The organism is Pseudanabaena minima str. Chao 2107 (assembly GCF_051131155.1).
Lineage (GTDB): Bacteria > Cyanobacteriota > Cyanobacteriia > Pseudanabaenales > Pseudanabaenaceae > Pseudanabaena > Pseudanabaena minima.
The window spans coordinates 4,325,172-4,382,842 of the sequence record NZ_CP159508.1; the positions used below are offsets into that span (position 1 = coordinate 4,325,172).

General features: G+C 42.1%; 51 protein-coding genes, 1 tRNA gene and 1 pseudogene (1 of these 53 only partly in view). 28 read left to right on the plus strand and 25 right to left on the minus strand.

All coding sequences use genetic code 11. From position 1 onward, the window contains the following. The 4 genes from ABM313_RS19635 to adhE form a co-directional block, all read left to right on the plus strand. On the plus strand, positions 1–329 hold the 3' portion of the coding sequence (locus tag ABM313_RS19635; protein ID WP_434684849.1) for a hypothetical protein. It extends 202 nt beyond the left edge of the window; the window shows 329 of its 531 coding nt (coding positions 203–531); its start codon lies beyond the left edge, outside the window; it ends in the stop codon at positions 327–329. Between the two features lie 242 nt (positions 330–571). Beyond that, positions 572–2,800 (plus strand): formate C-acetyltransferase, encoded by a 2,229-nt coding sequence (gene pflB / locus ABM313_RS19640; RefSeq protein ID WP_434684850.1) that lies wholly within the window; start codon positions 572–574, stop codon positions 2,798–2,800. Between the two features lie 55 nt (positions 2,801–2,855). Continuing rightward, a complete protein-coding gene (gene pflA / locus ABM313_RS19645; protein WP_434684851.1) occupies positions 2,856–3,596 on the plus strand; it encodes a pyruvate formate-lyase-activating protein in 741 nt (246 codons plus the stop codon). Between the two features lie 151 nt (positions 3,597–3,747). Beyond that, entirely contained in the window at positions 3,748–6,339 is a 2,592-nt protein-coding gene (adhE, locus tag ABM313_RS19650) for a bifunctional acetaldehyde-CoA/alcohol dehydrogenase (RefSeq protein WP_434684852.1), read from the plus strand. A gap of 105 nt (positions 6,340–6,444) precedes the next feature. On the opposite strand, the gene lpxA is transcribed toward adhE, so the two are convergent. Both lpxA and ABM313_RS19660 read right to left on the minus strand, forming a co-directional pair. Beyond that, positions 6,445–7,287, minus strand: a complete 843-nt coding sequence (gene lpxA / locus ABM313_RS19655) for an acyl-ACP--UDP-N-acetylglucosamine O-acyltransferase (RefSeq protein ID WP_434684853.1) — start codon at positions 7,285–7,287, stop codon at positions 6,445–6,447. Between the two features lie 172 nt (positions 7,288–7,459). Continuing rightward, positions 7,460–10,402 carry a response regulator gene (locus ABM313_RS19660; protein ID WP_434684854.1) on the minus strand — a complete coding sequence of 981 codons (2,943 nt, stop codon included), beginning with the start codon at positions 10,400–10,402 and terminating at the stop codon, positions 7,460–7,462. A gap of 85 nt (positions 10,403–10,487) precedes the next feature. Between ABM313_RS19660 and thyD the strand changes: the two genes are divergently transcribed. Both thyD and ABM313_RS19670 read left to right on the plus strand, forming a co-directional pair. Then, positions 10,488–11,408 carry a thylakoid membrane protein ThyD gene (gene thyD, locus ABM313_RS19665; protein WP_434688531.1) on the plus strand — a complete coding sequence of 307 codons (921 nt, stop codon included), beginning with the start codon at positions 10,488–10,490 and terminating at the stop codon, positions 11,406–11,408. A gap of 47 nt (positions 11,409–11,455) precedes the next feature. Next, on the plus strand, positions 11,456–11,809 hold the full coding sequence (locus ABM313_RS19670) for a hypothetical protein (protein WP_434684855.1): 354 nt from the start codon (positions 11,456–11,458) through the stop codon (positions 11,807–11,809). A gap of 139 nt (positions 11,810–11,948) precedes the next feature. Here ABM313_RS19670 and ABM313_RS19675 read toward each other — a convergent pair. The 5 genes from ABM313_RS19675 to ABM313_RS19695 all read right to left on the minus strand — a co-directional run bounded on the left by ABM313_RS19675 (position 11,949) and on the right by ABM313_RS19695 (position 16,475). Further along, positions 11,949–12,030, minus strand: a tRNA-Tyr gene (locus ABM313_RS19675). A 99-nt stretch (positions 12,031–12,129) separates the two neighbouring features. Next, positions 12,130–12,981 (minus strand): CPBP family intramembrane glutamic endopeptidase, encoded by an 852-nt coding sequence (locus tag ABM313_RS19680; RefSeq protein WP_434684856.1) that lies wholly within the window; start codon positions 12,979–12,981, stop codon positions 12,130–12,132. A 310-nt stretch (positions 12,982–13,291) separates the two neighbouring features. After that, positions 13,292–13,573 (minus strand): ATP-dependent Clp protease adapter ClpS, encoded by a 282-nt coding sequence (clpS, locus tag ABM313_RS19685; protein WP_190577676.1) that lies wholly within the window; start codon positions 13,571–13,573, stop codon positions 13,292–13,294. 348 nt (positions 13,574–13,921) lie between these two features. Continuing rightward, positions 13,922–15,004, minus strand: coding sequence for a DUF3474 domain-containing protein (locus ABM313_RS19690; protein ID WP_434684857.1), 1,083 nt, complete (start codon positions 15,002–15,004; stop codon positions 13,922–13,924). Between the two features lie 31 nt (positions 15,005–15,035). Then, positions 15,036–16,475: a RecQ family ATP-dependent DNA helicase gene (locus ABM313_RS19695; protein ID WP_434684858.1), complete on the minus strand. Its 1,440-nt coding sequence runs from the start codon at positions 16,473–16,475 to the stop codon at positions 15,036–15,038. Between the two features lie 773 nt (positions 16,476–17,248). On the opposite strand from ABM313_RS19695, the gene ABM313_RS19700 reads away from it, so the two are divergent. After that, positions 17,249–19,375 carry an EAL domain-containing protein gene (locus ABM313_RS19700; RefSeq protein ID WP_434684859.1) on the plus strand — a complete coding sequence of 709 codons (2,127 nt, stop codon included), beginning with the start codon at positions 17,249–17,251 and terminating at the stop codon, positions 19,373–19,375. Between the two features lie 35 nt (positions 19,376–19,410). Here ABM313_RS19700 and ABM313_RS19705 read toward each other — a convergent pair whose 3' ends face one another. The 3 genes from ABM313_RS19705 to ABM313_RS19715 all read right to left on the minus strand — a co-directional run bounded on the left by ABM313_RS19705 (position 19,411) and on the right by ABM313_RS19715 (position 24,213). Beyond that, the gene (locus ABM313_RS19705; protein WP_434684861.1) at positions 19,411–21,180 is read right to left on the minus strand and encodes a M61 family metallopeptidase; all 1,770 of its coding nucleotides are present in this window, start codon (positions 21,178–21,180) and stop codon (positions 19,411–19,413) included. A gap of 43 nt (positions 21,181–21,223) precedes the next feature. Beyond that, positions 21,224–22,558 carry a cytosine deaminase gene (locus ABM313_RS19710; protein WP_434684863.1) on the minus strand — a complete coding sequence of 445 codons (1,335 nt, stop codon included), beginning with the start codon at positions 22,556–22,558 and terminating at the stop codon, positions 21,224–21,226. A 323-nt stretch (positions 22,559–22,881) separates the two neighbouring features. Beyond that, positions 22,882–24,213, minus strand: coding sequence for an ATP-binding protein (locus tag ABM313_RS19715; protein WP_434684864.1), 1,332 nt, complete (start codon positions 24,211–24,213; stop codon positions 22,882–22,884). 8 nt (positions 24,214–24,221) lie between these two features. Between ABM313_RS19715 and ABM313_RS19720 the strand changes: the two genes are divergently transcribed. Then, positions 24,222–25,073, plus strand: coding sequence for an IS5 family transposase (locus tag ABM313_RS19720; RefSeq protein ID WP_434684046.1), 852 nt, complete (start codon positions 24,222–24,224; stop codon positions 25,071–25,073). On the opposite strand, the gene ABM313_RS19725 is transcribed toward ABM313_RS19720, so the two are convergent. The 5 genes from ABM313_RS19725 to ABM313_RS19745 form a co-directional block, all read right to left on the minus strand. After that, a complete protein-coding gene (locus tag ABM313_RS19725) occupies positions 25,048–28,728 on the minus strand; it encodes a PAS domain S-box protein (RefSeq protein ID WP_434684865.1) in 3,681 nt (1,226 codons plus the stop codon). The two genes, ABM313_RS19720 and ABM313_RS19725, sit on opposite strands and share 26 nt — an antisense overlap. A 428-nt stretch (positions 28,729–29,156) precedes the next feature. Next, complete coding sequence (aroQ, locus tag ABM313_RS19730; protein ID WP_434684866.1) at positions 29,157–29,594, minus strand: type II 3-dehydroquinate dehydratase; 438 nt, start codon at positions 29,592–29,594, stop codon at positions 29,157–29,159. A 43-nt stretch (positions 29,595–29,637) separates the two neighbouring features. Further along, positions 29,638–29,964: a BMC domain-containing protein gene (locus tag ABM313_RS19735; RefSeq protein ID WP_434684867.1), complete on the minus strand. Its 327-nt coding sequence runs from the start codon at positions 29,962–29,964 to the stop codon at positions 29,638–29,640. Positions 29,965–30,261: 297 nt separating this feature from the next. After that, positions 30,262–30,783 carry a DUF1499 domain-containing protein gene (locus ABM313_RS19740; RefSeq protein WP_434684868.1) on the minus strand — a complete coding sequence of 174 codons (522 nt, stop codon included), beginning with the start codon at positions 30,781–30,783 and terminating at the stop codon, positions 30,262–30,264. Positions 30,784–31,043: 260 nt separating this feature from the next. Beyond that, a complete protein-coding gene (locus tag ABM313_RS19745) occupies positions 31,044–31,445 on the minus strand; it encodes an MAPEG family protein (protein ID WP_434684869.1) in 402 nt (133 codons plus the stop codon). Positions 31,446–31,480: 35 nt separating this feature from the next. On the opposite strand from ABM313_RS19745, the gene ABM313_RS19750 reads away from it, so the two are divergent. The 4 genes from ABM313_RS19750 to tyrS all read left to right on the plus strand — a co-directional run bounded on the left by ABM313_RS19750 (position 31,481) and on the right by tyrS (position 36,412). Next, positions 31,481–32,332 carry a hypothetical protein gene (locus ABM313_RS19750; protein WP_434684870.1) on the plus strand — a complete coding sequence of 284 codons (852 nt, stop codon included), beginning with the start codon at positions 31,481–31,483 and terminating at the stop codon, positions 32,330–32,332. Positions 32,333–32,624: 292 nt separating this feature from the next. Continuing rightward, complete coding sequence (locus ABM313_RS19755; protein ID WP_434688533.1) at positions 32,625–34,331, plus strand: ABC transporter ATP-binding protein; 1,707 nt, start codon at positions 32,625–32,627, stop codon at positions 34,329–34,331. A 33-nt stretch (positions 34,332–34,364) separates the two neighbouring features. Next, a complete protein-coding gene (locus ABM313_RS19760) occupies positions 34,365–35,069 on the plus strand; it encodes a Uma2 family endonuclease (RefSeq protein ID WP_434684871.1) in 705 nt (234 codons plus the stop codon). Positions 35,070–35,203: 134 nt separating this feature from the next. Continuing rightward, complete coding sequence (gene tyrS / locus ABM313_RS19765; RefSeq protein ID WP_434684872.1) at positions 35,204–36,412, plus strand: tyrosine--tRNA ligase; 1,209 nt, start codon at positions 35,204–35,206, stop codon at positions 36,410–36,412. 43 nt (positions 36,413–36,455) lie between these two features. On the opposite strand, the gene ABM313_RS19770 is transcribed toward tyrS, so the two are convergent. Beyond that, positions 36,456–37,061: a hypothetical protein gene (locus tag ABM313_RS19770; RefSeq protein WP_434684873.1), complete on the minus strand. Its 606-nt coding sequence runs from the start codon at positions 37,059–37,061 to the stop codon at positions 36,456–36,458. A gap of 182 nt (positions 37,062–37,243) precedes the next feature. Beyond that, on the minus strand, positions 37,244–38,410 hold the full coding sequence (locus ABM313_RS19775; RefSeq protein ID WP_434684874.1) for a hypothetical protein: 1,167 nt from the start codon (positions 38,408–38,410) through the stop codon (positions 37,244–37,246). Positions 38,411–38,908: 498 nt separating this feature from the next. On the opposite strand from ABM313_RS19775, the gene tilS reads away from it, so the two are divergent. Beyond that, complete coding sequence (gene tilS, locus ABM313_RS19780) at positions 38,909–39,910, plus strand: tRNA lysidine(34) synthetase TilS (RefSeq protein ID WP_434684875.1); 1,002 nt, start codon at positions 38,909–38,911, stop codon at positions 39,908–39,910. Between the two features lie 25 nt (positions 39,911–39,935). Here the strand turns inward: tilS and ABM313_RS19785 are convergent, their stop codons facing one another. The 3 genes from ABM313_RS19785 to ABM313_RS19795 all read right to left on the minus strand — a co-directional run bounded on the left by ABM313_RS19785 (position 39,936) and on the right by ABM313_RS19795 (position 44,329). Next, positions 39,936–41,537 (minus strand): lysostaphin resistance A-like protein, encoded by a 1,602-nt coding sequence (locus ABM313_RS19785; protein WP_434684876.1) that lies wholly within the window; start codon positions 41,535–41,537, stop codon positions 39,936–39,938. A 46-nt stretch (positions 41,538–41,583) separates the two neighbouring features. Further along, positions 41,584–41,904, minus strand: coding sequence for a DMT family transporter (locus ABM313_RS19790; protein ID WP_434684877.1), 321 nt, complete (start codon positions 41,902–41,904; stop codon positions 41,584–41,586). Positions 41,905–41,968: 64 nt separating this feature from the next. Beyond that, positions 41,969–44,329 (minus strand): heavy metal translocating P-type ATPase, encoded by a 2,361-nt coding sequence (locus ABM313_RS19795; protein WP_434684878.1) that lies wholly within the window; start codon positions 44,327–44,329, stop codon positions 41,969–41,971. Positions 44,330–44,850: 521 nt separating this feature from the next. Here ABM313_RS19795 and ABM313_RS19800 point away from each other — a divergent pair. The 3 genes from ABM313_RS19800 to ABM313_RS19810 all read left to right on the plus strand — a co-directional run bounded on the left by ABM313_RS19800 (position 44,851) and on the right by ABM313_RS19810 (position 46,872). Continuing rightward, complete coding sequence (locus tag ABM313_RS19800; RefSeq protein WP_434684879.1) at positions 44,851–45,735, plus strand: MBL fold metallo-hydrolase; 885 nt, start codon at positions 44,851–44,853, stop codon at positions 45,733–45,735. A gap of 181 nt (positions 45,736–45,916) precedes the next feature. Further along, a complete protein-coding gene (locus tag ABM313_RS19805) occupies positions 45,917–46,402 on the plus strand; it encodes a thiol-disulfide oxidoreductase DCC family protein (RefSeq protein ID WP_434684880.1) in 486 nt (161 codons plus the stop codon). Then, positions 46,399–46,872, plus strand: a complete 474-nt coding sequence (locus tag ABM313_RS19810) for a TspO/MBR family protein (protein ID WP_434684881.1) — start codon at positions 46,399–46,401, stop codon at positions 46,870–46,872. Before ABM313_RS19805 ends, ABM313_RS19810 begins: the two co-directional genes overlap by 4 nt. A gap of 24 nt (positions 46,873–46,896) precedes the next feature. Here ABM313_RS19810 and ABM313_RS19815 read toward each other — a convergent pair whose 3' ends face one another. Continuing rightward, positions 46,897–47,700 (minus strand): sterol desaturase family protein, encoded by an 804-nt coding sequence (locus ABM313_RS19815; protein WP_281006404.1) that lies wholly within the window; start codon positions 47,698–47,700, stop codon positions 46,897–46,899. 877 nt (positions 47,701–48,577) lie between these two features. On the opposite strand from ABM313_RS19815, the gene egtD reads away from it, so the two are divergent. From egtD to ABM313_RS19830, 3 genes are read left to right on the plus strand one after another with little or no spacing between them, the layout of a single operon-like run. Beyond that, entirely contained in the window at positions 48,578–49,597 is a 1,020-nt protein-coding gene (egtD, locus tag ABM313_RS19820) for an L-histidine N(alpha)-methyltransferase (RefSeq protein ID WP_434684882.1), read from the plus strand. Positions 49,598–49,612: 15 nt separating this feature from the next. Beyond that, entirely contained in the window at positions 49,613–50,941 is a 1,329-nt protein-coding gene (gene ovoA / locus ABM313_RS19825) for a 5-histidylcysteine sulfoxide synthase (RefSeq protein WP_434684883.1), read from the plus strand. Positions 50,942–51,001: 60 nt separating this feature from the next. After that, a complete protein-coding gene (locus ABM313_RS19830) occupies positions 51,002–51,496 on the plus strand; it encodes a DUF427 domain-containing protein (RefSeq protein ID WP_434684884.1) in 495 nt (164 codons plus the stop codon). Here ABM313_RS19830 and ABM313_RS19835 read toward each other — a convergent pair whose 3' ends face one another. Then, on the minus strand, positions 51,497–51,997 hold the full coding sequence (locus tag ABM313_RS19835; RefSeq protein ID WP_434684885.1) for a hypothetical protein: 501 nt from the start codon (positions 51,995–51,997) through the stop codon (positions 51,497–51,499). It lies immediately after the preceding gene. Between the two features lie 152 nt (positions 51,998–52,149). Between ABM313_RS19835 and ABM313_RS19840 the strand changes: the two genes are divergently transcribed. Continuing rightward, entirely contained in the window at positions 52,150–52,371 is a 222-nt protein-coding gene (locus tag ABM313_RS19840; RefSeq protein ID WP_434684886.1) for a type II toxin-antitoxin system RelE/ParE family toxin, read from the plus strand. 71 nt (positions 52,372–52,442) lie between these two features. Next, positions 52,443–52,745: a HigA family addiction module antitoxin gene (locus ABM313_RS19845; RefSeq protein ID WP_434684887.1), complete on the plus strand. Its 303-nt coding sequence runs from the start codon at positions 52,443–52,445 to the stop codon at positions 52,743–52,745. A 24-nt stretch (positions 52,746–52,769) separates the two neighbouring features. Here ABM313_RS19845 and ABM313_RS19850 read toward each other — a convergent pair whose 3' ends face one another. Next, positions 52,770–53,378: a hypothetical protein gene (locus tag ABM313_RS19850; protein WP_434684888.1), complete on the minus strand. Its 609-nt coding sequence runs from the start codon at positions 53,376–53,378 to the stop codon at positions 52,770–52,772. Positions 53,379–53,663: 285 nt separating this feature from the next. On the opposite strand from ABM313_RS19850, the gene ABM313_RS19855 reads away from it, so the two are divergent. From ABM313_RS19855 to ABM313_RS19865, 3 genes and pseudogenes are all read left to right on the plus strand, one after another. Beyond that, entirely contained in the window at positions 53,664–54,452 is a 789-nt protein-coding gene (locus ABM313_RS19855) for a hypothetical protein (RefSeq protein WP_434684889.1), read from the plus strand. A gap of 74 nt (positions 54,453–54,526) precedes the next feature. Further along, positions 54,527–55,036 carry a DUF2726 domain-containing protein gene (locus ABM313_RS19860; protein ID WP_434684890.1) on the plus strand — a complete coding sequence of 170 codons (510 nt, stop codon included), beginning with the start codon at positions 54,527–54,529 and terminating at the stop codon, positions 55,034–55,036. Further along, positions 55,033–55,406: pseudogene (locus ABM313_RS19865) on the plus strand (type II toxin-antitoxin system RelE/ParE family toxin). Before ABM313_RS19860 ends, ABM313_RS19865 begins: the two are co-directional and overlap by 4 nt. Before the next feature lie 5 nt (positions 55,407–55,411). Here the strand turns inward: ABM313_RS19865 and ABM313_RS19870 are convergent. Beyond that, complete coding sequence (locus ABM313_RS19870) at positions 55,412–55,717, minus strand: helix-turn-helix domain-containing protein (RefSeq protein ID WP_434684891.1); 306 nt, start codon at positions 55,715–55,717, stop codon at positions 55,412–55,414. A 15-nt stretch (positions 55,718–55,732) separates the two neighbouring features. Beyond that, positions 55,733–55,894 carry a hypothetical protein gene (locus tag ABM313_RS19875; protein WP_434684892.1) on the minus strand — a complete coding sequence of 54 codons (162 nt, stop codon included), beginning with the start codon at positions 55,892–55,894 and terminating at the stop codon, positions 55,733–55,735. 10 nt (positions 55,895–55,904) lie between these two features. Between ABM313_RS19875 and ABM313_RS19880 the strand changes: the two genes are divergently transcribed. The 4 genes from ABM313_RS19880 to ABM313_RS19895 all read left to right on the plus strand — a co-directional run bounded on the left by ABM313_RS19880 (position 55,905) and on the right by ABM313_RS19895 (position 57,476). Then, positions 55,905–56,252: a hypothetical protein gene (locus tag ABM313_RS19880; RefSeq protein ID WP_434684893.1), complete on the plus strand. Its 348-nt coding sequence runs from the start codon at positions 55,905–55,907 to the stop codon at positions 56,250–56,252. Between the two features lie 71 nt (positions 56,253–56,323). Then, positions 56,324–56,674, plus strand: coding sequence for an HNH endonuclease signature motif containing protein (locus tag ABM313_RS19885; protein WP_434688535.1), 351 nt, complete (start codon positions 56,324–56,326; stop codon positions 56,672–56,674). 102 nt (positions 56,675–56,776) lie between these two features. Beyond that, positions 56,777–57,016, plus strand: a complete 240-nt coding sequence (locus ABM313_RS19890; protein WP_126385619.1) for a hypothetical protein — start codon at positions 56,777–56,779, stop codon at positions 57,014–57,016. 7 nt (positions 57,017–57,023) lie between these two features. After that, complete coding sequence (locus ABM313_RS19895; protein WP_434684894.1) at positions 57,024–57,476, plus strand: HNH endonuclease; 453 nt, start codon at positions 57,024–57,026, stop codon at positions 57,474–57,476. Positions 57,477–57,671 lie beyond the last annotated feature (195 nt).

Below are 57,671 nucleotides of genomic sequence, written 5' to 3' on the forward strand. Positions count from 1 at the left end.
GCGATCGCGTGGATGGATATTATGGCTACCCCCATACGGATGAATTGATCTGTGTACGAGGCAGGGTGAAAGGTAGTCTGGTTACAGGCGAAGCTCTTGCAATGTCTTGGGGTGGTAGTCAATGGATTAGTATTCCCAACACTGAATTTAATTGGGATCAAGAAGGGCGCTTGTCTCTCCAAGATGGCAAAGTCATGCGTACTGCTATGGATCGAGGCGGAAAGACGGAATGGATTTTGTTTAATGGTGCAAAGCTGAATACTGAGGGATTTTATCAATATCAACAGCCGCTCATGACTTCTCCAACACAACTATGTGAATGGAAATAATTTACAGTAAGTTTGGTAGTGATCTAGAGTAGAGGTAAGGATGGGCGGCGCGAAGCGCCGCCCATCCTTACCTCTAACACTCCAAGCTTTTGTTCTCATTAAGCGATGTGATGAGTCGATCGCGTAGTTAACTTTTGTAATAACATTAACAGCATTCTCTTGGGAACTTGTTGATAAATCTATAATGGAATAGAAAGATAAATTGATTTTAATCTTTCGCAAAAAAATTGGAGATTAAAGCAATGTATGTAGAATGGCAGGGCTTTACGGAAGGCAGTTGGACAAGAGAAATTAACGTTAGGGATTTTATCCAAAAGAATTACACTCCCTATGAAGGATCTGCCGAATTTCTAGTTGCACCAACCGCAAGAACACAGCAACTTTGGCAGGAAGTCTTGGAACTAATGAAGCTAGAGCGCGAAAAAGGGGTATTGGATGTTGATACAAAGATTCCTACGGCGATCGCTGCCCATGACGCGGGATACATCAATCGTGAGCTAGAACAAATTGTTGGTTTACAAACCGATAAACCTCTGAAACGCGCGATTATGCCCTATGGCGGTATTCGTGTGGTGAAGGCTGGACTGGAAGCCTATGGTTATCAACTTGATCCCCAAACGGAAGAAGTTTTTACTAAATATCGCAAAACCCATAACGATGGTGTGTTTGATGTCTACACCACGGAAATGCGAAAAGCAAGGAAATCGGGGATCATTACAGGCTTACCCGATGCCTATGGACGGGGACGCATCATTGGCGATTATCGTCGTGTGCCTCTCTATGGTGTCGATCGCTTGATTGATGACAAAAAGACCCAGAAAGAATCTCTCGAATTAGATGTAATGGACGAAGAAACCATTCGTCTGCGTGAAGAACTCTCCGAACAAATTCGCGCTTTGTTTGAACTCAAGGAAATGGCGGCAAAGTATGGCTTTGATATTGGTCGTCCTGCTATGACGGCTAAAGAAGCTGTGCAATGGCTCTATTTTGGCTATCTAGGGGCAGTCAAAGAACAAAATGGGGCTGCTATGTCCCTTGGTCGAGTTTCAACGTTTTTAGACATATATTTCGAGCGAGATTTGCAGAATGGCGCGATCGCTGAAGTGGATTTGCAAGAGTTAATTGATCATTTTGTGATGAAGTTACGCATGGTGAGATTCTTGCGTACACCTGACTACAATGATCTGTTCTCAGGTGATCCTACATGGGTAACGGAGGCAATCGGTGGTATGAGTGCCGATGGTCGAACTTTAGTTACCAAAACTAGTTATCGATTCCTGCATACTCTTTTAAATCTAGGAGCAGCACCAGAACCTAACTTGACGGTTTTATGGTCAGAACATTTACCCGAAAACTTCAAACAGTTCTGCGCCAAGATTTCCAGTGATACCAGTTCGATTCAGTATGAAAACGATGACTTGATGCGTCCCATCTATGGTGATGACTATGCGATCGCCTGCTGTGTGTCAGTCATGCGAATTGGTAAACAGATGCAATTCTTCGGTGCACGGGTCAATCTGGCAAAGACATTGCTCTATGCGATCAATGGTGGTAAGGATGAGAAGTCTGGGGATCAAGTTGCGCCCAACTTCGCACCAATTACCAGTGAATATCTTGACTATCAAGAAGTTAATGATCGCTTGCAACAGATGATGGCGTGGCTGGCGAAGGCATACATCAACACGCTGAATGTCATTCACTACATGCATGACAAGTATTGCTACGAGCGCATCGAAATGGCGTTGCATGATCGCGATGTCTATCGAACGATGGCTTGTGGAATTGCGGGTTTGTCAGTAGTTACCGATTCGCTTTCGGCAATTAAACATGCCAAAGTGAAGGTGATTCGCAACGAGCAAGGCTTGGCAGTAGATTATGAAACCGAAGGTGAATATCCTAAATATGGCAATAACGATGATCGTGTGGATAGTATCGCTATTGATCTCGTAGCCAGATTTATGAACGAGATTCGTAAGCATCCCACCTATCGTCATGCAGTACCTACTCAATCCGTGCTGACCATTACTTCCAATGTGGTCTATGGCAAGAAAACGGGTAACACTCCCGATGGACGTAGGGCTGGCGAACCCTTTGCTCCAGGTGCTAATCCTATGCATGGACGAGATAGTTGCGGCGCGATCGCCTCGCTTTCCTCGGTTGCCAAATTGCCCTACAGTGATTGTCAAGATGGGATCTCGAATACTTTCTCAATTGTGCCAACGGCTCTGGGAAGACAGGAAAGCGATCGCACCAATAATCTGGTTGGGTTGTTAGATGGATATTTCCATGATGGTGGACATCACATTAATGTGAATGCTCTTGATCGCAACACTTTACTTGATGCGATGGATCACCCTGAGAACTATCCCCAACTGACGATTCGGGTGTCGGGATATGCGGTGAACTTCATTAAGCTCACCCGTGAGCAGCAATTGGATGTGATTAAGCGCACGTTCCACGAACGTGTCTAATCTATAAAGAGTGCTGCAAGGTAGCACTCTTTATGAAAATTATTTAGGAAATTCTATGTCGGGAATTGGACGCATTCACTCAATCGAAACTTTTGGCACGGTGGACGGCCCTGGAATCAGATTTATTGTCTTTACCCAAGGCTGTCCCCTACGCTGTCTCTATTGTCACAATCCAGACTGTCGCAGTGCCCATGATGGCAAAGAAGTTACCGTTGATTATTTGATTGACGAGATCAAAAAATGTAAATCCTTCATTCGCAAAGGTGGAGTAACCGTCAGTGGCGGTGAACCCCTGATGCAACCTGAATTTACTAGGGAAATATTTAAGCGTTGTCATGAGCTAGGTTTGCATACCGCCCTTGATACATCTGGCTACTGTGCGATCGAGGTAGCAAAACCTGTTCTCGAAGAAACCGACTTAGTTCTGCTCGATATCAAATCCTACATTCCCGAACTCTATTACAAAGTTACCAGTGTTTCTATTGAGCCGACGCTAGCGATCGCTAAATACCTCAGCGAAATTGGTAAACCTGTATGGATTCGCTTTGTATTAGTGCCACATCTCACGGACAACGAGGAAAATATCAAGCAACTTGCTGATTTTATGGCAACTTTGAAAAATATAGAAAGATTGGAAGTTCTGCCATTTCATAAAATGGGGGAATATAAATGGGAGCAACTAGGCTTGCCCTATTCCCTCAAAGATACACCACCAGCAACACCTGAACTAGTGCAGCAGGCAGTTGATATATTTCGCGATCGCGGAATTAATGCACTTGGAGCGGTAGGGATTTAGCTGTTGGCAGTTAGCGGTTAGCGGTTAAGTTTGGTGATTGGTAATGGGTGATTGGTGATTGGTAGCAGATTTTTAATTCTATTCTGGCTAACAGCTAACAGCTAACAGCTAATAGCTAACAGCCCAAAAAAAAAATGAGGAGTATTTATAAATGAAAGTCACAAATGTTGAAGAATTGGAATTGTTGATTCAGAGGGTGAAGGTTGCTCAAGCTGAGTTTGCTGCTTTTACCCAAGAGCAGGTTGATCGCATTTTCAAGCAGGCGGCTTTGGCAGCAAATGCCGCGCGGATTCCTCTAGCGAAGGCGGCGGTCAAAGAATCGGGAATGGGTGTGATTGAAGATAAGGCGATCAAGAATCACTTTGCTTCGGAGATGATTTACAACAAGTATAAGAATGATAAAACCTGTGGTGTGATTGAGTCGGACAAGCATTTTGGTTATGAACGTATTGCTGAACCTGTGGGGCTGTTAGCGGGAATTGTGCCTGTCACTAATCCCACTTCTACCACCATCTTTAAGTCTCTGATTGCGCTGAAAACCCGCAATGGAATTATTTTCTCGCCGCATCCCCATGCGAAGGACTGCACGATCGCTGCGGCAAAAATTGTTCTTGATGCTGCTGTAGCCGCAGGTGCGCCTCCCGATATTATTGGCTGGATTGATGAGCCGACCGTGCCTTTATCTCAGGCTTTGATGCAAAATCCGAATATCAAATTGATTTTGGCTACGGGGGGACCGGGAATGGTCAAGGCTGCCTATTCTTCAGGACATCCTTCCATTGGTGTTGGTGCTGGGAATACACCTGCAATTATCGATGAAACCGCGCATATTCAGATGGCAGTAAGTTCGATTATTCTCAGCAAAACCTTTGACAATGGTACGATTTGTGCTTCTGAACAGTCAGTAGTAGTGGTTGATGCGATTTATGATGCGGTGAGAGAGGAATTTATCAAGCGTGGTGCATATTTTCTTAATGAAGCAGAGCGTGACCAAATTCGCCAAGTAATTCTCAAGGATGATCGACTGAATGCCGCGATTGTGGGACAGCCAGTGCTAAAGATTGCTGAGGTTGCAGGGTTTGAGATTCCTGCAAATACCAGAGTATTGATTGGTGAAGTGGAGAAAATTTCTAAGGATGAACCCTTTGCCTTTGAGAAATTGTCGCCGATCCTTGCGATGTATCGTGCTGAAGACTTCCATGATGCGGTAGACAAGGCGGAATCATTGGTTATATTTGGTGGACATGGTCATACTTCGGTGTTGTATACCGCACCTAATAATCAAGAGAATATTCGCTATTTTGAGAGTAAGTTAGAGACTTCGCGAGTGTTAATTAATACACCATCTTCTCAGGGCGCGATCGGTGATCTCTATAACTTCCGTCTCGATCCTTCACTGACATTGGGCTGTGGTAGTTGGGGTGGTAACTCGATTTCCGCAAACGTGACTCCCCACCATTTACTAAATATCAAAACCGCCGCCGAACGTCGCGAAAATATGTTGTGGTTTCGCATCCCACCCAAAATTTACTTCAAATCTGGCTGCTTGCCTGTCGCTTTGCGGGATCTCATGGGTCGAAAACGCGCGTTGATTGTTACCGATCGCCCTTTGTTTGAACTGGGCTTAACCAAAGAAGTTACCGATAGCTTAGAAGAAATCGGCATTGCCCACTATACCTTTTATGATGTCGAACCCGATCCTTCGCTTGCCACAGTCCGCAAAGGTTTAGCGATCTGTAACAGCTTCCATCCCGATGTAATTATTGCCTTTGGTGGTGGTTCTCCGATGGATGCGGCAAAAATCATGTGGCTAATGTATGAACATCCCGACATCGAATTTGAAGGCTTGGCGATGCGATTTATGGATATTCGTAAACGGGTTTACGAATTACCACCTTTGGGCGCAAAGGCTATCATGGTATCGATTCCCACTACGTCGGGAACTGGTTCGGAAGTTACGCCTTTTGCTGTTGTTACCGATGAGAAAAGTGGCATCAAATATCCTCTCGCTGACTATGCCTTGACCCCAAATATAGCGATCGTCGATCCTGAACTGACTCTGAATATGCCTAAACGCTTAACTGCCTATGGTGGTATTGATGCGCTTACCCATGCGATCGAGGCTTACGTGTCAGTACTGGCTTCAGAATATACCAATGGATTGGCTCTAGAAGCGATTCGTTTGTTGTTCAAATATCTACCTAGCGCTTACAAAAATGGAGCTAAAGATCCTAAAGCACGGGAAAAAGTACATTATGCCGCCACAATCGCAGGGATGGCTTTTGCTAATGCCTTCTTAGGAGTATGTCACTCAATCGCCCACCAATTAGGGGGGACTTGTCACCTTGCTCACGGGCTAGCCAACGCGCTGATGATCTCCCATGTGATTCGTTACAACGCGACCGATGTTCCCTTTAAGCAAGCAATTTTCTCGCAAAACAAATATCCCAATAGCAAGTGGCGCTATGCCCAGATTGCTAATTATCTAAATCTGGGAGGTGATACTGATGACGAGAAAGTAGAAAGATTGATTGTCGCCATTGAAGATCTCAAGCGTCAAGTGGATATTCCGATCACGATTAAAGATGCTCTCTTAGAGCAGGGTACTGGTGAAGAATTTTTCATGACCCATGTAGAAGATATGGCAGATCGAGCCTTTGATGATCAATGCACGGGTGCGAATCCTCGCTATCCATTAATTGCTGATCTCAAGCAGCTTATGATCCAAGCCTATTACGGCTAATCCCAACTCACAAAAGTGAGACAACACTTTTGTGAGTTGAAAACCAACCCCAGTAAGGGACTAATACCAAAACTCAAAATGGCGTAGCCATTTTGAGTTTTGGTATTAGTCCCGATCTTCTTCGATGCGACTTGCACCTTTTTCGTAGAGTTTACAAATACCGCGACGACTATTCTTGATGAAGTTACAAAATAATTGAATATCAGGATTGTTGGCAAATTTAGGATCTGACTCTAGAAATTCGATCGCTTGAGTGCGATTGCGATCCGACTTATAGATCACTTCATAGGCGGCGAGAATAGAGCGGCGGCGATCGTGACTAAACCCATTGCGGCGTAAACCAAGGCGATTGAGTCCAAACACCATATTTGTGTCCACAGCCATGCAGTAGGGAGGCACATCCATACCAAGGCGAGTTTGTCCACGAATCATCGCATAGGAACCGATGCGCGTGAATTGATGTACTACTGAGTCCCCACCCATAAAGGCATAGTCATGTACCTCCACATAACCCGCCAGCAACACATTATTTACTAAAATTACGCGATTGCCGATCGCACAATTATGAGCTACATGAGCGCCTGTAAAAAACAAATTATCATTACCAATGGTTGTGGCTGAGCCTTCCTTTGTGCCCCGATTGACCGTCACATATTCTCGCAACACATTGCGATCGCCGATTTCCACAAAACTAACTGCGCCTTTGTAAGAAGTATCTTGAGGCTCCGAGCCAACGATTGCACCATAGCCAATTTGGTTATCGTTGCCGATCTTAGTATTCCCTGTAATGATTGCTCTAGCACGAATCTCGCAGCGATCGCCAATCTCCACAAACTCGTCAATAATGACATCGGCTCCGATGGATGTACCCTCACCAATTTTGGCGTGTGGATGAACGATGGCGCGGGGATGAATCGTGATATTAGGATTGGGTTTGGTGTTTGGCATTGAAATAGCGGTCTATATGCTGGGGCGCTAGAAAACAATCAATAGTCTATCGCAATCATTGGCAAAGTACCCATAATTTGAAGATTCGCCGCGCCGTAGGCGCGGCGAATCTCTATGGATAGCCATAAAAAACAAAAAACTAGAGGCAGTGTGAAGCACTGCCTCTAGTTTTTTAGTTTGCTAAGACTCCCAATTTATAGAGTCTTTGGACAATTTCTTCTAGCAGTTGCGTGTAACTATAATTAGTCTTTTGGAGGATTTTTTGGACTGATCCACTTAAACGAATACAGTCTGCATTAGTTAAATCTTTAGCAGTGATGATGATAATGGGAATTGATGGAGTGTTATATCGTAGCCTTAGTAGATGAATTAATTCAAAGCCATCGACATTGGGCATCATCAAATCAAGCAGAATTAACTGCGGCATATGCTGTGTCATTACTTCTAATGCTTCATGTCCATCTTGGGCTTCGGAAACAAAGCAATTCTCCTTTTCCAGCATTCGTTTCAACATGGCTCTAGTATTAAGATCATCTTCAATTACTAATACTGAAATCTCAGCCTTTTGCTCACTGCGATATTTATCAATGATCGTAAGCAAGCGATCTCGATCAATCGGCTTAAATAAATAATCATTTGCGCCAATCTCATAACTTGGATGGGTTTCGTCACTATCATTAATTGTCAGTAAAATGATCGGAATTCCAGAAGTTAAAGGTTGCGACTTTAATTCCTTAAGCATTTCCCATCCACTCATAGAGGGGGTTTGCATATCTAAAATAATTGCATCAGGTAAAATTTGGTAGACTAATTTCATCCCATTTTCTCCACTTAGGGATGAGTAGACGGAAACTCCTAAATGATTAAGAGAGGCATGGGTACTTTGATGGATCAACGGATCGTCAGCAATCACTAAAATTGAAGGATGTCTTTGCTGGGGATTATCTGATTCCTTTGGGAGAGGTTTGGGCAATATCGATAAATTAGGTGCAGAATTTTGTCCGTTTTTAGGTGGATTTTTGATTGCTCTTTCGCAATCAACAGGTAAACAAATGGTGAAAGTTGAACCGATTCCTAATTCACTGTTAACCGTAATATCACCATTCATCATTTGACAAAGACGATGACTAATAGCTAGTCCTAGCCCTGTTCCTCCATATTGTCTCGTCGTGGAGCTATCAGCTTGGTTGAATGGCTGAAATAGTCTTTGCAGATTTTCTGGACTAATTCCTATGCCTGTGTCACTAATCGTGAAGCAGAAAAATTCTCCTTGAACATAATTGTGGCGATTTACCTGAATTTTAATTTCACCTGATTTTGTAAACTTACAGGCATTACTTAAAATATTTAAGAGAACTTGGCGTAAGCGCGTCATATCTGCGCGAATCTCTCCAAGTTGGAGATCGCATTCTATCTCTAGACGATTATTATTTTTAAGTAACAATGGCTCAATCGTTTTACTGGTATCGAAGATCAGCATTGGCACATCAAAATCATCGTAATAAATTTCTAATTTACCCGCTTCAATTTTGGTCATATCCAAAATGTCGTTAATCAAATCTAGGAGATGCTTGCCAGATCGATAAATTTTTTGGAGATCATCTTCAAAATCATCTAATCCCAATAAAGCCGCATCTTCCTGTAACATCTCGCTATAACCGATGATCGCATTGAGTGGTGTGCGTAACTCATGGCTCATATTGGCGACAAAGGTGCTTTTAGTGCGATTGGCTTCCAAGGCGCGATCGCGTGCTAGTGCAAGTTCTTCATTCATCAAGCGGAGTGTTTCTTCATCTCGCTTACGACGCATCAATACCCCTAACTGCATGGCGATCGCGCTGATTAAACCCACTAATTGCTGATCGCGATCGTTGGGAGATCTGGTAAAAAAAGCCATAATTGCGACAACATTGGTGTCGGCACTGACAGGAATTGCTAAACCTGATCGCAAACCACATTCTAGAGCAGGATATTTGCGTAAGAAGTGGGATTCTGCCTCCAGCGAAATGTCCCAAATCCATTCTGGACGTTGATTTCCCCAAACTCTTCCTGGAAAGCCAATTCCTGCTGGGAAAGAGATTCTCTCACTAAATTGCCGAAAATCTTCTAAACCCTCAATACTGCTGTACCATGCAGGACTACAGATCAAATGCTCATCCCCCGATGGTATCCATGCTTCACCATAGTCCCATCCTGTAAATTGACAAATTTTGGTGAGGGCAACTTCTAACGCTGTTTGAAAATCATTGGCAGCACCAATTTCTAAGGTCAAGCATTGTAATAATTGTGATTCTTCTTCAGCTCGCTTGCGTTGAGAAATATCCTGTACAGTACCTTCAAAGCCAATCAGCGTGCCATCAAAATCCCTGACTGCACGCACATTTTCTGAAATCCAGATTTTTGTCCCATCACGGCGATAAACCTGAGACTCAAAATTAGAAACTGTGTCATGAGTCCGCAAAATATTAATAAATTCTTGACGACGTAATGGGTTGACATAAATCTGATTGGCAATATTCGTAACATTACTAATCAGAGATTGCGCCGAAGGATAACCATAGATCTGAGCCAACATCGAATTGGCGATCAGATAACGCCCATCAATCGTCGTCTGGAAAATCCCCTCGATCGCATTCTCAAAAATGCTTTGATACCTAGCTTCGGCATTTTCAAGATCGTTACGCAGTTTGGAAGTTCTTAATTGCAATAATTTGTAGATTTCAGTCGCCTGTTGGACGACTTCCTCTAATTCTTCTATTTTGTAAGGCTTCGTAATGTATTTAAAAACTTTGGATTGGTTGATTGCTTCCACCAAATCATGGACATCGGTATGAGCGGTCAGAATGATCCGCAACGTGTCAGGATAACGCTCGGCAACTTGACTTAAAAACTCCGTCCCCGACATCATGGGCATTCGTTGATCGGAGACGATCACTGCAATATCTAGCTCCTTGGCTAAAATTGCCAAAGCCTCAAATCCATTTTTAGCTCGCAGAATTAGATGACTTCGATGAAAAATACGTTGAAGTAAGTCTAAGTTGTCTTCTTCATCATCAACGATCAATAGTTTGCTGCGAGACTTTTGGCTTTGTTTATTTTCTGGTGAACTATGCATGTATGTGGTTACGAAGATGTTTTCACATTAAAATAAGCGACTAGTCTTGGGCTGATATCTCTAGTAATTTAAACAAAAATATATGATGAAGATTGTATTAACGGGTGCTACTGGGTTTGTTGGCGTGAAATTAGTTGAGCGGTTACATGCTTTAGGCAATAGCATTGTCGTCTTAGCTCGTAATTCCCAAAAAGCAGTTCGTCAATTTCCCCAAGAAGCTTTTCCAAATGTTGAAGTAATTAGCTACACGCCTTTTGAATTGGGAGGTTGGGCAAAGGTGATATCTGGTAGTGATGCGGTAATTAATCTGGCTGGCGAACCCCTCGCTGGTGTACGTTGGACTGATAAACGGAAGCAAGAAATCCGTGATAGTCGTATTTTAACTACAAAAGTGTTGGTTGAGGCGATCGCTCAAGCCGATGTGAAACCACAGGTATTAATTAGTGGTTCGGCGATCGGTTACTACGGCACAAGTCTAGATAAATCCTTTGACGAATATAGTAGTGCAGGTGATGACTTCTTAGCTAATGTTTGCAAAGACTGGGAAGCTGCTGCCGATGTAGTTACAGGCTTGGGTGTGCGCCTAGTCAAGCTAAGAACGGGAATTGTGTTAGGAATGGGTGGGGCGATCGCGAAAATGTTACCGATTTTTCAAGTTGGTGGCGGCGGCAAAATTGGTACTGGCAAGCAATGGTTTTCTTGGATTCATCGCGATGATTTGGTGGAGCTAATCATTTATGCTGTGAATAATGCTCAGATTACAGGGGCGCTCAATGCGACGGCTCCTAAAGCAGTTAACAATGAAGATTTCACGGTTGCCTTGGCTAAAGCAATTAAGCGTCCAGCTTTTTTACCTGTGCCTGCGGCGGCGTTGATCTTGGTATTTGGTGAAGGGGCAACGGTATTGCTAGATGGTCAGCGAGTTGTACCACACAAAGCTGAGATTAATAAATTTACCTTCCAATATCCTGATATTGATAAAGCACTAGGTCAAATTTTTTCTTAATAAAAATGAATTCTAAGCATGGCTATCTAACTAAGGAGAATCATCAGATGAGTATGACATTTGAGCAATTGCAAATTATTGCCGAACAAGCCTTAATCCTCTCAGAAAGGAATAGCCAATCAATCTCTAGGCTAGAGCAAGAACTGAGAGAAACGCGCTCTATTGTTGACTCTAACGCAAGAGCAATACAGGCAACTAACAACGCATTAGAGGCAAAGTTTAACCAGATCGCCGATGCTGTCATCAGAGGTCAGGACAGGTTAGAAAGGTTAGAGCGTAGAGATACGAAAGTAGACAAAGAAATTCGCGGCTTACGCATCGAGACAAGACGGATGTTAGAGCGATGGTTAGGAGAGCCATTTACTGACGATCCAGACTTTGATGATGATGACACCGAATAATTCCACAATTATCCGAACGAAAGAGCTTTTTTGAGAGTGGTTGCAAAGCACCACTCTCAAAAAAGCTCTTTCGTTAGTTTGACTAGTAATTACTGAAATAAAAGGGAGCGTGAACTTAGTTCACGCTCCCTTTTTGATATGGGCCGAGCTGGATTTGAACCAGCGTAGGCGTAGCCAGCGGATTTACAGTCCGCCCCCATTAACCACTCGGGCATCGACCCTTTACTTGGCTGTTTTCCAAGCGAATCTAATCATATACACTTATTGCACTACTGGCAATAGGCATTTTCATAAAAAATAAAAAGAGGCTTAGACTCTTTTTATTTTTTATGAAAGCCGATCGCGATCGCACTTAAAAAAATAATTCCCATCACACCTGCGATCGGATTGCCACTAATACCTGTTACCCATTCAGGCACAACGCCTGTTGGCTTTAACCAATGGGTCGTATTGACGATGTAGTAACACCAAACCAATCCACCATGCAATCCAACCGATACTCCTAATCTCCCACCACATCTACGTCTTGCTAGGACTAGGGCAACACTGAGCATCACTAAACCGAGAAATTGACTCCATGTAGCTAGAATCACGTTTAGAGGTTTAATAAAATGCAAAATCGCAAATACTAAACTGCAACCGAGTAAAGCCGTGTTTTTTGAATAATCGCGCTCTAGCTCTGATAGCATCCAACCCCGAAACAACATTTCCTCCGCAAATCCCACGCCTACAGAAGTCAATAGCCCAGGTAATATCGCTCCTTGCCAATCGACAAAATACACGCCGATCGCTGGTAGTAGATTATCTGGTAAGGGCTGCTGCCAAGTGACAGTTTGCACTGCTAGCCAACCTAGACTCACCTGTAGTCCAAAGAAAATAATCAGGGTCACACAGCCTAGCCCCAAACCAAACAAAAAATCGCTGCCATTGGTGCGAGTAAATGACAAGCCGTAATAGCGATAGGGATGCGAATATTTAGCAATTTTGCGACCCCAGAACCAAGTTAATCCCAAAAATCCGCAATACAACAAAATGGTTAGTCCAACGCCAACCGCCTCACCCCAAATTAAATACATTGGTGCAGCGATCGGTAACCACATCACCAATAAAGTTAATAAAAATAGAATGATGCGTGCTGGTGCTGGATAGGAATTTAAGCGATCGAGATTCACAATAAAAGAACAGGTAGGATTTTGTTAATAACAATCCTACCTGTTCTATATATGGCTGTCGTCAGTCTTGTGAGGACATAAAACCCAAAAGATAAGATGCGGCGCGAAGCGCCGCATCTTATCTTTTGGGTTTTAATTAAGAACTGATGTTACGTAGAACAGAGATCTTCATCATGTTTCTATGTGATCTTAAAAGAGGATTTGGTCTCCAAATCCCTACATATTTGTAAAAGTAGGGGCTTGGTCTCCAAGCCCAAATCTCAGCCTTCTACGTAACATCAGATAAGAAGACAGTGCTTTGCACTGTTTTTTATGACTCAGGCTCAATGGTGCTAGTTAAGCCTTTGCTTTGTAGCCCTTCGCAATAAAATTCGGCATGTTCTTGTACACAGGTAATTACCAAAGCGCAACCACTCGCATGAGCTGCCATCATAATATCGACAGCTTGTGGCTGTGTAAGCCCATTTACGACTTGCATTAAGGTTTCCACAACGTATTCCATTGAGTTGTAATCGTCATTATGTAACAAAACCCGATATCTAGGTGCAATTTTGCGTATGGTTTCGGGACGTTGAATAGTTTCGGTAGACATATATTAGGTAGCCTCCAACAAAGGTTTGCAATCAGGGGAATTTATGTCGCTAGATAATTGCGGTATTAATTTGGAGTATTAAGTAAGATGAAAGTGTTTGCAGATCTGCTTTGTAGATAATACCAAAGCACAAAATGCGTAGCTATTTTGTGCTTGTAAAACCCTTACTGGGTTTGGTTTTTAACTCACAGAAGTGTGAAGACACTTCTGTGAGTTGGTAGTAAGACAGTAATAATACTTAATGCTCACTTACATTATAAGTACGAACCCAAAAAATGTGAAGTGGACGGCTTTTGCCCCAAAAAGAGGGGGGCGCATTGCGCCCCCCTCTTTTTTTGGGATCGGGTTTTAATCTGTAAGTTGATCGCTATAATATACGCCACTGCCTGAGTCAGGGACAAATATACAAGCCTTTTGGGAAGTAAAGAAGGACTTCCAGATTGGCACATTGGAAACTCGGTAATATGAGCCTAAAACTGGTTTGATCGCTTCAGTCGCAGTCTTGAGGTGATAGTGAGGAATGCCAATAAAGATGTGGTGGGCAACATGAGTGCCGATATTGTGGTGGATATTGTTGAAGATTCCATAATCACGATCAATGGTGGAGAGTGCTCCCTTCAAAAAGTACCAGTCTTTACCACGATACCAAGGAATATCAGCTTCAGTGTGGTGTAAATAGGTGACGAGATCAAGCCATACTACAAAGACAAGGTAGGGGACGATATAAAACTTGAACAGAAATAGGAAGCCATAGGTAAAGCCCAACCATCCTAAAAAGCCAACCATCACTGCGAAGAGGATGCTACTGGTGAGAATATCGTTAGTCTCAGATTCGCGGAAAAGATCATTGTTGGGAACGAAATGTGAGGCTGTGGGACGCGCAGGCGATCGCTTAAATAAATACAAAGGATAAGCAAATAAGAGAGCATCAAAGCGGATGAATTTCCCAATCCAGTCCATCGCCTTATATTGACTTTCGGTAACAGGGTACCAACTTTCATCAGTGTCAATATTAGCTGTATTTTGGTGATGGGTACGGTGGCTGATACGCCAGCCATGATATGGCACAAGAATCGGAATATGGGTTAGGTGACCAACTAAGTTATTTAGCCATTTAATCCGTGAGAAAGAGCCATGCCCGCAGTCGTGACCGACAACGAAGAAAGCCCAGAACATTGTCCCCGTGGCAAACCAAAAAATTGGATAAAACCACCATGCATCTAAATAAGCAGCAGTGGCATATAAGCCCACAATAATCGCAGCATCGGCAAAAAAATAGGCGAGCGATCGCCATACGTTAGGAGCAAAACATTCAGCAGGAATCGCAGATTTTACATCTTGGAAGGTAAACGGAAGCTCAGTTTGAGATGTCGAAGATGTATCGGTAAGCGGATTGTCAAGATTGATCCGATGAATAGTCGAAGACGACACGTATATTTCCCTGTTGTTAAGAAAAATTAAGTTAGCTCTTAGATCTTAGCAGTAACTTGGATTCTTCCTCAAAACCAAAGTTATCAAGTAAAAAAGCCCAGCGATCGCCTTTTACACGGCTATAAGCTTGCATTTGAGAAACTTTGCTTTGATCCCCCATTTGTTGTTGTAGTTTTTGTTGCTGGTTATGGAAGCTATGAATTTCATAAATAAAAGGTGTTTTCCATGTGAGATGCCCTGCACGATGCAATAGCCCCAGCGCGATCGCCGCATCGGGATGTATTTTGGAAACTTCGGCGAAATTTCCTTGTCTCGGTAGCTTTGGTAAAAGGGCTAGCGCTTGTTGTTGCAGTTTTTGCTGCTGTTGCAAAAAAAAATTTATCCTTTGGCGATCGCTATCATCAAGTAAACCCGTCGGTTCACTGACTAACATCAACGCCTCCGCAGGTTTGCCGTCGCGTCCTGCCCGTCCAATTTCTTGGATATATTCTGAAAGGGTTAAAGGCGGATGAAAATGTAAGACCCAACGGGTATCTGGTTTGTTAATGCCTAGACCGAAGGCTGAAGTGCAGATTACAAAGGGATATTGATTAGTCAGCCATTGCTGCTCGATATGCCGACGCTCTTGGGGTGGCAGGCCTGCATGATAGGCGGCGGTTTTAAACGAGTTTTCTTGTAACCAAGTGGCTAACATTTCCGCATCACGGCGACTCCGTACATAGATCAATCCAGACTGTCCTTTGAGATCGCGGATAAATTTGAGGGTGCGTGATTTGCGTCCTGCGGGTGTCCATGCGATCGCCACTTGCAGACTCAGATGTGGTCGATAGGGACTGGTACGGACAATATGGGGATTCTCTAGATTTAAACAAGCCTGCAACTCCGCAGTCGTATCGCGATCGGCGGTTGCTGTAAATGCAGCTAGGGTAATGTGTGGATGATGATCGGGCTTTTGTGCCATCAAAGCCGATCGCACTGCTCCTAAACGGCGATAGCTCGGTCGAAATGAGTCCCCCCACTGCACCAGACAATGGGCTTCATCGAGCATTATTCCTGAAATTTTTAATTGGCGATCGCTGAGCTTGTCCCAGACAGGCTCACTCAAAAGGGTTTCGGGCGAAATATAAAGCAAGCTAGTTTTTGAGAGATTACGCAAAATTTCGCGGCGCTCTATTTGCGATAAATTGCTATGCAAACAAGCGGCGGAAAGATTTCGCGATTTGCAGTCCCGAACTTGGTCTTCCATCAGGGCAAGTAATGGAGAAATCACCAAAGTTAGTCCTTCATTGATTATTGCTGGTAGTTGAAAACAAATAGACTTACCGCCACCAGTCGCCATAATTGCCAAACTATCTTGACCCCTCAATAAGCTGGTAACCACAGCCCTCTGAGATGGGCGCAAATCGTCATATCCCCATATTTTCTGAAATGTTTGCTGAACTTCCGTCCATGCTTTACATGTTTCTGACATTGTTGCTAATGAGCCATTAATACCAGCATTTTATAGCAACTCTAAAACGGTCTGTGGAAGATTTTCATGAAACCCCTATTAATGAAGGCAGCGCGAAGTAATGCCTTCATTAATAGGGGGTACTGTGATTTGCAAGCAAACCTAAATCAACGTGAGTTCCAGCCATTTGCGGTGTGCTTCGCTCGCCGCAAATGGCTAAAAATAAGCAGTTTCTAACATTTTTAGCTTTCGTCGAACTGACGTTAAACCAAGAGATTTTTAGAAAGTATTTTGAATCATCACTTCCTAAAAATCTCTTAGAGTTCGTTAATTTGCTGATTTGTCTAAAATTTCTCAACAATTACTTAAAAATCAGTTAAAAAGCCATAAGTTTATTAGTAATTACTTCACAAACGCTAGATCTAGTTGTATAACCGTAGGTTAGGTGACTGTTTTCAACTCATAAATTTATATAATTAGATTTAATATCCTTAGAACTAGTAATCTTCAAAAGCAAAGAAATTCTTAGATTAGAAATACGGTAGTGCTAAATAGGTAAGGATGTGCGGCGCGAAGCGCCGCACATCCTTACCACCATATTGCATACCAGAAATACATGTGCTTAGAGCGTTTTTCACTCAAGTGAAATGCGAATTTTTGTTAAAACTATCGGTTAATGATACTTTTAACACAGATGTAATAGTTTATATAACTGCAAATCCTTCTAAAGCTCGTTGTAAAGGGACATTATTCAGGTGAGACCAGAAGAGTCATCCACTCTTGAAATCAAAGAGATGCTTCATCACGTACTTACGGTTGAAGATCCACAAGGTTTTCGCAATTTTCTCTTGAATAATATGACTTATTCATTGGGACGAAGCTTGGGTAATTCGATTATTCTTCGATCTAATCTCGTATCGCGTCAACATGCGACTTTATTAGCCGTAACTTCTAAGAAGTCTTCATGCTTTTTCCGAATAATTGACGGCAGTATAGAGGGAAAGCGCAGTACAAATGGAATTTTGATTAATGGCAAAAAGAGATTTTCGCATATATTATCCCACGGGGACGAAATTCTATTCAGTAAAGATACTAAGGCGGTATATCAGGTGATCAGTGCGATTACCAATATCCCCAAAAGTAATATTTCTCAAAATCAGATTACTAAAAGCAGCTATCCTCATCTAAATGATTCGATCTTTGATGAGACTGAGCTATTTCGATTTTCTCCTTTACAGTCTATTGCCGATCAAGATATATCTGCCCATATTCATAAGACTGTTAACCAGTTCATTTCATCACCTGAGCTAAATCCACAACCAATTATTGAGTTAAATCTTGCTGGCAACATCTTATATCTTAATCCTGCGGCTTTATCTCAATTTCCTAATCTTGAAGAGATGCGAATTGATCACCCGTTACTTCAAGAACTGTTGGCTCAGTTATTGCCATTGGCTAATCCTGTCCGCAAAATTTTTATGCGCGAGGTGATGATCAATGACAAGGTGTTTGAAGAAATCATTCATTTTATGCCTTGGAATGAAGTCATTCGTATCCACATAGCTGATGTCACAAAACAAAGGCAAGCAGAGGCGATTATCGCCTATCAAAGTCATCATGACACGCTGACAGGGTTGCCAAATCGAAAATATTTACATGAACATTTGCTTGAAGTTATCAACAAATTAGAATATAAAGAACAAAAATTTGCTGTTTTATTTCTAGATATTGATCGCTTTAAGTTAATTAATGACTCGCTAGGACATAGCGTTGGGGATTTGTTGCTAAAAGCCGTTAGCGATCGCCTCAAGGGGTTGCTGAAACAGGGTGATTTAATGGTGCGTTGGGGAGCTGATGAATTTGCGATCGTGGCTATGGAGATTCATTCTACTGATGCCGTTGTCCAAGTTGCGGAAGCGATGATTCAAGCTTTGACTTTACCTTTTAACTGTGGCGGTCATGAACTTCATATCACTACCTGTATTGGTGCAAGTATTTATCCAGATCATAATACTGAAGTTGAAGGACTAATTCGGAATGCTGATATGGCAATGTATCGAGCTAAAGCTGAGGGACAGAATAGCTTTCAGTTTTATGTTCCGAATATGCAGGAACAGAGTTTTCAACGCTTATCGATGGAAAACAACTTGCGAAGGGCGCTAGAAAACAATGAACTGCTGACATACTATCAACCTCAGGTTGATCTGATCAGTGGTAAAATCATCGGCTTGGAAGTTTTGCTGCGCTGGAAACATGTTTCTTTAGGTTCGATTCCACCGAGCCAATTTATTCCTCTTGCTGAAGAAACAGGGCTAATTACAGCGATCGGAACTTGGGTGTTGCGGCAAACTTGTTTACAGGCGATCGCATGGCAAAATATGGGGTTACCGCCGATTCAAGTTGGTGTGAACTTGTCGATCAAGCAACTCCAGCAAAAGGATTTTCTATCTTGTTTACAACAAATTCTTGAAGAAACAAATCTTGATCCGCATTTTCTAGAACTAGAAATTACCGAAGGGATCATGATGGATAATGTGGAAGAAAAAATTATCTTGTTAAATGAATTCCGCCAGATGGGTATTCAGTTATCAATTGACGATTTTGGAACTGGTTACTCGGCTCTGAGTTATCTGAAAAATCTACCAATTGATACTCTAAAAATTGATCGTATATTTATTGAATACGTTACTCACAGCGCACATGATCGTACAATCGTGGCTTCAATTATTAATTTAGCCCATAGTTTGAATTTGAATGTGATTGCTGAAGGTGTGGAAACGATAGAGCAGGTGGATATATTGCGATCGCTTGGCTGTGATCTGATCCAAGGTTATTTTTTCTATAAGGCTCTACCTGCCGAAGAGATTGAGGCTTTGCTAAGGGCGCAAGGGGCAACGAAACCAAATAAAATCGAATCATAAAGAAGAGAAGTGGCGCAAAGCGCCACTTCTCTTCTTTATGATTCGATGCTTAACCACAATCTCAGGTTTAGCTCTTGGTTGGGTGAAGGCTTGATAATTTGGACTAGATCAAAATGATTACAGATGGGATCTTGTAAAGTAACCTCAACAGTATTTAACAAGTCTTGCTGGAAAGTGGTAACGGTAATCGTTTCACCAGATCCGTAATCGCGGAGACGATCGCTAAAGTTTTCTGCCGTGACTCGAATTCCTGCGATCGCGATTACCATGTCACCTGTGCTAATCCCAGCTTTTTGAGCAGGTGAGCCAAACTCAACTTTCTCAACTTCCGCAAGCCCGTTTTTAGTTTTTAGCGTCATCCCCGTAAAGGGAATATCTTGGCGAGATGTCCGTAATTCTAGCCCGAAGGGTTCGAGATAATAGTTATAGTCTAGTTCTTTTTTCCCATAGAGATAATCATTCCAGAAATTCGATAGGTCAGCACCTGCTACCGTCTCGATGACTTCATGGAGTTCCGCTTCACTAAAACCAATTTCTTCTTTCCCAAAGCGCTCCCACATAATCTGCATAACCCGATCAAGCGATCGCAAATTATTAGTTTTAGAACGAATTAGTAAATCCAATAGCAAGGATACTAATTCTCCTTTAAGGTAGTAGGAAATTTGATTGTTGTGGGTATTTGGATCAGGACGATAGAGCTTAATCCATGTGTCAAAACTAGAATCATAGAGGGATTGAACATTGCGCCCAAAGGTCGTTTGTAGACGGGTGATGGCTTTGCTAACTAGTTTGAGATAATGCTTAGCATCGTAAAGCCTAGCCCGCAGTGGGAAAATTTGGTCATAATAACTGGTAGTTCCTTCGCTAAACCAAAGTGAACTTGTGTAATTCTCATTGTCGTAATCAAATTTTTCTAGAGCTTTAGGACGAATTCGTTTTACATTCCAAGTATGGAAAAACTCATGGGCGACGAGATTCATAAATTGGAGATAGCTCTCTTCTTTGCGAAAGCCCAAACGGTTGTAGAGCAGGACGGTGCTATTTTTATGCTCTAGTCCGCCAAATCCATTGGCAGCATGAAGGATAAAGTCATAGCGATCGTAGGGTAATCCCCCAAATATTTCTGCTTCCACCGCCACGATCGCTGCCGTATCTTTAACAATACGCTGCATATCCGCATTATGTTGTCCCCAGACGACAAAGCTATGGGGCTTATCCATAACTGTGAATTCATAGCGCTGATGTATCCCAATCTCCAAAGGACTATCAACTAAAGTGTCAAAATCCTTGGCATAAAAAGTATTCGTAGCATTCTCAAGTGCTGGTAAAGCTGTCGCAATTTGCCAATTATCTTTGATCTCGCCAATCTCGACTGTATATGGCTGTTGCTGTTGTTCGGTCACGTACATAAATACGGCTGCACCAGTCAAAAAGGCATGGGTGCGATCAATATGATTAGTACGGACGGTTAATTCATTGCAGAAGATACGATAACGAATTTTGATGGTTGAATTAATGAGAGAATCATTGGGATGATCGCTATTACTTGCACATTTTATCTGCCAATGATTTTTACTGATTTTTTGCCACGATAGAGGCGTTCCCGACGCATCAGTTGCCTCAAAATCTTGCAGATGTTTGGCATATTCACGCACCAAATAGGAACCAGGTGTCCAGACTGGCAACTTAAGATCGATAAATTCAGCTTGCCAATCAGCGATCGCTAGTTCAACTTCTAACAGATGATTTTCTGGTTCTGGAATCGATAGACGGTAGTTAAATTGGCTACTAGAAAGGTTTTTCATGGTTTTTTAATTTATCGTTAGCATAGTCGGCGCTTTGCGCCGACTATATCAAATCATCGAGTTCTGCATAGTCTGGCAAAGTCGTATCGATCGCTATGCCATTTCTAAATACAGTGCGATCGCCTTGGGGACGAGATAGCAACTCATTATAGCTACGTGCTTTAAATAGAACCAAATCCGCAACTTGTCCAATCCCAATCTTACCAACATCAGATAAGCCCATTAAAGCCGCAGGGCGTGAAGTCACTGACTCGATCCAATTGTCATAGGGTGTATCTAAATGCGAAATTTTTGTTCCCATGCTGAAAACTTCTAATAGATCATGATCGCCAAATCCATAAAAAGGATCGCGGCAATTATCACTGGATAGCGCTACGGTTACACCCGCATCATTAAGTTCCCGCACTAGTGTCACCCCACGCCAGCGAGGTGTGCGATCGGCAACGCGATCCTGTAAATACAGATTGCACATTGGCAAACTAACGATGCCGATATTTGCTTCTTTGACGAGGGCGATCGTAGCGTTGGCTGTATCTTCATCTTGCACAGCCAAACTACAGCAATGCCCGCATACTATTTGTGAACTGAAATTATTTCTTAAAGCTGCTTCGGTAATATGATGCAATGTGCGTGACTCAGGGTCATTATTTTCATCTGCATGGAAATCAAGACTGAGGTTCCGTTCCATAGCCAAGGTCAGAATCCGATCTAAATGTTGATCTAGTTCGGGAGCCATATGGGCAATGCCGCCAAGAATGCAACCTAAGTCAGCGATCGCATCAGCAAATTGCTCTCCTTCCTCAGTTGCAAAATAAGAAAGTTGTACTAATGACACAGCTTGAAGGGTAATTTTCTGCTGCCATTTTTCGCGCAATTCTTTAAATACTTGCAATGTCGTTTTCACCTGATGCGGTGGACAATCTAAATGCGTCCTGATGGCTTTTGTGCCGTGGGCGTAACTACACTTCAGCCCAAATTCCATGCGGCGATAGAGGTCGTCATAGTTCCAATTGCCCTGCTCTGTGCAATCTCGATAAACACCTTTGAGTGCACCTTGAAATGTGCCATCTAAATTTGGACTACGTTCCCACATATGCCCTTTGTCAAGGTGTGTATGTAGATCGGCAAAGCAAGGAATCAGGAGTCCTTGCTTACCATCAATGATTGGGAAACTTTCGGTCGGGATTTGCGAAATCTGAGAGTTAGATAAAATATCTGTTATTTGACCATTCCGAATTTCGAGGTGACAAGGGAATAGGCGATCGCGTTGTAATGTTGGCGTGAGGTTAGTTTCTATATTTTGCCCAAGAATCTCACTATCAATAAAACAATTAGGAATCCGAACATTAACAATCCAATAATGCGAAGGTTCTGACATAGCGAGAATGATTGTATGTTTAGCTAAATATACCGTGATGTGTAATCCCAATTCACGAAAGTGTGACCACACTTTTGTGAATTACTGATGTTACGTGGATGGAATGCCTGCGATCATTGAAATCAAGGGCTGGCAAGGGGGCGCAGCCCTTACAAAATCTAAATTATTGGGGTAGGGGCAATCCCCCCGTGGTTGCCCTGTTATGCTAGCAGCAAGAGATTCATCATCTTAGTTCCATAAAATCAGTTAATTAAAAGCCAAACCCAGTAAGGGTTTTAAGAGCACAAAATGTGTAGCCATTTTGTGCTTTGGAATAACTATTTCTAGTCCGCCAAGTAGTCGTTGATTTTTTTGACTAGTTGTTTCAGGGACACTGGTTTACTGAGATAGTCATTTGCGCCCACGGCGATGCAGCGATCGCGATCGCCCTCCATCGCCAGTGCGGTCAATGCAATGATTGGCGTATCAACCAACTCAGGTATTTGGCGAATTTGCTGGATCGCTTCCAATCCATCCATTTCTGGCATTTGAATATCCATCAAAATCAGATCGGGGTGGGTTTGTTGAGCCAAATCAATCGCCATTTGACCATTGTGGGCAATGACTAAGCGATAGCCCTTGAGACTCAAATAATCAGCAAACAAGTTTATATTCGCCTCGTTATCCTCGGCGAGTAAAATTACTGGTGCGCCCTCGATTTCAGGCTTTATCGCCTCGGAGTTAGACGGAAGTGCAGGTTCTGGCTCAACGGATAATTCACAGAATGGCGAGATCGGAATTGTGATCGTAAAGCAACTCCCCACGCCTAGTTCACTAGTCAATCTGACTTCGCCGCCGTGTAGTTCAACCAAGCGCTTAACGAGGGCTAAACCTAATCCCGTACCGTTGTAGTTACGATTGAGAGCGCTATCAACCTGCACAAATGGTTGAAACAACCGTTGGATCTGATCTGCCGCAATCCCAATGCCAGTATCAACGATGCTAATTTCTAGGGTGTCATATGCGCCGCCTTGCGTGGTTTCGGCTTTACCCAGAAACTCGATGTAGTTTACCTGTAGGCTGATTTTGCCGCCGTTCGGTGTGAATTTGACGGCATTATTCAGCAGATTAATCAGAACTTGCCGAATTCGCCGTTCATCAAGGTTGATGATGGGCAGGTTGGCTGGAATCAATGACTCTAGTTGAATCTTTTTGCTGAAGGCTTGTTGCTTAATAAAGACCAAACTCGATTGACAAAGGGCTTCTACGTTACTTGGTTGACAAGATAGATGAATTTGTCCCGCTTCGATTTTTGCCACATCCAGAATATCGTTAATCAATTCCAGTAGGTGTTTGCTACTGTTCTCAATGGTTTGTAGAGATTGCATTTGCCGATCATTTAAGTCGCCAAAAATCTCCTCCTGAAGGATTTCCGTCATTCCTAAAATGGCATTGAGCGGAGTGCGTAATTCATGGCTCATATTGGCAAGAAACTCATCTTTGAGGCGAGTTGCTTTGATTATTTCTTCATTAATGCGTTGCAGTTGCGCTTCCGCCTGTTTGCGATCGGTGATATCAATGTTTAAACCAATCGTTTTTAAAATTTCACCTTGGGCATTAGACCTCTTGCAGAACCAAAAACATGTTAGATTTATAAGCTTTTTATCAGATCTCAAATTAAGCGATGAAATACGAAGCCAGTCAAAATCTATCAGCGACAGAATTTAAACGGTTATTTGGGGTAAGAAGAGAAACATTTGCGCAAATGACGGAGCTAATGCAACAAGCAGCCCAAAGCAAAGGACAAGGTGGTGTAGAACCAAAGCTAAGTCTAGAAGACCAAATATTGGTTACTTTGCAGTATTGGCGTGAATATCGCACCTATTTTCATATTGCTAGCGACTGGGAAGTGTCAGAATCGACGATTTGCCGCATCGTCAAAAAAGTAGAAAATGTCTTAATTAAATCGAAAAAGTTTCGGTTAGCAGGAAAAAAGTCATTGTGGCAGGAGAAGGCTCCAGCCATAATTGCCATTGATGTAACTGAGACAAAGGTTGAGCGCCCTAAATATCACCAGAAACATTTTTATAGCGGTAAGAAAAAGCATCATGCCCTCAAAGCCCAATTGGTGGTCGATCTGACTAATTTCAAGATAGTTTGTACCGCTTACGGTAAGGGCAAGCAGCATGATTTCTCATTATTCAAGGCAAGTGGAGTTCATTTTCACGCACAGACACAAGGTTTGGCAGACAAGGGTTATCAAGGCTTACAAAAGTTGCATCCTAACTCGCAAATTCCTATCAAAAAGCCTCAAAATGGCTCATTATCCAAGGAAGATAAGCGTTGTAATCGCCAACTTGCACGTCAACGTATTGCGATTGAGCATGTTAATCGTCGCTTGAAGATTTTTAAGATTCTCTCTTTACCTTATCGTAATCGTCGTCGTCGTTTTGGTTTGCGTTGTAATTTGATTGCTGCCATTTATAACTTTGAAGTCGCTCTTGTTGCTTCTAAAACTTTCTCTGCTCTGGATTAATTTTCAGTTCTGCAAGAGGTCTATTGTATTGGTTGAAGGCGTAGGAATCGATAAAGCGGATTGTACCATCGGGGCAAATAATCCGAAATTCGACTCGACATTCTTTAGATCCTTGATAGGCTTCTCGTTCAGACTGCTGTACCCAATCTCGATCTTCGGGATGAACGCGCTGTAACCAATCCTCATATTTACCAGAAAAATCCTCTGGCGAAATTCCATAAAGGCTAAACATGCGCTCATCCCAGATCAAGCGACTGTCACTTATTTGATATTCCCAAATACCAATGTTGGCTCCTTTTAGAGCAAATTCCAGACGATCTGATAGGTCTTGAAGTATAAGTTCAGCATTTTTGCGATCGCTAATATCGAGGTTCACGCCTACCGCACGCAATAGTTCCCCCTGATGGTTGCGCTGTTTGCAGGAGTACGACATAATCCATCGGACTGTACCATCGGGGCGAATGATGCGGAATTCTGTGTTGTAAATAGCTTGCTCCTCTGAAATGTCGGGCTGTGCATGGGGCAAGTCATCGGGATGCACACGACTGCTCCAGTCTTCGGAAGTACCATGAAACTCTTCGGGCGATACGCCATAGATAGCCAACATCCGTTCGTCCCAAAACAGTCGATTATTGGAGATATCAAATTCCCAGATGCCAATTTGAGCGGATTGAATCGCTAGTTCTAATCGTTCAGATAGCTCCTGCAATTTCTGTTCAGACTGTTTTTGCTTAGTAATATCCGCCGCAATTCCCACCGTTCCCGCAATGTTTAGCTGTTCTTCCCGAAAGGGCGTTTTGGTCGTTTCGAGCCATCCCCAAGTGCCGTCAGCCCGTGCGACGCGCTCCACTACTACCTTGCGTTGACTAGATTGTAAGACCTCAGCATCATCGTTACGATAGGCTTGAGCTAAGTCCGCAGGCCAAATATCAAAATCTGTTTTGCCTACTAATTCATCAGCCGAAACGCCACAGGCTTGGACGAAGGATTGATTTACTGCAATAAATCGACTTTGTTCATCTTTAATCCAAGCAATATGGGGAATATTGTTCATCAGCGCTTCGAGATGCTTTTGTTTAAGCATCAGTGCTTTCTCCGCAACTTTGCGATCGCTGATATCAACCACCATGCCATCCCAAATAACATCACCATTTTCTTGGCGATCGGGCTGAGCACTAATCTGTACCCATTTCATCCGCTCCCCCAACAGGAGTATACGCACTTCGGTCAAAAAGGGTTGCAGAGAGTCAGCCGAACTCTCAATAGCCATTTTCATCATCGGGGCATCATCCTTATGAACCTTCGCCCAGAGACAGCTAATGTCCTGACATACCGCTTCAGGATTCAATTCATAAATCTGCTGTACTTGGGGGCTGATATAGACCGCTTCATCACGACCATCAGGATGCAAAACATAGCGGAAAATCATCCCTGGGACACTTTCGGTCATGCGGCGGAATTGGGCTTGACTTTCTTGGAGGGCGAGTTCAATATTTTTGCGATCGGTAATATCTGTCAACGTGCCGATATAGCCCACTATGTTGCCATCATCATCGAATTCTTTCGCCACTTGGATATAACACCAAGTTGTAGAACCATCTGGACGGAGATGGCGACCTTCGCTGCCATGAATGATCTGACTCTCAGAATTAGAATGGGCATAGTATTCTGCCCATTCCGCAATGCTCTGTTCGCTGTCTTCGGGATGCAATGAGTCCATCCAACCATGTCCCAAAGCTGATTCCACGGGTCGCCCACTCAAAGCACTCCAGCGTTCGTTGACATAAACACAGTTGAGTGGCTCATCAAAGCGGAAAATAGCGACTGGAGCTGCCGCCGCGAGACTGGCATAGCGGCGCTCACTGGCTTTTAATGATAGCTCCAGCGTTTTAAGATCGGTGATATCCGCCGCAATTCCCACGGTTCCCGCAATGTTTAGCTGATCATCCCTAAAGGGTGTTTTGGTCGTTTCAAACCACCCCAAAGTACCATCAGCCCGTTTGCTAAGCTCCACCACCACCTTGCGTTGACCAGATTGTAAGACCTCAGCATCATCGTCATGATAGGCTTGAGCCAAGTCTGCTGGGAAAATATCATAAGCGGTTTTACCGACTAATTCTTCTGCCGAAACGCCAAAGGTTCTGGCAAAGGGTTCATTTACCGCAATAACTCGACCTTGCTCATCCTTAATCCAAGCAAGATGGGGAATATTGTTCATCAGCGCTTCGAGATGCTTTTGTTTAAGCATCAATGCTTTCTCAGCAACTTTGCGATCGCTGATATCTTGGTACGTCCCCAACACACCGATCACTTCACCTTGCAGATTGCGAAGGGGAAGCTTATTAGTTTCCAACCAAATGGTTTGACCATTGGCATGATGCAGAGTTTCCACAATCCCAAGTTTGGCAGTTTGACTCTCGATCACCTCCCGATCGTCGGCTCGGTAAAGATCGGCTTCCGTCTCTCCCCAAGGTAATTCATTATCTGTCTTGCCAATTATCTGCGCGATCGTCGAGAGTCCCGCATCGTCCAGAAAATTCTGGTTGCAGCCTAAATACACCGAATTGAGATCTTTCCAGAACACCGAAAGGGGAAACGTATCTAGTACCGTCTGCAAAAATTGTTCCCGTTCTTGCAGTTCCTGCGTTCGCACCTGCACCCGATTTCCCAGATCCTGATTTAGCTGCTGCAAAGCTTGGGTGGCTCGATCTCGCTCGATCGCGATACCTGCAATATTGGCAGCCTGAGCGATCCAGACTAGCTCCTGAGCTTGAGGTGCTTTCTGTTCGCGATAGTAAATGCCAAATGTACCTAATAGTGTCTGATCGCTGGCAAAAATCGGGATGGACGTACAGGCTTGTAAGCCATAGCAGAGGACAAAAGATTTGTCATTTCGCCATAGCGGATCGTTGCCGATATCGGTCACCACTACCAATTCGCGCCGAAACGCCGCAGTTCCGCAGCTACCCACGCCTTCTGCGATCGGTAAGCCCATTTCAGAGACTATCCTTGCATAGTCTGGAGGCAGGCTAGGGGCGATCACATCACCCAGTCGTCCATTCCGACAGAGGGTAATCGAACAACTACTACCCCGCAGATAGGTTTCCATCGTTTGTAGCAAATCAACCAACACATCTTTCAGTGGTTCTGCCTTGGCAATGCGTTCATGAATCTTTTGTTGGCTGACTAATAGCGATGCTGTAGCTTGGTGAATGATGGAATCTCTCAGACGTTTGAGAGATTCATGTTGGAGTACACCAATTAGTTGTTCTTGCGCGTCCACGATCGCTAAATGCGTAATTTGTGACGACTCAAAATAGGCAATCGCGGCGTTAATATTACGCAACTTCCTCAATTCAGATTGTGAAATTATGAGGCTGGCTGACGGCGATCGTTGCTGTTGCAAGAATTGTCTCAACGTTAGTTGGGCGATCGGCTGCTGTTGCGTTACTAGACGCATCACGTCTTTCTGCGTCAAGATACCTAAAACTTTTAGATCATCGGATACAATTACTACACAGGTTGACGATCCATTGTCCCCATCTATATCCTCTGTACTTAGGTTACTCATCTGTTCTACTGCTGAAAGCACAGTTGCTTCGACCCATGCAACTAAAGGGGTCGAAGCAATCGCCGCTTCCAAATTGCTTAGCATAGTGAAGTGAACCCTTAAGTTTCAGATAGTAAAAATATAGAGCAAAAAAAGCTCTTAGTTTGTATCTTGATTAGCTCTTAAATTTTAACGGATTTATTGACGTTACGCAGACAGAATTAATTCCTTCTGTAAACTAATTACCTACCTCTTTCAAGACGATCAATCGCATTTTCATACAATAATTTTTCTGGTTTTTCGGGATTACGAAGAAGTTTATATTCAACAAGCCACTTAAGTGTAGATTCATCACCATGCACTAATTGTAATAATCGTTTTCTTTTAGTATTTAATTTACTTTAAAGTTTCTGTCTGTATAATTCACGAAGTTTGATGGCATATTGATTAGCAGACTGATACTCACCATCTGTGACTAGTTTGTTATTTCAACAACAGATCCAACTAGAGGCGGTGCAAAATTATCGTCTTTACTATATCGGTTTTAAATGATTCACTAATGCGCGTAAGCCTAAACGATAGCTCTCCGCACCAAAACCACAAATCTGCCCGATCGCGATCGGTGCAATAAATGAATGATGGCGAAATTCTTCACGTTTATGGATATTGCTGAGATGTACTTCGACGGTAGGAATATTCACCGAGGCGATCGCATCTCTAAGCGCCACACTCGTATGTGTAAGCCCACCAGGATTGATCAAAATTCCTTGCTCTACCTGAAAAGCAGCATGAATTTTATCAATTAGCACACCCTCATGATTTGACTGTAAAAAGCTCAATTCTGCGCCTAACTCCATTGCATCTTGAGTTAGGCGATCATTAATTTGCGCTAATGTAGTGCTGCCATATACCTCTGGCTCCCGCAAGCCAAGCATATTGAGGTTTGGTCCATGCAAAACCAGAATTTTCATTCTTTAAATAGATTTTTCCTTTTTCTTTTTTCCCTTTTCCTTGTTAACGGAATTGCTCAAGGGCTTCACTAAAATTCATCGTTTTGGTAATTACTTCGACATTGGCATGGGGACGGGGAATTACAGTTGCCGACAAAAATAGAGCCTTATCCTTAGAACTCAAGACTTCAATTTGTTTAGCTGCTTCTACCCCAGCAGCGACTGCCTTTTGGACATCCCCAACAGGACCACGGATGATAATGGTTAGGCGTGCGCCGCTTACTTTCTCGTAGCCCACAAAAGTTACGTGAGCAGCCTTAACCATTGTGTCAGCAACGGCAAGTGCGGGAGGATGACCCAGTACCTCAACCAAACCAACTGCGATTCCCATAAGATTTCCTTGAGCTTGTAAATAAGCTAGTTAAATAATCAAATAACGGTTTTTTATCAATATCAATCATAAATCTCAATGGTATCGATTGAGTGATATGCATTGTTTATTTGCGATATAACAAAAGATAAAGAGCGCACTTTGGGCGCTCTTTATCTTTCCTAAGATTATTGGGATAATTCTACTGATTTTACAGCAATGACCAGTTAAGTTAGTCCTCAGAGATTATGTGAAAGTGCTGTTTTGCAACACTTTCACATAATCTCTGAGTTTGGTTTTGAGTGCAAAGTTTATTAGTTAAGCAAGTTGGGCGCGAATGGCTTCAACGCGATCGCGGTTGACTCCAAGATCCGACTTACCTAGCCGAGAAGCTGAACGTACCTCAATAACGCTTTTGTCAGTATTGAGGTAAAACTCAACATCATCGACATAGCCCATGAAAGCGCTGGTAAATTCAGCGTAAATATAGTTGCCTTCGGCGGTAATAATTTTGGTGCGGGGCATATTTTCAATTACCGCTTTGAGATCTGCTAATGCTTTAGCAGGATCACCTGTGTAAGTTAAGGGTGCGATTTTATGTTCTGCGTCGGTGCTTTGGCTAGAGACACAGTTAGGAGAATCAGGGCAATCAAGCAGCTTGCCATTAGTTACACCGATATTTGTGGGACGAGTGCCAGAAAAAGAAAAAATTGCCATAGGTGTTGCGATCGCAGAATTTAGAGAATAGTTGAGTGTATGTGCCGAAGCAGCAGGGACAAACCCGAAATAAGCAAGGGTAATAAAGTATAAGCTCGCGGCGATCGCGACAAGTTTAGACATATAGATATTGTTAGTTTCGCTGAGTATTTATACGCAAATGATTATGACACCTATGGACTCTTTCTATCTATCCATCAATAGGAACAAGGGGCTTAAGCCCCTTGAATGGAGAGTCGCGTTTCACGCGACTCTTCATTAACGTGAGTTCGATATCGCCATTTGCGGCGTGCTTCGCACGCCGCAAATGGCGAAAAATGGTAAGAATCGCTTAGCGATTCTTACCATTTTTCGCTTTCGTCGAACTGACGTTTCATTACTTCTCAAAAAAATAGTCCACGGACAAGGTTAAAAAGTGTGCCAAAAATGAGAGCAAGGGTCGCTAAAGAAGCGATCGCATTTCCTGCGGCGCGTTTGCTGGCTTCAATATAGTATCCCCATGCATAGGCGATGCGTCCCACAATCCACACAGCACCTAAAATTGCCCCCACATTTGGGTTCACAAAAATACTGAATAACCATAGAGCTGGCAGAAAAATTACAATTTGCTCCAGTGTGTTTTGGTGAGCGCGATAGACTCGCTCGAAGTCTTCGTTGCCTGTAGTTTGGGGCGGCATAATTTTGTATTTGACCCGCGCTACACCTACACCGATACCTAAGCCGAAGTAAACGAGTAATGCGCTGATCGTGGCGATCGCAGGAAATACGAGTGTTTTGATGTCCATTTAGTTAAGATAGTGGCGATATGTCGTTTTATGTTATGCCAAAGTTTCAAATCTATATCGGAATCGTCGCGATTGCAGGATTGCTTTTTAGCTGTCAGCAGACTCCAGTGACTAGCCTGACCAAACCAACTAATAATCTTGCGACGGAAAAAGCAATTAGTTATTTGCGATCGCAGCTTAATCTGTCGCCCAATGTGGCGATCGTGGCAGAGTCTCAAAAAACACAGGCAGCAAATATTAACGATTTATGTCAAACGACGGCTCCGACTCAGGATGGATTTGAGATTATGCTAATTGCAGAGGATACGCGCTACACCCTGCAAACTAATCAAGATGCAAGCAAGATTGAGATTTGTCGTTCTGAAGATGCTAAACCAGCAACAACAGGTAAATATACAGGTACAGGTTATATTCTTCGCTATCCTGCCGATTGGCAAGTGATTGATCTCGGTTTAGAAACTTCTGGTGCAAGTACGGTAATTTTTACACCTAGTCGAGATATTGCTAAGGGGCTAGATAAAAATGACTTAGTTAAACAACTACAACAAAAACAGCAAATCTATACGGTGGTTTCGAGGCAACCGATTGATAGCAAAGCGATCGCTTCTAGTAGTGCTGAAATTATCACAGATCTAAAAGAAGTTCCATTTGATCCCAAAGTCAAAGGGGCAAATTCAGGATTAAAAAAGGAATTTACCCAAAAATTTAGAGGCGAGACTGGTGATGCTTCTAGTAACTCCACAAGCTGGAAAGTCAAAGTATTAACTCTGGAAGCCAATAAATTTATCTACACAGTCAGCTATTACCAACCTGAAGCTTTTAATAGCCCAAATCCCGCAGCATTTGACCAATTTGCTAATAGCTTCGCTCTCATTTCCACAAATTAGAATTTATGGTAGTCCTAAAAAAGAAAGGATTTATGGTGGTAAGGATGGGCGGCGCTTCGCGCCGCCCATCCTTACCTATTTAGCACTACCGAATTTATTAGATGGTTATTACAGCGCATGTGATATTTGGACAGCGATATCGCATAGTTTATGCTGATCATAGGCAACGCGATCGCGGCAAGTTGGTGCGATAAAGTGAGAGACTTATCTGTGGTGAATTGCAAACATTTGAGCTACGAGTTTGAAACAACGATCTTTAGGAAAATCTTCAAAGCGCTCTTCCTACTGGCAGATGCGAGATTACGTCTATCCCCAACGTTTTCTCATTGCTAAGGCATTTCTATGTACGCTTGTCTTTATCGGTACAATGCCTCTGCTTGCTGAACTTTTAGGGCGAGTTGCTCAAGCGTTGGGCAAGGGGGATGTCAATGCGATTATTCAGATCGCGATTTTCACCGTAGTTATGTTTGTATTTCGAGGCTTGGGGCAGTATGGGCAGGACTCGATGATGGCTCAGGCTGCTCTCAATGCCGCTAGGGATTTGCGAGTTGATGTGTATACCCATCTGCAAACCCTTGATTTAGATTATTTTGCCGAATCGCGCACTGGCGATTTGTCCTATCGCCTCACTGAGGATATTGATCGCATTGGCGAAGTCATCGGCAAATTTTTCCATCAGTTTGTGCCGTCAGTCTTGCAATTGATTTTTGTGCTGGCGTACATGATCTATTTGAATTGGATTTTGACGCTGACTACGCTGGCAGTTGCACCTTTGATTGCTTTGTTAATTGCGTGGTTTGGCGAACGGATGTTAAACCTCAGTCGCCGCAGTCAAGATCAAGTTTCTAATCTCGCGGCTCTACTATCAGAAATTTTTAGCGGTATTCGTCTGGTTCGCGCCTTTGCCACTGAATCCTATGAAATCGAAAGGTTCAAGCAGGAATCAGAACAAAATAGCCGTCGTAAATATGCCGCCGATCGCGTTCGTGCTATTCAATACCCTGTAGTTGGTTTTTTGGAAGCCGCAGGAATTTGCTTCTTGTTTTTATTAGGAGGTTGGTTAATCTCTAACAACTGGCTCAAGCCTGAGCAGTTTGTAGCCTTTGGTGCGGGTGTGGCATTACTGATTGACCCAATTTCTAATACCACCAATAGCTACAACGAACTCAAGCAAGCAGAGGCTTCCGTTGATCGCATTTTCGAGATGTTTGAGATTCAGCCCGTTGTCACTGAAAAGCCCAATGCGATCGCTCTTCCTGAAGTCACAGGCAAAGTGGAATATATTAATGTTGGCTTTTACTATCAAAGCGATCGCCCTGTGCTGACAGATATTAATCTTGTAGCCAATAAAGGTGAAGCGATCGCCCTAGTCGGAGCATCAGGGGCAGGAAAATCCACCTTGATGAGCCTCTTGATGCGGTTCCATGATGTGAAGTCTGGACAAATTCTCATTGATGGCTATGATATTCGCGATATCCAAATCAAAAGCCTACGTCGCCAGTTAGCCCTTGTTCCGCAAGAAAATATCCTCTTTTCAGGAACCGTTGCCTCGAATATTGCCTTTGGACAGAAGGATTACGATGCCGAAGCAGTGGAACAAGCCGCCAGAATTGCCAATGCCCATGATTTTATTATGGAACTTCCCCAAGGTTATGATACTTGGGTGGGAGAGCGTGGCGTAAATCTCTCTGGTGGTCAGCGTCAAAGGATTTCCATTGCTAGAGCCGTTCTCCATAATCCCAAAATTCTGATCCTCGATGAAGCAACTTCCGCACTTGACACGGAATCAGAAAGCCTTGTCCAAGAGGCATTACAACGCTTAATGCAAGGTCGCACCGTATTCATCATTGCTCATCGCTTAGCGACGATTAGAAATAGCGATCGCATTATCGTTCTAGAACAAGGTCAAATCGTGGAATCAGGAACCCATGATGAACTGCTGCAAAAGGCAGGACGCTATGCCCAATTGCATTCTCGCCAGTTTGATACAATAGGCTAAGCAACTCTAAGCAACTTGTGCAAGGAGCCTTCTATGTCTCCCTATCTGCTCAAAAAGCCCAATCTAATTCACAAGAATCTGCCATCCTCTGAAGAATTGCCAGATTCCGACGAAACGCCTGTGGACTATCAACTACAAGATCTATTGCCACACCTGCTGCTCAGCGTCCTAGCCACGATTTGGGCTGAGCGCATGGATTGGTATTTTGGCGTGGATATGGGAATTTATTACGATCCTGATCAGCCAGCGATCGTTCCTGATGCGTTTTTGGCGTTGGGTGTGGAGCGCATTATTAACGATGGATTGCGTCTTAGCTATGTACTGTGGGAAGAAGAACAGTTACCAATTCTGACTTTAGAAGTTGTTTCTCGGAAATATCGTAATGAATATAGTGACAAAAAAGATTTCTATGCAGATTTAGGTATTCTCTATTACGTCATTTACAATCCCTATCGCCGCCGATTACCTAGTTTTGAAGTCTATAAACTGGTCGGAAATCACTACGAAAAATTGCAAGGCAAATCAAAACAAGAACCTATTTGGCTACCAGAAATCGGATTGGCGATCGGTGTCGAACATGGCACATATCAAGGTATTTCCCGTGAATGGGTCTATTGGTATAACGAATCAGGCGATCGCTACCTCACCCCTGAAGAAACAAACCTCCAACTAAAACAAAAAAATCAAAAATATGAGGATATGCTGCGATCGCTAGGGGTTGATCCTGATGCTATCTAAAACCAATTTCTCAAATTACAGGTCTATCGATTAATGAGTTAGAAGCTTTAAAAGCCTCAAACCTTTAGCGTATTATTAAGACCTTGTGATTTCACAGATTTATAGTTAACAAAAATTTTAAGTAACTTTTTAGAATGTCTCTAAACCAGCCCAATTTTGCAACCCTCTTAGAACGTGGCGTTGTTGAAATATTTCCCAATAATGAATCCGAGAACCTCCGCGATCGCATTGAAAAGAGCGATCGCCCCCTCCGCATTAAATTAGGTATCGATCCCACCCGTCCTGACTTGCACCTCGGACATACCGTTGCCCTGCGAAAACTGCGTCAATTCCAAGATGCAGGACATAAGGCAGTATTAATTATTGGTGACTTCACGGCTCAAATCGGCGATCCCACAGGACGCTCTGAAGCCAGACCTCGCCTCACCCCTGAAGAAGTTGCCTATAATGCCGAAACCTATTTAGATCAAGCGAAAAAAATTCTCGATTTTTCTAGCGATCGCTTTGAGTTACGCCGCAATGGTGAATGGTTAAATAAGCTGGATTTACAGCAAATTATCACTTTGCAAGCAAGTATGACGGTGGGGCAGATGCTCGCCAAAGAAGGATTTAGCGATCGCTATGAAAAGGGCAATCCGATTTACCTGCATGAATTTTTGTACCCACTTTTGCAAGGCTATGACTCCGTAGCGATCGACTCCGATGTGGAGCTAGGCGGCACTGACCAAAAGTTTAATATTCTGGTTGGACGCGATCTGCAACTAAAAGATATTAATCGACAAGGCAAAACCGCCCAATTTGGACTATTACTACCCTTGCTGGTGGGCTTAGATGGCGTTCAGAAAATGTCTAAATCCCTTGGCAACTATGTCGGACTCACCGATGAGCCATTGAGTATGTACTCCAAACTCGAAAAAGTCCCCGATGCCCTTGTGGATAAATATTTCGAGCTACTCACCGATATCGATCTCGCCACTTTGCCCGAAAATCCTCGCGAAAAGCAAAAACAACTCGCTCTCGCGATCGTTAGCCAATACCATAACCCTGAAGCTGCACTCCAAGCTCAACAGGATGCCGAAAAAATCGTCCTCGCTGGAAATACTACCGATCTCGGTGATATCCCTGAGTTTGACCTTGCGCAAATTAATTTCCCTGCCCCCTTGCATTATTTAGTGAAGGCTTCTGGACTTTGCAAAAGTAACAGCGAAGCTCAAAGCCAAATCAAAAATGGTGCTGTCAAACTCGATGGTGAAAAATTAGGCGATCGCACTTTTGCCAATGTTACAGAATTATCAGGCAAGGTCTTACAAGTCGGGAAGAAAAAATTTTTGCGCTTAACTTAAAAGAGTGGTGGCGCATCGCGCCACCACTCTTTATCTTGAGGAATTATTTCAAATCTTTGGAGATAGCGGCTAAAGTCGTCGAAAGTGTGGTGACAGTTGCATCTGTAGACATTGCCTTTAAAGCTTCTAGAGCTTGTGCTGCTGCAACCGCATCTGAACCATTGGCAGTGTTTGTAAGTCCATTGACGATTTGATTAAATGACTCAATTGCTAGAAATAGTTTACTGAGGTCAATGGTCTGAGATTGTCCTGATTCACTATTAAAATTACCAGAAACCAGCCCAGTTAGGGCGTTAATCAAATTTGAAGCAGGTGAGCCACTATCAACATTAAGTCCTAAGCTTGCAAATTGATTGCTCAAAGAGCTTTGAGCGGCAGTAACACTAGTACTATTTCCATTACCATTGCTCAAAAGTAAAACTATATTGGCAATATTAGGATTGCTTTCAGATGCATTTAACAATGATGTGATCGTATTGTTGATATTAATGCTTAACAAATTGCTTTGAGAGCTAGACGGGATATTCAACAAAATGGGACTGCTGGAGGTTTGACTCCCTGTTTGGACTGGTACAGTACCAGCAAAGACAGGTGATATTCCAGCAAAAGAGATCACAGAAGCGAGAATTGACAAAAATATTTTTTTCATAGAAATTTGGCAGCTAGGTGATTTCAGAGCGATCGCAACTTATCCCAGAACTAAAAATGGCTTAGCCATTTTTAGTTCTAAAAAACTTACTGGGTTTGGGTTTTAATTCACACAAATGTTGTCTTACTTTCGTGAATTGGTATTATCCGATGAGTTAACCTTTCCCAAAGGTTAACTCAAACTTATCTACGTCCAGAGTAGTTAAAGCCATAGCTAATACCAAAGATAACTTGAGTGCCTGCATTACTGTTGTTAGTAACATCAGAATAGGTCAGGGTCAGGTTTAAAGGGAAAGTGACATCTGGTAAAAAGCCCAACCCGAAGTTTAGCCCTTGCCCAGACCACGCCGTACTCACAGCCCATTGAGGGTCAAATTGGTAGCCAACATTAGCAAACACACCAACCCCATCATTGCTAGTAGATTTGCGATAAGTACCACCGCCAACACCAATAGTCGCGACCAAAGGCTTAGGACTGCTAGAATTTTCTGGATCAGTTAATTGTGAGATCGTGGCGGCTCCGTAAACCGAAGAAGGTGTGCCGCCTGCATTTGATCCATAGTTACCAAAGTTTGTCCAGCCAACGGCAACGGCTGCTTGAGTTTTGGAATCTTGATAGATAGAACGATGCACTTTGAGATCAAAGGAGCCATTAGAACCAAAGTTCCGAATACTATTGATATTGAAAACACCTTCTACTGCAAAATACTGATTAGCATCTCCTAATCCAGTCCCGACAGAGACACTGCCATCGACAGTGTCTCTTGCTCGACCAGCAGTTGAGCCTAAAACACTGATAAAGGCATCACCTGTTTGCAGACCGAAAGCAACAGGAGTACCAGCATTCAACGAAGGAGTGTAAATTTGCCTGAATACGTTCGGAGATGGTGGTTGGATTGGTCGAATGAGTAGTTGTTGCCGAATGATATCTGGAGAGTTGGATGTTGCATTTCCTGTTTGGGCGATATCTGTACTAGCTTGGGCAATTTCTACAAGATGAACATCAGGTTTTGTGGAGATTGAGATAGAAGAACTCCGATTGAATGATGGGGGGATAGCCACAACATCTATTTGAGGTTTTAGATCCTTCGCAGTATCAGGCAACTTGTTTTGTGGTGCTTTTGCTACTCCCTTTTTAGGGGTTTGCTTGGCAGTTGTAGAGTTTCTTGTGCCGTTCTTAGAATTATTTTTAGGCGTTGTGGAGTTGGTTACTTTGCCTTTAACAACTTGTGAATTGGTTACTTTAACATTCTTGGCAACTTTCGCCTGTGCAGAGAGTGCATTGATTGGTACAAGCGCCATAAATCCCCAGACTGCACCTGCGGACACCAGCATTAATTTATTGATCATAGAGCTTCCCTTTTGCATTTTGTATATTCCTCACCCACAAGCTAACTTCGCTGTATTAGCAGAAATCGTGCAATTCTAGGCTGATTAGGCTTATGCTGATTAGGCTTATATAGTCGGAACAGTAGAGAAGCGATCGCTTCTCATTCACACAACACAAAAATGCAATACTCTTTTAAATCTTCGCACGATTTCTCTGATGCTGAAGGCTTTAGATTGTATATTATTATGCCATTAATAATCAGGTTTTGTCAGAATTGTCAGCAATGAGCATTATATAGCTGTCGCCAAGTGTACAAGGATATAAAACCCAAGAAGAGAATGGCGGCGCGAAGCGCCGCCATTCTCTTCTTGGGTTTTGCTTTTGTCCTAACACAATCGATGGCAGCTATAAAAAATAGTTTTTTGAAAGCCTGCTATAGGTTGTAGTGTTTTCAGTGCCTGTGGCACTAAAAACACTACATAATGAGAATTGCTGCTGAAGGTTACTAAGCAATAATCTTGAAATCTAATCATCGGTTTACAAAACTATTACGGGCTAACTTAAACGCTGTTTTACGATCGCAGCCAGAGATACTACCCCAAAATTCAAGTCTTTTGGTTGCGGTTTCTGGTGGACAGGATTCGCTATGTTTAGCGAAGCTTTTACAGATGCAAAGGACAAAGTTTAATTGGAATTTAACGATCGCCCATTGTGATCATCAGTGGCGTAGGGACTCTGTGGCAAATGCTGAACATGTTGAACATATTGCGAAGGAATGGGGAATTGCCTTTTGTTTGAGAACATCCGCAAGCTTGCTTACCAGTGAAGCTGATGCGCGACAGTGGCGCTATGCCATGCTGGTGGAGATGGCGAATACTCACAAATGCGATTATGTGGTCACAGGGCATACTCGTAGCGATCGCGTTGAGACATTGCTGTATAACTTGATGCGTGGGAGTGGAGCCGATGGCTTAGCGTCCTTGACTTGGATGCGATCGCTTACTGATGACATTAAGTTGGTGCGTCCTTTACTCAATGTCAGCCGTCACGAAACCTTAGGATTTTGTCATGAGCAGCAAATTCCAATTTGGGAAGATAGCACTAATCAAAATCTAGACTATCGTCGGAATCGTTTACGTTTAGAAACGATTCCCTATCTGCAAGAGCATTTTAATCCTCAGTTAGAAATGGCGATCGCGCAGACTTCAGAACTTTTGCATAGCGATGTCATTTATTTAGAGGAGCAAGCTAAGAGTTTTTTTGTAGATAATATGACGGTGATTTGGGATGATCAAGCGCCTCGTTTACATCGTCAACGTTTACAAGAACAACCGTTAGCTTTGCAAAGAAGGATTTTGAGGCAGTTTTTGGCAAAATATTTGGTGCATCAGGTGAATTTTGAGGATATTGAGCGATTTTTAAATTTATTGACAGCTCAAAATCGATCGCAGAGTGCACCATTTAAAGGCAATATTTCCGCTTTTGTGGAACATCCTTGGATTGTTCTGCATATTAGCTAGAAGGTTTGCTTTGCAAACCTTCTAGCTATTTTCCGCCAAGGGCAATCAACGCAAAGAAACTGCCGCTATTCCAGAGGCAGTGCAGTAGCATCGAAGAGAGTAAGTTCTTTGAACGCCAATAAACAAAGCCCATCACCATTCCTAAAATGCTAAGGGGAATGATATCCGCGACATTTAAATGGGCTAAAGCAAAGAAAAAACCACTGAGGGCGATCGCACCCCAAACTGGTAGAAACTTGCTCAATGAAGGTAATAGAAATCCACGAAATAGGTATTCCTCAAAAAATGGTGCAGCGATCGCAAGGGTTGTCCAGAGTAGAAACTTGGGCAGATCATTTTGGCTTTCAGTCAAGATGGGTAATAAAGGATTACCGCCACCTTGGCCTTGTAGGAATTTTTGGCTAATTACAGAGACGATCAGTACTAAGGGAACTGCGGCAAAATATCCGCCAATTCCCCAAGCTAACCATTGTGGCGGCGTAATTTTGATGCGAAACCAGCCTTCGGGTAAAGGACGGTAGGCGGCAAGGCTAGCCTGTAAAATTGGCAGCATAGGAATAACGGAGAGCGTATAGGGAATTAAGACTAGTAATGCTTGGGTGGTGAAATCTTCACTGGCTCTTGATTGCAGACCTAAGAACTCAAAAATTAATGGCAACACTAATTGAGTCATTAAGCAAAATGCGGTAAACCATAGCACCATTACTTCCCAAGTTGTCTCGATTCCCCAAGGCACTTGCCAACTGATTTGATTAGGATTTGTGTCTAAGTCGCTTTTGCGATGGAATGGAGACGATTTACGAAAGAAAATCCATTGCACTAGTAAGCCTAACCACACTAAGATTCCCACACTGCCACCGATGAGGGGAATGGAATTAACAACTACTAAACGATTAATTGCTAGATTAACTTCTATTTGGGCTTGTTGTTCAAGTTCAGGTAATTTCTCATCTCTTTGTTGAGCTTGATACAGCTTGGTCAGAGCCACTTTGCGATACCAGCCATCAAGGGTTCGCCGAATCTGAGTTTCGGCATTAGGAAATAACATCGTTGGCTCTGACCATAATCCTTTGAGAATCTGGGCGGTTAATCCATAGCTACTCATGGATTCTCCCTCTAATGCTGCTACGTCTTCCCATGTAGCGATCGCCCCTTGAATATTTCCAGTCTGCATTTGCAGAAGCCCTGCACGAATGCTGATTTCACTAACGCTAGTTAGCTTCTTTTGCTGTTGTTTAGAAATAGCCTCTAGATCATAGCCTCCTGAATCTGGATTTAGTACTAGGCGATCGAGGCGCGTGAGTGTGGATTTATTGGCTTTGAGAACTTCTTGATAACTACTGAGAGCCTGTGTATAGATGTCTTGAGGTTTACTTTCACCGATTAGGACTTGAAAGATATCATCTTTTTGGAGACGACCTTGGCTATTCTCTGTTTTTGGGTCTTGAATTTGTGTGGCTTGCAAAATCAAATCAGTTTGGAGCAAGTCTAGTTTTGTCTGCTCCTGCGGATTATTCCAGCTTGCCTGTAAAGTGAAAACAATAAATAAAACAGACAATAAGCTGAGCATACTTAACAGTAATGACTTAGCATTCAAAGATTTTTCATGCAGAGGCTTAGAATCCATTCTTGTAGTTCAGGCGATAGGGCATTGCAAAGCAGCGATCATCCTATCATTTTGACCCTGTAAACCGCAAACCGACAATACCTAGCACAATGAGGCTGATGCAGATAAATTTTGATAAATCACGGGATTCACCGAGAAATATAGAACCAAAGATCGCTGTTCCCACCACGCCGATCCCTGTCCAAACCGTATAACCTGTAGCAATTGGCAGTGTTTTTACGGCTTGAGCTAACAGGATAAAGCTAGCGGTGATCGATGAAAGGGTGAGGATGGTCGGCAATGGTTTTGTAAGACCTTCGGTGTATTTTAAGCTACTTGCCCAGACAACTTCCAATAGTCCCGCAATTATTAAATTAATCCAATCCACTGTGTATTCCTTTTGTGTAAATCTCAGAAAAAGATAGATTGTGCAGCGCGGAGCGCTGCACAATCTATCTTTTTCTGGCTCGTAATGATAGCGAACTCAAAACAACGCTTACCGAACTAAATGCCATTGCTAAACCTGCGATCGTCGGATTGAGAGAAATGCCAAAACTGGGGTAGAGAACTCCTGCGGCAACAGGAATCGCTAGGGTGTTGTAAGCAAAAGCCCAGAATAGATTTTGGCGAATTTTGCTGAAGGTGGCGCGACTGAGTTGGATCGCAGGGACAACATCGCTAATGTCATGACGCATTAACACAATATCGGCGGTTTCCATAGCAACATCGGTTCCTGAACTGAGGGCAATGCCCACGGTGGCACTGGCTAAAGCTGGTGCATCATTAACGCCATCGCCAATCATAGCCACACGCTGACCTTCTGCTAATAATTTCATAACTGCGGCTGCCTTGCCTTCAGGCTTGACTTCTGCGATCGCCCGTTCGAGGGGAATACCTAATTGGTTGGCGATCGCCTTGGCAGTTTCTTGATGATCACCAGTGAGCATCCAAACCTGTAAGCCCATCGCTTCGATTTGGCGAATGACTTCAGGAGCTTCAGGCTTGAGACGATCGCGCATGGCGATGATCCCCACCAGTTGGTAATCCAAGGCAATAAAAATTGGAGTCTTACCGAATTCTGCTAAATTCTGCGATCGCTCTAACATCTCGTCAGAAATTTCTACTTGGCGATCACGTAACCATGCACTATTACCCACTAGAACTTCTTCACCTGTGGTCAGTATCGCTTCCACACCGCAGCCCGTCACAATTTGTGAAGATTGTGTTGGTAGTAGCTCGATATTTAACTCTTGAGCCTTAGCGATCGTCGCCGCACCAAGAATATGATTTGCGCCAGTTTCTGCACTAGCAGCTAGTTGCAATAAACGTAAAGCGGAAGCTGGGACTTCGCGCTCTTCTACCATACTTTTAAAAGTAGTTTGCTCAATCAGTTTGCGCCCAAAAACGATTAAGTCATTGGTGATCACATCGGTGACTTCAGGCTTACCTGTGGTCAGCGTGCCTGTTTTATCAAAGATCACTGCCGAAAGTTGATCGATCTTTTCCAGACTTGCCCCACCTTTGATTAAGATGCCTTTTTCAGCGCCAATTCCCGTGCCGACCATGATCGCTGTTGGCGTTGCCAAACCGAGCGCACAGGGACAAGCCACTACTAAAACGGCGATCGCCAATTTCAAACTAAACACAATTTCGGCATGGAGCAATCCGTACCAAATTAAAAATGTCAAAGCGGCGATCGCCATGACCGAGTAGGCAAAATATCCCGCCACACGATCGGCTAGATATTGAATTGGGGCTTTGCTTGCTTGGGCTGATTCTACGAGTGAAACAATTTGCGCCAAAGTCGTTTCTGAGCCAGTCTGCAAAACTTGGACTGTAATTGCGCCTGTCAAATTCAAGGTTCCCCCAGTGACTCGTGCCCCTAATTGCTTCGCAACGGGGATTGACTCACCCGTGAGCATTGACTCATCAACGCTAGAACTACCAGCAATAATTTCGCCATCGACAGGAATTTTTTCTCCAGCCCAAACCACGATGCGATCGCCTACTTGCAAATCTTCGACTGCCATTGGTACTTGCAGATCGCCATCTGCACTACTGATCAGTAATCTGGCGTTAGCGGGCTGCAACTCCATCAAGGCTCGAATTGCATTGGAGGCTTTGCCCTTGGCGCGGTCTAATAAAGCTTGTCCCAAAAGCACAAAACCGAGCAACATTACAGGCTCTTCAAAAAAGCATTGCCAATTTAACTGTGGTACAAATAAGGCGATCGTGCTGGCTAAATATGCTGAAACTGTCCCTAAACCCACCAATGAGTTCATGTTTGGGGCGCGATACCACAGCGATTTCAAGCCATCCCACCAAATTGGGCGACCGATCCAGCCTAGCGCTATGGTTGAGACTAGCCAATGGGCATACATATTGCCAATCAAGGGCAAATCAGCGACACCGATCAAACCTAAATGTCCGACGATCGCCAAAATCACCAACGATGCGGGGATGGCGATTTCTTTGGTCAGCCCGAACCAAGAATTTTGAGGGGGATTTTTAGATACAGCATTGCGAGAAGATTGGCGATCGCCTTTATCAATTAACTCCGCCGCAAAACCTGCTTTGGCGATCGCCTCAATCAATTGCGGTGCTAAATCCTGTGCTGAATTTTCACTGCTATAAACTACGGTTGCTTTCTCCGTTAGTAAATTTACACTTGCTGCCTTTACCTCTTCACAGGCGAGCAAACGTTTTTCGACTGTTGCCACACATCCAGCACACTTCATACCTGCGATCGCTAAGGTTAAGGAGCTAGACTGTAGGTTAGGAGATGCTGTTGTTATTGATTGAGTCAGTACCACAAACTTGTATCCAAAATTTATAAAAAATCTATATTTGAAGAACCTATTTTTTGTAGATGCTGCTTCGCTGCACCTGCAAAAACGTTTTTTAATTTGCTAGTCCCTCTCGATGCCTATCTGTCGCTAGCTAGTACTAAAAGCTGATAGCCACAAAGCAATACATAGGGTTAGCATATACCCAAATCTAATTTGATTGATTGGGAAATTATTCTGATACAGCGTTCTGATATTTTAATCGTTTCCTACTTACCTTGCTGATTCTGTGGGACTGCTAAAATTTAAAGATGTTGAGACTTAAAAGTCTGAGTGAGTATGCCTAGCTGCTATTCATACCAGATAATAGGTTGAAACAACTAATGAACAACATAGTAAAGTCACTAATTAGCAGCAAGATTTGTAATGTCGTTTAATATTCACGCTTAGTGTTGAGATTAACAATTTAAAAGTAGAAATTTACTAAAATTTTCTAGGTTTTCAGACTTGCCCCAATGGTTCAAAATTCTCTGACAATGAGTTAGCTAATGTCCATTTCTGACAGCGAGTTCTCTATTCATTTTTGGGGTGTGCGTGGCAGTATAGCTACCCCTGGTCCAACCACAGTACGCTATGGTGGCAATACCCCTTGTGTAGAAATGCGCTGCCAAGGAAAACGTATTATCTTTGATGGTGGAACGGGGATTAGGGTTTTAGGACAGCATCTGTTAAAGCAGATGCCGATCGAAGCAAGTATTTTCTTTACCCATAGCCATTGGGATCATGTTCAGGGGTTTCCTTTTTTTACGCCTGCTTTTGTGAAAGGGAATCTGTTTAAAATTTATGGGAAGATTGCCCCGACAGGGCAAACGATGCAGGAACGCCTAGAGGAGCAGATGCATCATCCTAATTTTCCTGTGCCATTGAGGGTGATGGCTTCATGTTTGGAATTTTTTGATGTTGATGTTCCTAGTGTGATCGAGGTTGGGAATGGGGTCACTGTGGAGACAGGGTTGTTGAATCATCCAGGGGAGGCGACGGGTTATCGAGTGAGTTGCGGCGATCGCGTGGCGGTTTATGCGACGGATACTGAACATTTTAGCGATCGCGTTGATGAAAATCTGGTATATCTAGCGCGAAATGCTGATGTGTTAATTATGGATGCTACTTATTCCGATGAAGAATATTGGTCAAGCGCTAGTCCCAAAATCGGCTGGGGGCATTCGACATGGCAAGAGGCTATCAAGGTTGCTGAAGCAGCTAATGTGAAGACTCTCGTAATTTTCCATCATGATCCTTTGCATAGTGACGATCAGTTAGATGAGTTTGGGCGGCTAGCTCAAGAGAAGTTTGCGGGAGCCGTAATGGCTAGAGAAGGAATGTATATTTCTATTCCTGTTCGCACAGGTTCTAAGCCGTTAGTTAAAGTTTGATAAAGGCTTCCATAAAACAAAGAATTAATTATATTTTTGATGGCGCGGCTTCGCCGCGCCATCAATTTACCAATCTAAAGGAATAGATGCGACGCTTTGCGTCGTATCTATTCCTTTGTGCAAAGATAAATCCAAAGCGATCTCGATAAAATAGGGCTAGAAACTACATCAGCCGAACCAAATGCTATCTCCACAGGTAACAGACAAACTCGCCCCCCAAGCGTCCACATGGAAAATTAAGCTGCTATACGATGGCGCATGTCCTCTTTGTGTGCGTGAAGTCAACTTTTTAAAAGGCAAAGATGGCGATCGCGGCTTGATTAAATTTGTGGATATCGCCGCCGATGACTACGATCCTGCTGACAATGCGGGGATTGATTTTGAAACTGCGATGGGCAGGATTCATGCTGTGTTGGCTAATGGTGAGATCGTTCAAAATGTCGAAGTATTTCGCCAAACCTATGACATTCTTGGGCTTGGTTGGATCTATGCAATTACGAAATTGCCCCTAATCGGGAGCTTAGCCGATGCTCTCTATGGTGTTTGGGCAGACTATCGCCTCTTGCTGACTGGTCGCGCCGATCTCCAAACTATCGTGTCTGAACGTCAGAAACGTCTGCAAGGTTGTACTGATGGCTGTGCGATCGCCGAGCAGGAAACATCATGATTATTACTTGGCTAGTGATAGCGGTTGCTTCGTTTGTTGGTGGCTTTGCTCTCAATAAGCTTTATCCTGCTGACTACAAATGGTTTATGCGATTGCGTCGTCCACGCTGGCTCACCTTTGAAGGCGCAATTCCCTTTATTTGGATTTCGATTTTTATTTGTGGGATTACCTCAGCAGCCGTGCTATGGGAAACCCAACCCTCCACGATGAACACATGGTTGCTGATGATTGGCTATGCGATCGTCGAAATCGCGATTTTAGCCTATACCCCAGTGATGACCCGATTTCGCAATGTTAGGTTAGGGGCAATTGTAGGCGCGATCGGTTTTATATTAGGGTTAGTTTTAACAACTCAAGTTTGGCAAATTTCCAGCTTGGCAGGATGGTTATTAGTGCCATATTTGCTATGGAGTCCTGTGGGTACTTATGTAACATGGGTGATGGCAAGACTTAACCCACCTGAGATTTAACAATATTAAACTTTGTCTAACTGCTTACTGTAAGTAGTTGGTAGGAAATAAAATTCCTTGTTTTCTTGTATTCTTAGCCTGTGTTCCAAATATCCGATCCCAGAAGCCTTGAATGCCATAGTTACCTTTAAAACAGGTATGATGACGGTCATGAAAATCTGACGAAACGAAGAAAATCGATAGAGAGCTATGCCCTTCTAGGTTATAAAAATTACCTACGATAGTCCATGCACAGATCTGAGAGAGATCGCATCCAAATATAAAAACGGGTAAAAGATCGGTAATTGTAGTAATTATGTATTCAGATAAACTTTTATGAGAAGCTACAAAACTGGATGAGTCTCGAAACTCATGATGTTTAAGATGTATTTTCAAAAAATATTTATGCAAAATATAATGACTAATATAGAAACAGAAATCGGCAACAACTATTCTCATTAAAAACCATACAAAATTGAGGGACAAACTATTCCCTCGATGCACTTCTGGTGCTAAGAAAAGTATTATAAATGCGGCAATTAAAGATTTTAATTCGCCCAAAATAATTCCTTTCGGAGTAAAATTGGGGAAATCTTGTTCCTTAACTTTAACAACCCGAATATTGAGTTTATCTCTCCAAATCTCATTCTTTTTGAGACATTTTTCAATTAGAAATCCTATCCCATAAAAAGAAATAGAACCTACCATATAGTACAGCAATACTTGAAACTCAAAAGGTGTTTCAATATCTTTCAGGAATAAATAAAAAATCTGTTGGAGTAAAGTACATATAACCGCAATTTTTATAAAGAACTCAATTTCAGGTAGAAAGCCAAGAGTTTTTCTCATATTTAAGTAAGTCTTGCACTGCGTATCATTTGTGCTACGGAAATGATTTCGATAAGTATCTTTTTCAAGATCAATTTTTTGTTAATTAATTACTAAAAACCACGACAAATTAATTTAGTTGTGTTGCTAGCAAAGCGAACACAATTAAATTAATAGAATTTTTTTGCCGCAAAAGCAGCCTAATGGCAATTACGCCATATAGACTTATAAGCGTATTTCCTTTTAGTTGGTTGGCGTGAAATATGTACTTTAAGACATATCCCCCCGTTAGCTAACCAATGTCTGAATTGTTATCAAACACTAAGTTATTAGTATGAATACAATAGAGGTAATACTAATCGTTAATAACTATATTTTATTCTATATTCTAAATTTGTATCAATTGATTGAAATTTAAAAAAAATTAATGATTGTCAATTATTTAAAAATCATGACACTGGTCAGGTAAGGTAATGAAATGCCCATTTCATAATAAATGTATAAATCACATTTATTACGCTTTCAATGTACCGTATCTAGTCTTGTCAAAATTGTAATTTTAGATTACACTTCAGTAGTTATTGCGTTTATGACACGTAAGGGTTAATGAGATCGTGGGGGCGATCAATATATTGATATTAATTTTAATAATTAGAGATTGGCAATATGTGTCTTATTGATATATTCGCTATGGGTTCTTGTTGGTAATTATGTAACATGAGTCATGGTAAGACTTCATCACCCGAAATTTTAGATATTTATGGTCATTTATGTTAGGACATAAAATAAATTCATAGATTTACAGGGTTTTGCCCCATAAATCTATTTTAGTTTAACCGTATTCATCCAAACAATCTTATTCATCGTACATACATCAACAATAGCAACTAAGACAAATATGACAGTTAAACATTTAAAGATTCTGCATCAACATAATACAAATATAAATCAAACCTTTCAGAAAGATGGACAGGATGTTGTTCAAGGGTTAAGTGGAACTCCGAAAGCCCTCCCTCCGAAATACTTTTATGACGATCGCGGCTCGGAGTTATTTGAGCAAATTTGCGAACTTCCCGAATATTATCCAACCCGTACCGAAGCATGGATATTAAATAAATATGCTGATGAAATCGCTGATATTACAGGTTCCTGTGAATTAGTGGAATTAGGTAGCGGTAGTTCTACCAAAACCCATTATTTACTGAGCGCCTATCAAAAAGCTACAAATTCTCTAACAGAAGCCATACCAGATGCTTTTAGCTATATTCCCATTGATGTGAGTGGTGGCATTCTCAAAACTACAGTCTTACATTTACAACAAAAATATCCTGATTTATCGGTTGAAGGACTGATTGGCACATATGATGAAGCGCTATTTCACTTGGGCAAAAACCATTTGCGATCGCGGATGATTTTCTTTTTAGGTAGCTCGATCGGTAACTTTACAGAATCAGAATCTAATGATTTTTTAGGTAAGGTTTCCCATGCTTTGACTCAAGGAGATTATTTCTTATTAGGGATTGATTTACAGAAACCGAAAGAAATCTTAGAAGCTGCTTATAACGATAGTCAAGAAGTAACAGCCGCCTTTAATTTGAATATGCTTTCCCATTTGAATTGGCGATTTCAAGGCGATTTTGATCTCGATTTATTTAAGCACCAAGCCATTTACAACAAGATTGATCATCAAATTGAAATGTATTTACATGTGCGATCGCCTCATCAAGCATCTCTCGAAATACTCGATCTCAAGGTTCAATTTGAAGCAGGTGAAAGCATCCTCACTGAGATCTCGCGTAAATTTGACTTAGAAAAAGTTCAAGCACAACTGCGATCGCAGGGTTTAGAAACAGTCAAAATCTGGACAGATCCCCAAAAATGGTTTGGCTTAGTTCTGTGTCAAGTTCCTCATAATTAATTTTGTTTTAATTGTATGCAACCACCAAATCTCCACCGTTGCGATCGCCCAGAAATTCTTGCCTATTTTCAAAGAGCTTGGCACATCGAAGATAGCTTAATGAAAAGTTTGGTTAATCCTGAAACTTTTTATACAAATCCCGATCCCTTACGTAATTTATTGATTTTTTATTTAGGACATTCGGCAGTCTTTTATATCAATAAATTAGTCAGAGTTGGCTTGTTAGAGCAACGCCTAAATGCTCACTTTGAAAGCCTTTTTGAAATTGGAGTCGATCCAGAAAAACCTGAAGAAATCGCCAGTATCTTTGATAATCTTCAGCAAGCAGAAGTTACAGCAGTTTGGCAATATCGCGACCAAGTTTACAATGTAATTTCTGAGCTAATTAGTAACTTAACGAATATTACCTTGCCCATTAATTCAGCGCATCCACTTTGGGCGTTGATGATGGCGATCGAGCATCAATATATTCACATCGAAACATCATCAATGTTGATTCGCCAGTTGCCTGTTGATCAACTGCAACGTCCCGAAAGCTGGCAATATGCTCCCGCCAATGGCTACACCACAGCAAATGAAATGATTGAAGTCACAGGTGGTACAGTGCGACTAGGCAAACCTCAAGATTCAAATATCTATGGTTGGGATATTGAATATGGCGATCTCACGGTAAATGTGGTGACTTTTCAAGCAAGTAAATATCTAATTACCAATGCCGAATTTCTCGATTTTGTCAAAGATGGCGGCTACGAAAACCAAGACTATTGGCACGAGCAATCATGGGCTTGGAAAGTTCAGCACGATATCAAGCACCCTAAGTTTTGGGTTCCTGATGCTGACAGCTATAAATATCGCGCTATGTTTGATGAAATCGCGATGCCCTTTGACTTTCCTGTAGAGGTCAATCATTATGAGGCGATCGCCTATTGTCGCTGGAAAGGCTATCATATGCGCCTGATGAGTGAAGCTGAATGGTATCTCGCAACCTACGGTTCTTCAGAACTTGCTCAAGCAGCAGATAGCCAATCTGAAAATTACAATCTCAATTTAAAATTCGCTTCCCCAAATCCCGTTGGCTATCTTCCTCAAGCCAAAAGTGATTTCGGACTATACGACTTGCGCGGTAATGTGTGGGAATGGCTCAGTGATCATTTAACGCCACTTGCAGGATATGAGCCTCACTATCTCTATGAGAACTATTCCGCACCATATTTTGATACGAAGCACAATATGATGGCAGGCGGCTCATGGATTACCAGTGGAACTGAAGCTGAGAAGTACTACCGCAACTGGTTCCGTCCCAACTTCTATCAACACGCAGGATTTAGAATCGCCTCTTCATAAGGGGTAATCCATGAATTGCCCCTACGAATAATTAGAATATATTTGAGAGAGATAATTACAATGCATCCACAAAGAATTGAACCACAAGCAGGTCAAGAGTCTGTATGGGACTATCCCCGTCCTGCAATCTTAGAGGGTACAACTAAGCATATTCGTATCATTTGTAATGACATTGTTTTAGCAGAAACCGATCGCGCTAAGCGAGTTTTAGAAACTAGTCATCCGCCTTGCTATTACATTCCTATGGAAGATATTAAAATGGAGTATCTGATCGAGACTTCGCGACGGACAAGGTGTGAATGGAAAGGTATTAGCCAATATTATGATGTGGCGATCGCTGATAAATATATCCAAAATGCTGCATGGCGATATTCTGTCCCTACTCCTAATTTCGTAGATATTCAAGACTCTATAAGTTTCTACGGCAGTCTTATGGATGCCTGCTATGTCAATGATGAGTTAATCACGCCTCAAGCGGGTGACTTCTACGGTGGCTGGATTACTTCTGATATTGTGGGGCCATTTAAAGGTGAAGTAGGTACTTGGGGCTGGTGATTATTGTGGCATTGTAGAGGCTACAGAGAGATGGTATCCATCTTGCCCTAGGTCTTCTACCTGAAAATCTATCACTCGTCGCTGATTATCAGCAAAATACTTGAGTTTACGATCAATCAAATCTTCAATCAAAGCCCTACTAGTCGCAATATCCTCTTTATCGATACTCTTCTTCGCCTTTTTAATCATTGAGACAAAGATTTTATCTAGCATTATTATCCTTTCGCCTTCTGGCATAAGTGCTAAATCCCAAGCTGTTACTGCGGTCTCTATTAGATGCCGAATTTCTTGCATATTCTGGGGGATATCAGCATAGGGGCTAACGAAGTCTTTCAAAACATCAGACATTTTGGCAATCCCATCTTGACCTGTCATCATCTGTATATCTGTACCAAAATCGCGTTTAACAGATCTTTGAAATTTCTCAAAAGATCTATTGCTTGCTTTCTCCCTTTTTTGCTGGCGGACAAGTTCACTAAATTCTTTAGATTTTTTAGCCATTGCTGTTTGTTAATCGCATTAATAGATTTTCTCGATTTTATCTTGACTTTGATTTCAATAGCGATCGCTAATAATGACTTTAAACCCATTAAATCGTAAGTAAATAAGAAATAGGGTAGTAAAATAATTTAAAGATGAATATTTAAGCTTTAATGATTGTCTCCTTTGCTTGTAAAGAAACCGAAAGGATTTGGCAAGGCTTGCGATCGCGTAAGCTACCATCAGATATACAAGAAAGAGCTTTACGCAAATTACGTCAACTTGATGTATCAGCTAATCTAGAAGATCTCCGCATACCTCCTGCCAATCATCTAGAAGCACTGGTTGGCGATCGACTTGGACAATACAGTATTCGCATCACTAAGCAATGGTGACTCTGTTTTATTTGGCGTAATGGAAATGCTTATGATGTTGAGATTGTTGATTATCATTAGGAGCAAAAGCAATGGAAGATACTTTACTGCGTAATCCTCATGTTGGCGAAATCTTGCAATATGAGTTTTTGGAAGAGTTAGATATTAGTGTAAATAGTCTGGCTGATAGTTTGCGGTTGCCATATTTGAGTATGCAGCAGATTATTCAAGGTAAAGCTCCGATGACTGCGGATGTGGATTTGCGGTTATGTCGATATTTTGGGTTGTCGGATGGTTATTTTTTGCGGTTGCATTATGCATATGAGTTGATGGAAGCAAAAAGGACTCTAGGCGATATTTTGAGTCAAATAGTCCCGATAGCAGTCTTGCATTAAATTGCATATCGAGTTACCGCTCCCTCATGAAAAGTAGGACTGGAATGGACTAGATAAAATACCCAGTAATTTACCAATTTCTTTAATAAAATAATCTTCTTGATCAATCCAAAGTGTCTTCTCTTCAAGACGTAAAAATTTCCATATCATTCCTGTTGTCACTACACCATAAATAGGAAACTTTTGATCATACTGGGCATTAAATCTTTGAGCGGCAACCATTTCGGCAATACATTGACCTAATCCTCCTTTAATATTTTCATTTTTCGCTTCGACAAGGGTAATCACTGGACAAGAGATTTCATAGATTTCACTGGAGGCTGTCAAAAGAAAGTCACAAAAGCCATTTAAGCCAGCTTCTACATCAACGTTAAATTCTGTCCCAGAGAAAAAGCCGACTTGTTCATGGAAAATTTGACGAATTTCTAAGAGTATGGGAGCAATTAGCAATTCAGATCTAGCTTTTTCAGTACTGATAGCGTTGGCAATGGAGAGATTGCGTTTGAGGGTTTGTTGCAGATAATCACTTATTGTCAAAGGCTGAATATCCACAAATAAATTTTCTGACTCTTTCACTATCAAGCCAAATTTTTCTTGTACTTGTGCGATCGTTTTAAATTCGCTGTATGACATCGGTATTAATCCTCACGCTACTAGAGTGATCGCGCTACTAATCTTTAGTTTAACGTACTGAAACAAGCTGTAATGATAACGATCACAAGTCTGTAATGCATGTGATCGGAAAATATTCGTTTAACCATCTATTTTTAGGTAAGGGCTTATAATTCTTATATCTCAACGGGTGTAGTGATTTTTTGCTAACTCAAAAACTTTCCGCTAAAATTACCCAAAAAGCCAAATTTGTGTGTTAGGATAAATCCAAGCAGTCAAATTAGCGTGTTTGGGTATATGAGAATCGTGAACAGGCAACCCTTAAATGTTGAGCTACTAACGCTTGACGATGGTACTCAAAAGATCGCTTGGGATATCAAGCAACTCCAGTCTTTATTGGGGATAAGCGATTTACTTCATCAGAAAGAGTTATCTTCAACAACAAATACAGGAGTTAATTCTTCTGGCATACCAACTATTGAGACGGTAATTGCGATATTAGATGAACTTGGTTTAAAGGATTTATACGAAGTTCGTTATCGTAAACAGTACGCAACAATCATTCCTAAAACTGATTCTAAGCGTCCAAAAGTTGCTATGTACGTTGTACAACAACAATCAGAACTTGTCTTGTCTATTCATGAAAAAATATGGAATGGTCATCAAGTTAAATTTTTTTGGAATGAGTGGGATGATAGATATGATTGCGAACCTGAACAAATTTACCAAATTTTTTATATCCCAGTATCAGAAAAGCCTGATTTCGTTGGGAGGATAACTGAAGTAATGGGAAATCAAGATTCTCGTCTATCCATTTTGGAAGAGAATTTATATGCGACTGAAAGTTCATTCGCATTTGAGATGCCTGACGATTTTGAAGGTCTTCCATTACTTAAGGATATGAGTGAACAGAATATTTGCTTTAATTTGACTAAAGATCAACGATTCCCCTCAACTGATAGAATCTCAATTGTTGATCTTTCGCACCTTACAAGCTTTCTATCTGAACTAAAGCTTAATGTTGAAATTTTCCTTCGCTCAAACGGAGAAAAACCTGAGAATGTATTTAAACAATTTAATATTGATCGATTTTAACCAAAAGCCAATGATGATTTTGATTTTTAGTTAACAATTTTAGCGATGACACACATGGAGAATCTACTATGTACATGAGCCAAGTTCAAGAAGGAAAATCGTTTCTTCATCAGGGACAAATTTGTTTAATGGAATTGATTGAAGGAGTTTTACAAGATAAAACTCAATATCGTTTATTTCCTGAAGTTTCCCTTGCGCGGATAGTTCAAAAAAATGGACTAGAAGCAAGTCTACATCATGAATTACAGAGATTTATCAAGAGTTGTAGCTCTCTCGATATTTTGATTTGTCGCCATGAAGCTATGTTTTCTTTACCTGTAATCGCGATAGAACGCCAAAGCCCTTATCATGACTTACCCGATCGCCAAGAAGCAGATCGCAAAAAAGCAGCAATTCTCAGAAAAGCCGAACTTCCATTAATCTATGCCGACGAACCCTCTAAAGGAATTGTTCGCTTTGCCAAAGCCGAGCAACCTCAAAATATTTGCTGTGAAGTGAATGTTTATCGAGGCTTAGGACGTGATAAATTGCGTGAATTTTTGCTGTCAGTGATGGAAGAAAATCATGAGAGTCAAAGGGTATGACTGATAAAGCAATTCGTTGGATCGGCTCATCCCTAAAAGACCTAACAAATTTTCCTGATGCAGTTCGTATTTTCCTGATGCAGTTCGTAAAAAAGCAGGTTTCCAACTAAGAGCGATTCAGAGTGGCGATTCACCTTCTGACTTCAAACCCATGCCGACCGTTGGTTTAGGTGTTGAAGAAATTCGTATTCGGACTGAAGATGCTTATAGAATATTCTATGTTGCCAGATTTGCAGAAGCCGTTTATGTTCTCCATGCTTTCCAAAAGAAAACTCAGAAGACTTCAAAATCAGATATAGAAATCGGACAAAAGCGTTATCAGCAAATGTTGCAATATCGACAATCTGACAAAGCAAACATTGATAAATGAAATTATCAAGCTGCTTTCACATTTACCTCAAACCTCACATCCATCCCTGCACGCACCAACATCATCACCAACTTATCAATGCTAAACCTCTCAATATCACCATTGATTAAATCGCTAATCCGAGGTTGAGTTTCACCAAAAAACAAAGCAGCTTGCTTTTGCGTCCATCCTTGAGACTGAATGAAACGCTTAATATTCAATATCAAGTCAGCCCGAATTTTGAGATTAAGAGCCTCTTCAGGCGCAAAGCCCAAATCTTCAAATACATTCGTCCCACCTTGAATAACTTCAGAAATTTGATTCTGGGTCATTTATTTTTTAATATGTTAATATACCTTATTTGGCATACTAGCATAGTAATATTTAAGTAGCAAATAGGAGGCGATCGCTTGTGTGTTAGAAGCATTGATGATTGAGGCGATCGCTGTTTGATTGAGCTTAGGGGCTATCTGATAAAATGAACACCAGAAGCTAACATTAGCAATCACTTACTTAACTATGCAAATCACCCTAGACATACCAGACGATATCGCCGCTACTGTACAAGATAACCTTCCGCAAATATTAGCTCTAGGGTTGCGAGAAATAAACGCTAATCCCAATAACGGCTTTTCTGGATTGACGGAAATATTGCATTTCTTAGCCAAACTTCCATCCCCTCAAGAAGTCTTAAATTTACGCCTTGCACCAGACGCACAGCAAGAAATTGATAATCTATTAGAAAAAAATCGTACTCAAGGTTTTAACGAAAGCGATCGCCTACTATGGCAACATTATGAATTTATCGAACATCTAGTGCGCCTTGCCAAAACTCAAGCCCTGATTAAGCTCCAGCCGAGTCAATGAGTAAGAGTTAGATCTCCGCTAAAATTAGAAAACTAGTCAGCGATCGCGCCCAAAACTGTTGTGAATATTGTCTGATTCCTGAAAGCTTAACCTTAGTTCCCCATCAAGTAGATCATGTAATTGCTGAAAAGCATGGAGGTAAAACTATAGAAGAAAATCTAGCTTTATCTTGTTCACTGTGTAATCAAGCTAAGGGCAGTGATATTGCGTCTATTGATGCAGAAACAGGCGAAGTTATTAGACTTTACCATCCCAGACAAGACCAATGGCAAGAGAATTTTCAAATCGAAGAATCTAGTGGTGTAATTTATCCATTGACTGCAATTGGGCAAGTGACAATACAGCTACTGAAGATAAATCGATCAGCTTGCTTACCATATCGGCAGATGCTGGCTCAAGCAAAAATACTGATGCAACGATGATGTTGTTGGTTGTGTTGGGAGGCGATCGCTTGTGTGGTGAAAGTAGGGATGATTGAGGCGATCGCTTATAATTGAGACTAGCAAGAAAAGGGAGCTAAGCAAATGATGACTCAAACAATGGTAAAGCCCTCTTCATGGATATCTACAGGAATTATTACTGCAAAAGTTCGCGATCGCTATTTGTTTAAGTTCTCCGAAGAATTACAAAGTCGCTTAGATGAATTGAATGAACGGCTTAAAGGAATTGGACTAAATGACAGAGAAAAAGCAGAGTTGGCAGGCATTTTAGAACTAGATCAAATTTTTACTTTGCTTAATGCCAAAATTATTAGCGAATCCTAAATTTTACATGGCAATCCCTGTAGCAATAAGACTCCAAATAAGACAAAGAGCCAATTTTTTGTGTGAATATTGTCATTCTTCAGAAGAAATTAGTCCTTCAAGGTTTGAGATAGATCACATTCAACCGAGATCCATTGGAGGTTCAGATGACCTTGATAACTTAGCCTTAGCTTGCCAGTGCTGCAACTCACATCATTACAACTTTACCCAAGGAAAAGATCCAGCAACATTAAACGCCGTAAATCTATTTCATCCTCGTCATCAGGTATGGAAAGAGCATTTTATCTGGAGTAACGATGGATGTAAAATTATTGGTATTACTGAAACAGGAAGAGCAACTGTAAATCGACTAGATTTGAATGATGAAGTTCGTGGTGAAGGGGAAATTATGAGAGCCAGACAAGCATGGGTAAAAGTCGGTTGGCATCCTCCATCAACTGATTCAAGGCAATCTTTCTAGCTTTTTGTCATCAAGTTAATAAAGCGATCACAGCTTTGATGTTTTTGGTTGTGTTGGGAGGCGATCGCTTGTGTGGAGAAAGCATGGATATTTCAGGCGATCTCTATGTGGTTAAGGTTAGGGATGATCCATCTCAAGTTTAATTACATCATAAACACTACGTGTTTTGGCACAATCAATTAAGTATTATGGTAA

Coding starts and splice junctions, on each gene's coding strand:
- pflB (WP_434684850.1), top strand. CDS start 572: ATGTATGTAGAATGGCAGGGCTTTACGGAAGGCAGTTGGACAAGAGAA.
- pflA (WP_434684851.1), top strand. CDS start 2,856: ATGTCGGGAATTGGACGCATTCACTCAATCGAAACTTTTGGCACGGTG.
- adhE (WP_434684852.1), top strand. CDS start 3,748: ATGAAAGTCACAAATGTTGAAGAATTGGAATTGTTGATTCAGAGGGTG.
- lpxA (WP_434684853.1), bottom strand. CDS start 7,287: ATGCCAAACACCAAACCCAATCCTAATATCACGATTCATCCCCGCGCC.
- ABM313_RS19660 (WP_434684854.1), bottom strand. CDS start 10,402: ATGCATAGTTCACCAGAAAATAAACAAAGCCAAAAGTCTCGCAGCAAA.
- thyD (WP_434688531.1), top strand. CDS start 10,488: ATGAAGATTGTATTAACGGGTGCTACTGGGTTTGTTGGCGTGAAATTA.
- ABM313_RS19670 (WP_434684855.1), top strand. CDS start 11,456: ATGAGTATGACATTTGAGCAATTGCAAATTATTGCCGAACAAGCCTTA.
- clpS (WP_190577676.1), bottom strand. CDS start 13,573: ATGTCTACCGAAACTATTCAACGTCCCGAAACCATACGCAAAATTGCA.
- ABM313_RS19695 (WP_434684858.1), bottom strand. CDS start 16,475: ATGTCAGAAACATGTAAAGCATGGACGGAAGTTCAGCAAACATTTCAG.
- ABM313_RS19700 (WP_434684859.1), top strand. CDS start 17,249: ATGCTTCATCACGTACTTACGGTTGAAGATCCACAAGGTTTTCGCAAT.
- ABM313_RS19705 (WP_434684861.1), bottom strand. CDS start 21,180: ATGAAAAACCTTTCTAGTAGCCAATTTAACTACCGTCTATCGATTCCA.
- ABM313_RS19710 (WP_434684863.1), bottom strand. CDS start 22,558: ATGTCAGAACCTTCGCATTATTGGATTGTTAATGTTCGGATTCCTAAT.
- ABM313_RS19720 (WP_434684046.1), top strand. CDS start 24,222: ATGAAATACGAAGCCAGTCAAAATCTATCAGCGACAGAATTTAAACGG.
- ABM313_RS19725 (WP_434684865.1), bottom strand. CDS start 28,728: ATGCTAAGCAATTTGGAAGCGGCGATTGCTTCGACCCCTTTAGTTGCA.
- aroQ (WP_434684866.1), bottom strand. CDS start 29,594: ATGAAAATTCTGGTTTTGCATGGACCAAACCTCAATATGCTTGGCTTG.
- ABM313_RS19735 (WP_434684867.1), bottom strand. CDS start 29,964: ATGGGAATCGCAGTTGGTTTGGTTGAGGTACTGGGTCATCCTCCCGCA.
- ABM313_RS19740 (WP_434684868.1), bottom strand. CDS start 30,783: ATGTCTAAACTTGTCGCGATCGCCGCGAGCTTATACTTTATTACCCTT.
- ABM313_RS19745 (WP_434684869.1), bottom strand. CDS start 31,445: ATGGACATCAAAACACTCGTATTTCCTGCGATCGCCACGATCAGCGCA.
- ABM313_RS19750 (WP_434684870.1), top strand. CDS start 31,481: ATGCCAAAGTTTCAAATCTATATCGGAATCGTCGCGATTGCAGGATTG.
- ABM313_RS19755 (WP_434688533.1), top strand. CDS start 32,625: ATGCGAGATTACGTCTATCCCCAACGTTTTCTCATTGCTAAGGCATTT.
- ABM313_RS19760 (WP_434684871.1), top strand. CDS start 34,365: ATGTCTCCCTATCTGCTCAAAAAGCCCAATCTAATTCACAAGAATCTG.
- tyrS (WP_434684872.1), top strand. CDS start 35,204: ATGTCTCTAAACCAGCCCAATTTTGCAACCCTCTTAGAACGTGGCGTT.
- ABM313_RS19770 (WP_434684873.1), bottom strand. CDS start 37,061: ATGAAAAAAATATTTTTGTCAATTCTCGCTTCTGTGATCTCTTTTGCT.
- ABM313_RS19775 (WP_434684874.1), bottom strand. CDS start 38,410: ATGATCAATAAATTAATGCTGGTGTCCGCAGGTGCAGTCTGGGGATTT.
- ABM313_RS19785 (WP_434684876.1), bottom strand. CDS start 41,537: ATGGATTCTAAGCCTCTGCATGAAAAATCTTTGAATGCTAAGTCATTA.
- ABM313_RS19800 (WP_434684879.1), top strand. CDS start 44,851: ATGTCCATTTCTGACAGCGAGTTCTCTATTCATTTTTGGGGTGTGCGT.
- ABM313_RS19805 (WP_434684880.1), top strand. CDS start 45,917: ATGCTATCTCCACAGGTAACAGACAAACTCGCCCCCCAAGCGTCCACA.
- ABM313_RS19810 (WP_434684881.1), top strand. CDS start 46,399: ATGATTATTACTTGGCTAGTGATAGCGGTTGCTTCGTTTGTTGGTGGC.
- ABM313_RS19815 (WP_281006404.1), bottom strand. CDS start 47,700: ATGAGAAAAACTCTTGGCTTTCTACCTGAAATTGAGTTCTTTATAAAA.
- egtD (WP_434684882.1), top strand. CDS start 48,578: ATGACAGTTAAACATTTAAAGATTCTGCATCAACATAATACAAATATA.
- ovoA (WP_434684883.1), top strand. CDS start 49,613: ATGCAACCACCAAATCTCCACCGTTGCGATCGCCCAGAAATTCTTGCC.
- ABM313_RS19830 (WP_434684884.1), top strand. CDS start 51,002: ATGCATCCACAAAGAATTGAACCACAAGCAGGTCAAGAGTCTGTATGG.
- ABM313_RS19835 (WP_434684885.1), bottom strand. CDS start 51,997: ATGGCTAAAAAATCTAAAGAATTTAGTGAACTTGTCCGCCAGCAAAAA.
- ABM313_RS19840 (WP_434684886.1), top strand. CDS start 52,150: ATGATTGTCTCCTTTGCTTGTAAAGAAACCGAAAGGATTTGGCAAGGC.
- ABM313_RS19845 (WP_434684887.1), top strand. CDS start 52,443: ATGGAAGATACTTTACTGCGTAATCCTCATGTTGGCGAAATCTTGCAA.
- ABM313_RS19850 (WP_434684888.1), bottom strand. CDS start 53,378: ATGTCATACAGCGAATTTAAAACGATCGCACAAGTACAAGAAAAATTT.
- ABM313_RS19860 (WP_434684890.1), top strand. CDS start 54,527: ATGAGCCAAGTTCAAGAAGGAAAATCGTTTCTTCATCAGGGACAAATT.
- ABM313_RS19870 (WP_434684891.1), bottom strand. CDS start 55,717: ATGACCCAGAATCAAATTTCTGAAGTTATTCAAGGTGGGACGAATGTA.
- ABM313_RS19880 (WP_434684893.1), top strand. CDS start 55,905: ATGCAAATCACCCTAGACATACCAGACGATATCGCCGCTACTGTACAA.
- ABM313_RS19890 (WP_126385619.1), top strand. CDS start 56,777: ATGATGACTCAAACAATGGTAAAGCCCTCTTCATGGATATCTACAGGA.
- ABM313_RS19895 (WP_434684894.1), top strand. CDS start 57,024: ATGGCAATCCCTGTAGCAATAAGACTCCAAATAAGACAAAGAGCCAAT.